This window comes from Alteromonas sp. CNT1-28 (assembly GCF_022348345.1).
Lineage (GTDB): Bacteria > Pseudomonadota > Gammaproteobacteria > Enterobacterales > Alteromonadaceae > Alteromonas > Alteromonas macleodii.
In genome coordinates this window covers 229500-287170 of record NZ_JAKREZ010000007.1, presented here as the reverse complement: position 1 = coordinate 287170, position 57671 = coordinate 229500, and the positions used below count along the sequence as shown (strand labels likewise).

Annotated in this window: 51 protein-coding genes and 1 tRNA gene (1 of these 52 only partly in view); 20 read left to right on the top strand and 32 right to left on the bottom strand. The window is 45.4% G+C overall.

Features of this window, described 5'->3' with window-relative positions; genetic code table 11:
• The 13 genes from MHN02_RS07565 to MHN02_RS07505 form a co-directional block, all read right to left on the bottom strand.
• Nucleotides 1-1432, bottom strand: partial view of an ATP-dependent helicase gene (locus MHN02_RS07565; RefSeq protein ID WP_239245328.1) — the 5' portion only. 674 nt of this gene lie to the left of the window's left edge; only the first 1432 of its 2106 coding nucleotides appear in the window; the start codon lies at nt 1430-1432; its stop codon lies beyond the left edge, outside the window.
• Between the two features lie 143 nt (nt 1433-1575).
• Nucleotides 1576-3408, bottom strand: a complete 1833-nt coding sequence (locus MHN02_RS07560; RefSeq protein ID WP_239245326.1) for a DUF4105 domain-containing protein — start codon at nt 3406-3408, stop codon at nt 1576-1578.
• Between the two features lie 3 nt (nt 3409-3411).
• Nucleotides 3412-3768: a hypothetical protein gene (locus MHN02_RS07555; RefSeq protein ID WP_014950617.1), complete on the bottom strand. Its 357-nt coding sequence runs from the start codon at nt 3766-3768 to the stop codon at nt 3412-3414.
• A 190-nt stretch (nt 3769-3958) separates the two neighbouring features.
• On the bottom strand, nt 3959-4501 hold the full coding sequence (locus MHN02_RS07550) for a redoxin domain-containing protein (protein WP_014950616.1): 543 nt from the start codon (nt 4499-4501) through the stop codon (nt 3959-3961).
• A gap of 9 nt (nt 4502-4510) precedes the next feature.
• Nucleotides 4511-5107, bottom strand: coding sequence for an NAD(P)H-dependent oxidoreductase (locus MHN02_RS07545; RefSeq protein ID WP_239245323.1), 597 nt, complete (start codon nt 5105-5107; stop codon nt 4511-4513).
• A 365-nt stretch (nt 5108-5472) separates the two neighbouring features.
• Nucleotides 5473-5559: transfer RNA gene (locus tag MHN02_RS07540), tRNA-Leu, on the bottom strand.
• 160 nt (nt 5560-5719) lie between these two features.
• On the bottom strand, nt 5720-6853 hold the full coding sequence (locus MHN02_RS07535; RefSeq protein WP_239245352.1) for a HupE/UreJ family protein: 1134 nt from the start codon (nt 6851-6853) through the stop codon (nt 5720-5722).
• The gene (locus MHN02_RS07530) at nt 6846-7916 is read right to left on the bottom strand and encodes a hypothetical protein (RefSeq protein ID WP_239245320.1); all 1071 of its coding nucleotides are present in this window, start codon (nt 7914-7916) and stop codon (nt 6846-6848) included. The genes MHN02_RS07535 and MHN02_RS07530 overlap by 8 nt, the downstream gene beginning before the upstream one ends.
• Before the next feature lie 62 nt (nt 7917-7978).
• Nucleotides 7979-8557 carry an Ig-like domain-containing protein gene (locus MHN02_RS07525; RefSeq protein WP_239245317.1) on the bottom strand — a complete coding sequence of 193 codons (579 nt, stop codon included), beginning with the start codon at nt 8555-8557 and terminating at the stop codon, nt 7979-7981.
• Between the two features lie 11 nt (nt 8558-8568).
• Entirely contained in the window at nt 8569-10161 is a 1593-nt protein-coding gene (locus MHN02_RS07520; protein ID WP_239245315.1) for a DUF4331 domain-containing protein, read from the bottom strand.
• A 152-nt stretch (nt 10162-10313) separates the two neighbouring features.
• Nucleotides 10314-11051: an anti-sigma factor gene (locus tag MHN02_RS07515; protein WP_239245313.1), complete on the bottom strand. Its 738-nt coding sequence runs from the start codon at nt 11049-11051 to the stop codon at nt 10314-10316.
• Nucleotides 11048-11581: a sigma-70 family RNA polymerase sigma factor gene (locus MHN02_RS07510; protein ID WP_039235360.1), complete on the bottom strand. Its 534-nt coding sequence runs from the start codon at nt 11579-11581 to the stop codon at nt 11048-11050. The genes MHN02_RS07515 and MHN02_RS07510 overlap by 4 nt, the downstream gene beginning before the upstream one ends.
• Before the next feature lie 152 nt (nt 11582-11733).
• Entirely contained in the window at nt 11734-13809 is a 2076-nt protein-coding gene (locus MHN02_RS07505) for a TonB-dependent receptor (protein WP_336246490.1), read from the bottom strand.
• A 175-nt stretch (nt 13810-13984) separates the two neighbouring features.
• Here MHN02_RS07505 and MHN02_RS07500 point away from each other — a divergent pair, with 175 nt between their 5' ends.
• Nucleotides 13985-14569 carry an RDD family protein gene (locus tag MHN02_RS07500; RefSeq protein ID WP_156086876.1) on the top strand — a complete coding sequence of 195 codons (585 nt, stop codon included), beginning with the start codon at nt 13985-13987 and terminating at the stop codon, nt 14567-14569.
• A 96-nt stretch (nt 14570-14665) separates the two neighbouring features.
• On the opposite strand, the gene lptG is transcribed toward MHN02_RS07500, so the two are convergent.
• Complete coding sequence (lptG, locus tag MHN02_RS07495; protein WP_014977294.1) at nt 14666-15727, bottom strand: LPS export ABC transporter permease LptG; 1062 nt, start codon at nt 15725-15727, stop codon at nt 14666-14668.
• A complete protein-coding gene (gene lptF, locus MHN02_RS07490; protein WP_014950603.1) occupies nt 15728-16828 on the bottom strand; it encodes an LPS export ABC transporter permease LptF in 1101 nt (366 codons plus the stop codon).
• Between the two features lie 263 nt (nt 16829-17091).
• Between lptF and pepA the strand changes: the two genes are divergently transcribed.
• The 3 genes from pepA to MHN02_RS07475 are packed head-to-tail and all read left to right on the top strand — an operon-like array spanning nt 17092 to nt 21836.
• Nucleotides 17092-18597 carry a leucyl aminopeptidase gene (gene pepA / locus MHN02_RS07485; protein WP_014950602.1) on the top strand — a complete coding sequence of 502 codons (1506 nt, stop codon included), beginning with the start codon at nt 17092-17094 and terminating at the stop codon, nt 18595-18597.
• 6 nt (nt 18598-18603) lie between these two features.
• On the top strand, nt 18604-19026 hold the full coding sequence (locus MHN02_RS07480) for a DNA polymerase III subunit chi (protein WP_039226120.1): 423 nt from the start codon (nt 18604-18606) through the stop codon (nt 19024-19026).
• 35 nt (nt 19027-19061) lie between these two features.
• The gene (locus MHN02_RS07475) at nt 19062-21836 is read left to right on the top strand and encodes a valine--tRNA ligase (RefSeq protein ID WP_239245309.1); all 2775 of its coding nucleotides are present in this window, start codon (nt 19062-19064) and stop codon (nt 21834-21836) included.
• A 213-nt stretch (nt 21837-22049) separates the two neighbouring features.
• Here the strand turns inward: MHN02_RS07475 and MHN02_RS07470 are convergent, their stop codons facing one another.
• Nucleotides 22050-24722: an ATP-binding protein gene (locus MHN02_RS07470; protein ID WP_239245307.1), complete on the bottom strand. Its 2673-nt coding sequence runs from the start codon at nt 24720-24722 to the stop codon at nt 22050-22052.
• A gap of 54 nt (nt 24723-24776) precedes the next feature.
• Nucleotides 24777-26060 (bottom strand): extracellular solute-binding protein, encoded by a 1284-nt coding sequence (locus MHN02_RS07465; RefSeq protein WP_239245305.1) that lies wholly within the window; start codon nt 26058-26060, stop codon nt 24777-24779.
• A 187-nt stretch (nt 26061-26247) separates the two neighbouring features.
• Here MHN02_RS07465 and MHN02_RS07460 point away from each other — a divergent pair, with 187 nt between their 5' ends.
• Nucleotides 26248-27096, top strand: coding sequence for an SPFH domain-containing protein (locus MHN02_RS07460; protein ID WP_014980187.1), 849 nt, complete (start codon nt 26248-26250; stop codon nt 27094-27096).
• 71 nt (nt 27097-27167) lie between these two features.
• Nucleotides 27168-27374: a hypothetical protein gene (locus MHN02_RS07455; protein ID WP_014980186.1), complete on the top strand. Its 207-nt coding sequence runs from the start codon at nt 27168-27170 to the stop codon at nt 27372-27374.
• A gap of 56 nt (nt 27375-27430) precedes the next feature.
• On the opposite strand, the gene MHN02_RS07450 is transcribed toward MHN02_RS07455, so the two are convergent.
• The 3 genes from MHN02_RS07450 to MHN02_RS07440 form a co-directional block, all read right to left on the bottom strand.
• Nucleotides 27431-28243 (bottom strand): choice-of-anchor H family protein, encoded by an 813-nt coding sequence (locus tag MHN02_RS07450; RefSeq protein ID WP_171337869.1) that lies wholly within the window; start codon nt 28241-28243, stop codon nt 27431-27433.
• Between the two features lie 116 nt (nt 28244-28359).
• On the bottom strand, nt 28360-28758 hold the full coding sequence (gene rraB, locus MHN02_RS07445; protein ID WP_014980184.1) for a ribonuclease E inhibitor RraB: 399 nt from the start codon (nt 28756-28758) through the stop codon (nt 28360-28362).
• Between the two features lie 32 nt (nt 28759-28790).
• Nucleotides 28791-29516 carry a 1-acylglycerol-3-phosphate O-acyltransferase gene (locus tag MHN02_RS07440; RefSeq protein WP_014950593.1) on the bottom strand — a complete coding sequence of 242 codons (726 nt, stop codon included), beginning with the start codon at nt 29514-29516 and terminating at the stop codon, nt 28791-28793.
• A 205-nt stretch (nt 29517-29721) separates the two neighbouring features.
• Here MHN02_RS07440 and MHN02_RS07435 point away from each other — a divergent pair, with 205 nt between their 5' ends.
• Complete coding sequence (locus MHN02_RS07435) at nt 29722-30861, top strand: HD domain-containing phosphohydrolase (protein WP_014950592.1); 1140 nt, start codon at nt 29722-29724, stop codon at nt 30859-30861.
• A gap of 62 nt (nt 30862-30923) precedes the next feature.
• Here the strand turns inward: MHN02_RS07435 and glnG are convergent, their stop codons facing one another.
• The 4 genes from glnG to glnA form a co-directional block, all read right to left on the bottom strand.
• Complete coding sequence (glnG, locus tag MHN02_RS07430; RefSeq protein WP_014977284.1) at nt 30924-32333, bottom strand: nitrogen regulation protein NR(I); 1410 nt, start codon at nt 32331-32333, stop codon at nt 30924-30926.
• Nucleotides 32323-33408 (bottom strand): nitrogen regulation protein NR(II), encoded by a 1086-nt coding sequence (gene glnL / locus MHN02_RS07425; protein ID WP_014950590.1) that lies wholly within the window; start codon nt 33406-33408, stop codon nt 32323-32325. Before glnL ends, glnG begins: the two co-directional genes overlap by 11 nt.
• 130 nt (nt 33409-33538) lie before the next feature.
• Nucleotides 33539-34156, bottom strand: a complete 618-nt coding sequence (locus tag MHN02_RS07420) for a DUF4124 domain-containing protein (protein ID WP_216600771.1) — start codon at nt 34154-34156, stop codon at nt 33539-33541.
• Nucleotides 34157-34404: 248 nt separating this feature from the next.
• Nucleotides 34405-35814, bottom strand: a complete 1410-nt coding sequence (gene glnA, locus MHN02_RS07415) for a glutamate--ammonia ligase (protein ID WP_014980177.1) — start codon at nt 35812-35814, stop codon at nt 34405-34407.
• 457 nt (nt 35815-36271) lie between these two features.
• On the opposite strand from glnA, the gene typA reads away from it, so the two are divergent.
• The 3 genes from typA (at nt 36272) to MHN02_RS07400 (ending at nt 40282) form a co-directional block, all read left to right on the top strand.
• Nucleotides 36272-38104, top strand: a complete 1833-nt coding sequence (typA, locus tag MHN02_RS07410; protein ID WP_049588246.1) for a translational GTPase TypA — start codon at nt 36272-36274, stop codon at nt 38102-38104.
• Nucleotides 38105-38465: 361 nt separating this feature from the next.
• A complete protein-coding gene (locus MHN02_RS07405) occupies nt 38466-38843 on the top strand; it encodes a response regulator (RefSeq protein ID WP_014950586.1) in 378 nt (125 codons plus the stop codon).
• Between the two features lie 263 nt (nt 38844-39106).
• Nucleotides 39107-40282 carry a PatB family C-S lyase gene (locus MHN02_RS07400; RefSeq protein ID WP_039226147.1) on the top strand — a complete coding sequence of 392 codons (1176 nt, stop codon included), beginning with the start codon at nt 39107-39109 and terminating at the stop codon, nt 40280-40282.
• A 206-nt stretch (nt 40283-40488) separates the two neighbouring features.
• Here the strand turns inward: MHN02_RS07400 and MHN02_RS07395 are convergent, their stop codons facing one another.
• On the bottom strand, nt 40489-41685 hold the full coding sequence (locus MHN02_RS07395) for an Nramp family divalent metal transporter (RefSeq protein ID WP_014980175.1): 1197 nt from the start codon (nt 41683-41685) through the stop codon (nt 40489-40491).
• Nucleotides 41686-41938: 253 nt separating this feature from the next.
• Between MHN02_RS07395 and MHN02_RS07390 the strand changes: the two genes are divergently transcribed.
• A complete protein-coding gene (locus tag MHN02_RS07390; protein WP_039226366.1) occupies nt 41939-42640 on the top strand; it encodes a UPF0149 family protein in 702 nt (233 codons plus the stop codon).
• Between the two features lie 60 nt (nt 42641-42700).
• Here the strand turns inward: MHN02_RS07390 and MHN02_RS07385 are convergent, their stop codons facing one another.
• The 3 genes from MHN02_RS07385 to MHN02_RS07375 form a co-directional block, all read right to left on the bottom strand.
• Nucleotides 42701-42892 (bottom strand): hypothetical protein, encoded by a 192-nt coding sequence (locus tag MHN02_RS07385; RefSeq protein WP_014950582.1) that lies wholly within the window; start codon nt 42890-42892, stop codon nt 42701-42703.
• A gap of 196 nt (nt 42893-43088) precedes the next feature.
• Nucleotides 43089-43517 (bottom strand): CopD family protein, encoded by a 429-nt coding sequence (locus tag MHN02_RS07380; protein WP_014950581.1) that lies wholly within the window; start codon nt 43515-43517, stop codon nt 43089-43091.
• Nucleotide 43518: 1 nt separating this feature from the next.
• Nucleotides 43519-45195, bottom strand: coding sequence for a chloride channel protein (locus MHN02_RS07375; RefSeq protein ID WP_014980173.1), 1677 nt, complete (start codon nt 45193-45195; stop codon nt 43519-43521).
• A gap of 106 nt (nt 45196-45301) precedes the next feature.
• On the opposite strand from MHN02_RS07375, the gene MHN02_RS07370 reads away from it, so the two are divergent.
• Nucleotides 45302-46009 (top strand): DUF6776 family protein, encoded by a 708-nt coding sequence (locus MHN02_RS07370; RefSeq protein WP_171337870.1) that lies wholly within the window; start codon nt 45302-45304, stop codon nt 46007-46009.
• A 58-nt stretch (nt 46010-46067) separates the two neighbouring features.
• Here the strand turns inward: MHN02_RS07370 and MHN02_RS07365 are convergent, their stop codons facing one another.
• Both MHN02_RS07365 and azu read right to left on the bottom strand, forming a co-directional pair.
• Nucleotides 46068-47303 carry a putative manganese transporter gene (locus tag MHN02_RS07365; protein ID WP_156086867.1) on the bottom strand — a complete coding sequence of 412 codons (1236 nt, stop codon included), beginning with the start codon at nt 47301-47303 and terminating at the stop codon, nt 46068-46070.
• A 270-nt stretch (nt 47304-47573) separates the two neighbouring features.
• Nucleotides 47574-48023, bottom strand: a complete 450-nt coding sequence (gene azu / locus MHN02_RS07360; RefSeq protein WP_014950577.1) for an azurin — start codon at nt 48021-48023, stop codon at nt 47574-47576.
• A 190-nt stretch (nt 48024-48213) separates the two neighbouring features.
• Here azu and MHN02_RS07355 point away from each other — a divergent pair, with 190 nt between their 5' ends.
• From MHN02_RS07355 to minE, 5 genes are all read left to right on the top strand, one after another.
• Complete coding sequence (locus MHN02_RS07355; RefSeq protein WP_171337872.1) at nt 48214-48552, top strand: hypothetical protein; 339 nt, start codon at nt 48214-48216, stop codon at nt 48550-48552.
• Between the two features lie 153 nt (nt 48553-48705).
• Nucleotides 48706-50079 carry a class II fumarate hydratase gene (locus tag MHN02_RS07350; RefSeq protein ID WP_075176833.1) on the top strand — a complete coding sequence of 458 codons (1374 nt, stop codon included), beginning with the start codon at nt 48706-48708 and terminating at the stop codon, nt 50077-50079.
• Between the two features lie 353 nt (nt 50080-50432).
• The gene (gene minC, locus MHN02_RS07345) at nt 50433-51215 is read left to right on the top strand and encodes a septum site-determining protein MinC (protein ID WP_039226158.1); all 783 of its coding nucleotides are present in this window, start codon (nt 50433-50435) and stop codon (nt 51213-51215) included.
• A gap of 30 nt (nt 51216-51245) precedes the next feature.
• Nucleotides 51246-52055 carry a septum site-determining protein MinD gene (gene minD / locus MHN02_RS07340; RefSeq protein ID WP_014977272.1) on the top strand — a complete coding sequence of 270 codons (810 nt, stop codon included), beginning with the start codon at nt 51246-51248 and terminating at the stop codon, nt 52053-52055.
• The gene (gene minE, locus MHN02_RS07335; RefSeq protein ID WP_014950572.1) at nt 52055-52315 is read left to right on the top strand and encodes a cell division topological specificity factor MinE; all 261 of its coding nucleotides are present in this window, start codon (nt 52055-52057) and stop codon (nt 52313-52315) included. The genes minD and minE overlap by 1 nt, the downstream gene beginning before the upstream one ends.
• A gap of 48 nt (nt 52316-52363) precedes the next feature.
• Here the strand turns inward: minE and MHN02_RS07330 are convergent, their stop codons facing one another.
• The gene (locus tag MHN02_RS07330; RefSeq protein ID WP_171337873.1) at nt 52364-53197 is read right to left on the bottom strand and encodes a polyphosphate kinase; all 834 of its coding nucleotides are present in this window, start codon (nt 53195-53197) and stop codon (nt 52364-52366) included.
• 248 nt (nt 53198-53445) lie between these two features.
• Between MHN02_RS07330 and erpA the strand changes: the two genes are divergently transcribed.
• Together erpA and MHN02_RS07320 are read left to right on the top strand one after the other, a co-directional pair.
• Nucleotides 53446-53790 (top strand): iron-sulfur cluster insertion protein ErpA, encoded by a 345-nt coding sequence (gene erpA, locus MHN02_RS07325; protein WP_014950570.1) that lies wholly within the window; start codon nt 53446-53448, stop codon nt 53788-53790.
• A gap of 191 nt (nt 53791-53981) precedes the next feature.
• Nucleotides 53982-54554, top strand: a complete 573-nt coding sequence (locus MHN02_RS07320) for a glutathione S-transferase family protein (protein WP_014980166.1) — start codon at nt 53982-53984, stop codon at nt 54552-54554.
• Nucleotides 54555-54626: 72 nt separating this feature from the next.
• Here the strand turns inward: MHN02_RS07320 and MHN02_RS07315 are convergent, their stop codons facing one another.
• Nucleotides 54627-55619 carry a D-2-hydroxyacid dehydrogenase gene (locus tag MHN02_RS07315; protein WP_171337874.1) on the bottom strand — a complete coding sequence of 331 codons (993 nt, stop codon included), beginning with the start codon at nt 55617-55619 and terminating at the stop codon, nt 54627-54629.
• A 155-nt stretch (nt 55620-55774) separates the two neighbouring features.
• On the opposite strand from MHN02_RS07315, the gene MHN02_RS07310 reads away from it, so the two are divergent.
• A complete protein-coding gene (locus tag MHN02_RS07310; RefSeq protein WP_171337875.1) occupies nt 55775-57586 on the top strand; it encodes a PLP-dependent transferase in 1812 nt (603 codons plus the stop codon).
• Nucleotides 57587-57671: the final 85 nt, after the last annotated feature.

Sequence of the window (57671 nt, the reverse complement as noted above, 5' to 3'; positions counted from 1 at the left end):
GCTTCGCGGACTCTGAAAGTGCGAAGCTACGCAATTTACCCAATGCAAAGTCGTGCTTTTCTAAATCGTTAAACACTCTCTCAGCTATCTTTGGACCTATGCCGGGCAATAACTTAAGCACTCGAAAGGCTGATATTTTATGTTTAGGGTTATCTGCCCAACGTAAAATGCAAAGCATGTCTTTTACGTGAGAAGCCTCTAGGAATTTAAGGCCACCGTGTTTAACGAAAGGGATATTACGTCGAGTAAGTTCAAGCTCTAGACGATCGCTGTGATAACTTGAACGAAACAACACCGCCTGCTGTTTTAAATCAATCCCTTCTTCACGAGCTGCTAAAACTCGCTCAACAATATACTCTGCTTGGAACATGTCGTTTTCAACGGTTACCCACTTAGGCATAGGGCCGTTGTTACGCTCGCTGAACAACGATACCTTATAGCCTTCATCACTTTCTGAAAGAAGGGTATTAGACAAGTTCAATATGTTCGGATGTGACCGATAATTCTGTTGTAGCGTTATCACTTTGCCAGGCAAGGAAAATGCAGTTGGAAAGTTAAGGATATTGTCCACCGTGGCCGAGCGAAATGAATAAATTGATTGGGCGTCATCGCCTACAACGGTAAGACCTTCACCAGTAGGGAAGAAACCTTTTAGAATGCCAGCTTGAAGAACGTTGGTGTCCTGATACTCGTCTACCAACACATTGTCGAATTGCTCTCTTACTTTTTGAGCAATAGCGTCGACCTGCGCCATGTGAAAACAGTAAAGCAGTAAGTCGTCATAGTCTAAACTCACTTGTTCAATTTTAGTTTTCGCGTAGTGAGCAAACAGCGTGTTCAGCTCTTCTTCCCACTCGCTACAATAGGGGAAATGAGTATCGAGTATGTCGATAAGCGGTGCTTGCGCGTTCACACAACGAGAGTAAATGTCCAAACACGTTTTCTTTTTAGGAAAGCGTCGATTTACCCCGCTAAAGCCAAGTTCGTGACGAAGCAAGTCAAGCATATCCGCGCTGTCGTTACGATCCATAACCGTAAAGTCGGGATCTAAACCGATGAGTGAAGCGTGCTCTCGTAGCAGTCGCGATGCGATTGAATGAAAAGTGCCCATCCAAGGAAGTGTGACTGGATGATACGCCTTTTGTTTCTCACGTAACGTTCGCTCTATTATGCGGTTCGCCCGTGAACTTAATTCCGACGAAGCCCTTCGCGCAAACGTCATCAATAAAATTCGCTCTGGCGCAACACCATGCAATATTAACTGTGCCGTTTTGTGGGCGAGGGTGTTAGTTTTACCTGTACCAGCGCCTGCAATAATTAACAGCGGGTGGTGCGTTTCATCGCTCAGCTCCGTTTCGCCCACTCCTACGGAACTCAACCCGTAATTCACGGCTTCTTGCTGCTGCGGGTTTAATTCAGAATGAGAGAGCATAAAAAATCCTATTGAAGAGCACTTCAATAGGATAAATTAATGCACTGTATATTTAAACAGTTTTGTGTGAATGTATTGATTTCGTTTTGAGTTCTCACTGTAGCAGAGTGAGACAGTTAAAGTTCCCATGTTATCTTCAATGATTAAAACCGATACCCCAACATAAAAGCTGCACTAGATTCATATTCATGGGCAACTTTCTGTATATTCACTTCAAAATCTAACGCGATGTTTTCGAAACCATATTGGTGCAAGCCAATCGATACTGCATCGATTGGGTCATCACTTCCATATTGGTTGTAGGTCCTACTTAAGTTAACCGCCAACTTACTATTCAGTTTTGTATATGCATATAGCCCAATAACGGGTTTGGCATACACAAATGCTTCGTGCTTGTTAGCGCCAGCACCCACAATGATGTCGCTATACACCCCTAAACCTTGCATTACTTCACGTGTAAAGCCTAAACCAAACTCCGATTGCACAATGAGTTTGCGTTGTCGCTCGCCGGTTAGCACGCGATTTATTCCAATGTTAAATGATGATGACCAGTTGCTTATATTTTGCGTAACAGGTACCCGCGACACCATTTGGTAAAGCATGGCCTTGTCCACATAGATATCACCTAAGTTGCTTTGCTCTAAACCAACTCTGAACTCAACGTCGGCCAAGATAAGCTCGGTTTCACCAATCATGCTCCTGTTGTCGTCGGCTAGCCTTCTTGCAACAGGAAAGGCACGAAACGCCATGAACGAACGGCTGTCTTGATGAGTGAAACCGGCAGCAACATAACCTTCTTGCTGGCGAGAGGAAGGAACGGGGAGCTCAGACACGTCTAAAGAAAGGTGCTTATATTTAGCATCAAACGCTGCAATTTCAGCGGAGTTCTTTTGATATTTCTGTTCTGAAATTGTTTGTGCTGACCTAAAGTACTGATTAAGCGCCAGTGCGTATTTAGTTTCAACAAACGAAAGTGATAATGAATCTAGCTGAGCGCGAGCTAAATGCGAAGATATGGCAGACGCGCGTTTACTCCCGATGCTTTCTTCTAACGTCGTTATTTCCCATTTGTTAGAAGGTACGAATTGGGTTGATGCAACGAGAGAGTTTGCTTGTGCAAACTTAACAACATCAAGAGGGGTCAGCCAGCTTGCTACCTGATTTAGATGAGCAGGACGAGCAATATTTACCAACAACTGAGTAACGGTCGCACAGTTGAATATATGAAAAAAATAAGCGGGGCTCTGCTGTCCCAATTCCCATATGTAGTCTTGCACAAAGTGGCGCTGTTGCTCGTTGAAATTTAGCGTGTATCGCCAAATGTTTCTTTGCTCTTCATAGAGATAAAACTGCTCAAATTCTTGGTAAGGAGCAACCTTAAATACGCCTTCTTTTCCTGTCATCAATGTTTCGTACATGATGTGAGGAACATTTAAAGAGTCTAATTCTGTAAAAAACGTAATACCGTGCTTAACGGGAATGCCTTTATCGTTAGTTCCATCTAGACGAAGCATAATATGCCCCATCATAGAGCTAGCAGATGTAACATTTTCTGAGGCGTAAATTAGCTTGATACTATCGGCCGGAACACTTTCTACAAATTTGCGATATTCTGCGCAGTGCTCGGTAGGGGTAATAGATTCAAATTCGGGTATGTAGCGCTTGAGCAGCCGTAAACGGGCAGGGTAGTTGCAAATGTTTTGGGTATTACGCTGAAAAAGGTCAACGGTTGCTTGCGCTTCGGCTAACGGGCTGACGAACGACTTTGATATATAAATAGAGGTGTCGTTAGTTATTGGCTTCCCATTTTTTAATTGTAACAATAGGTGCCACAATGGGTCGTTAGCTATTTGCTGTAACGTTGCGCTATCAACTTTTGAGTAGCTAGTTTGAGTAACGTCACTGGCCGTGGAATTAGCTGCGAAAATCAAAAAAAAGGAAGCAAGAATGCTTCCTTTTAGAATTCGTGTAAACATATCTTATTTACAAGGTACGCTTACTGAATCTTGGTATTTCCACATTTTGTCTGAGCCGTAATCGGTAGACGAACCGAATACACCGCCACTAAGAATGTTGATGAAAAACGCAGATTCAACTTCTTTGTTTAGGTTAACGTCGGTACATTTTGCATCGTCAGCAACTAGCACTTTATCTTTGTTCTCTTTCTTAACAGTAACCACGCCAGGCACTGTTTGAGACATGCCGTCAACAGTAACTGTAGTCGTTTCACCGCTAGTTGTCGTAACGTTTATTTTGTGTGTTTCTTCGGTAAGAATGGTGGCACAACCTGAGGTAAGAATAAGGCTTGCAGCAGCTAGTCCAATTATTTTTTTCATTATATTTCCCTTTCTGATTTTGAATGTCGAATTTTCGACGAGCGTTAATATAATGTTTACGCTATAAAAATCAAATAAAGATTGTTTCTAAATTGGTCTGCAGGTGTGAAAGGACAAATATAAGTAAGCGTATGCGCCGAGACAATAAAGTTAGCGTCAAGTAGCCATGACACTAACTTCATAAGTGCGCTTATTTGTGCATACCGCGAATAGGGTAGTTGTTATCAGGATTACGAATCCAGCCCAAACCACTTACTAATGTCTCTAATTCAGGTCTAACAAATGGATTGTTAGAAATATCTGCGACGTGCACAAGACCTTCATTGTTCACAACAAACAGCGCGGGTTCGGAAAACGGGTGATCAGTTTCTTGAGGCGATCTTGGATCAGAGATATAAACGCCTAACTCCTCCATTTGCTCCACCGTTAAGCCGTACGCAATTGGAAAGTTGATATCCAATCTAGGCAGGTGACTTTCAAGCTGCGCTTTACTGTCGCCAGACACTGCAATGAGATCTACACCAGTTTCGGCAAGATATCCTCTAACACTTTCGAGTTGATTGAGGTATCGAGTGCAAAGTGGACAATGCTGCCCTCGGTAAATCACCACCATTTTCCAGTCAAGACCGTTCTCAGGTGTCGCTAACTTTTTAGTGTCGCCATTTAACAGCTTTGCTGAAACATCTGGAAAAGCAGAGCCTGCATGTAACTTATTGGTGTATTCAGTAGCCATGATAGTTCCTTAAAAATGCTTGTGAATGTGAGCTTCAAAACGTTTGAAATCGTTTTCCACATCGGCGTTTTTCATCACGTCAAAGCTAGCGAAAGTTTCCATTGGCTTCATGCCAAAGAACTTGAAGTTCATATGCATTGGAAACAGTAAATCGTCTACAGATTTACCTTCAAAAAACTCTTCGCTGTCGTTGAATGACTCTTCTGGTGCATTGAAGGTTAAAGACATCATGTATTTAACGTTGGTAAGCGTACCGCCTGTGCCGTAGTTTTTCTTCGGTGATTCGGCAACGCGACCATCGCCAGCACATAAGGCGCCACCCATGCCCGCAGTGTAAACTTCATCCATGTACTTTTTGAAAGACCATGGCACACCCATCCAATTGATTGGTGCCTGTAGAAGAACGATGTCAGCCCACTGATGATGGGCCAACTGTTCTTCAACGTCGTGCGCTTCGGCCATTGTCACTACGCGAGTGTTATAGCCTTTAGCTTCAAGCAGCGTTACTGCTTTATCGACAAAAGATGCGTTTAACTTGCCTTCTGAAAAAGGGTAATACTGGTGTGCATTAATAATTAGCACATTGCCTGTCTTTGTTGTGGTCATCTCAAAACTCCAAAAAAATTGAATAAAGCTTATTGCTTACTGGTGGTTTATTTTAGTGGCCTTTAAACCTTATGCAACTAGTGGTGTTTTGGTAACTATGCTGAAGACTAACGGAATATTGTATTAATTGACTTAAAATCAATTGGTTAAGTGATTAAAGAAAGTGGGTTGCCGTTATAGTACTGCTGCCTTACATAATAAAGAGTCACTCGCTTAAGGAGATTGAGAGTTTTGAGGAGCTTCAATATATGGCTATGCCTTGGACCGACACTCGGCCGACACGCTTGCGTGGCGATTTACTGAATTTCAGAAACAAAAAAACCGACTCAAAGGTCGGTTTCAGTATCTACTTCTAAAAGAAGAGATGGTACCAGTGGGCGGACTTGAACCGCCACGCTATCGCTAGCAACGGATTTTGAATCCGTCATGTCTACCAATTCCATCACACTGGCATTGTGTATGGTTATCAACGTGGTGTTGATGCATGGCATTATAGCGATGCGGCGCGCCTATACAACAACTTTTTAAGCTTTTTGTGATTAAGTGCCGAAAGATTGTTCAAAAGCGTATTTTGCTTTATCTATTTCTTATTAATCAACAGAACGCACACTTTTACCAACGCTGAAGCGTCCAATTAATCGCTACTACCGCGATTACTGACGATGCAATTGGCATTATGGCTTTTGAATATAACCTTACGTTTCTAAGTAAGATAAGTAAGGGCAATAGCAGCGTAACTATGGCAAGTTGACCCAGCTCTACCCCTATATTAAAAGCGAATACATTCATTACCAAGCTGCCCGACTGGGCGTTAAGGTCGCCAAACACACTCGCAAATCCCATTCCATGAAGTAGGCCGAACCCAAAGGTAATAAACCCTAAACGCATGATGACTGGGTACACATTGTTAAGCGCAGTTATAGCCACTGATATAGCAATGCCTAACTCAACAATACGGCTATCTAGCGTAATAAAGTCCAGTGCTGTAGCGGTCAATGTAATTGAGTGCGCTAACGTAAACGTGCTTACCAATATCACCGTACTTTTTATAATGTGCCTTTTGCTTTGCTCTTTCACCCAGCTCTTATTTTCCCTGTAAAGATTAACGGTGAGCAACGTAGCAACCAAAAACAGTATATGGTCTAGTCCAATGAAAATGTGCCAAATTCCCTGATAAACCATCTCCCCAAACTGCGAAGTCCAGCTGTTTCCTGTAGCAGAAATAGTAACATGAGAGCGTTCATCACTTAGCACATAAACACTTGTGTGATCGTTTAACGTTACCGTTGTGAGTAGCTTGTGGGTGGGAAAATCGCTAACTATGCCAGTGTATTGTATCGATACTTCGTTTACATATACGCAATTTACCGACAGCGGGTATACCAGTAACGACTCTGCAGATATATCTCGTATAGAAGGGGGAGCAATACTAACCGTACATCGCGTTTCGCTACCTCGAATCACTAGGTGGTTTTGGATATAGTCGTTCGCCATAGTGTGGTTTCTGTTGACTTCACCCCAGGTCAAGTTACCGTCATTATTGCTATCTAGCCCTGCTGTTTGCCCTATATCTTCAGGCTTTAGCAATAGCTCGCCAGACAAAGTGTTATTTGAATCATTTGTAAGCGTTAAATAGCCGTTGCTCAGTTCGTGGGATTGCGTGAAAACGCTGAAGGCGGCGAAGATGAAAAATGTGATAAATTTAATCATGACTCGTTTACTGAAGGGGTTGAGAACATTAGGCATTGGTCGATACTTCATTAGCCTGTCGAGCGCGCTCTAGGAGGTTTTTGTCATCTAATGACTGTGCGTATTGCCAGTTAATTTCCGCAAATTTAAGCGCCAGTGGGTAATCAGGCTCAATCTCTAAAAAGTAAGTGGCGACCTGTGCGGCGTGAGAACTGTCTTCTCGCCACACTCGAATTTCCATGTTCTTAGCAAGTTGAGTTTGCACTTCAGAGCGCACAATACCTTGCGCTCGTTCCGCAATTGCCCATTTAAGTAGTAAGCCATCGTCGGCTGTCAATATATCGGGTACGGAGTTGCTAAACCCAGAACTCACTGCCTTATAGTTATTCAACGCAAAATGTGCGTCGGCCCAAACTAACATGGCGCTTATAGGTAGCTTTTCGAATTCTGTCTGTGACAAATGCTCAAGCGCGGCTTCAGCGTTACCAAGTTGAAGCGACATGTCTGCAAGTACTTCATAAAACCACTGGCGCTCCGCAGGCCTCACTGTACTCGTGTAGGTCTCAAAAGCGCTAAGCTTTTTTAAAAATTTTACGTCTTTATTTTGTGAAAAATCAGCGTTAACCATACACGTGAAAGCGATTAAAAAACTTGTTTGCCCTACCAGCTTTTCACAGTTTTCTTTCGCCTTTTTAGCGTTACCTTGCTGAACGTTTATGTCTGCCAACAATAACTGTGCAGCTGGAGAGCGAAAGCGGGCTATTTTATTAAGGTGTTGCTTGGCTTGTTCGAACTTATGAATGCCTTGAAGTAGTCGAGCTTCTAAAACAACTAAACGCTCCTTTTGACCTGCGTTCAACGAATCGAATTTTTGTCGCACTATGTCCGTGAACCTAACAATACGCTCTCTCTCATCACCTTTTGCTTGAAGGTATCTACTTGAAGTTAAAATTTTTTCCGCTTCGTCGATACTTGCTATGGATAGCTGTTGAGGCTGCCACGTTGCGATGACGGTATCATAATTGAGTTTTTCAGGCTGAGCAGATACCGAACAGACTGTTAGGGCTGACAATACGCTCATTATAGGGAGTATGAGAGTACTGCTTCTCATCAACTTCATCAGAACTTCCTTTATAAAAGCCGTCCTTGGCTTTACGGTTGACACTGTGTACTGACCGCTCGTTATTGACCAATCAATAAATCATCGAACGTGGTGTCGTCAGCATCTTGGGTGAACTCGCGCCCGTTAATTGGCAGAGGTTCATCGGTTGGTGCTTGATTAAAGGCGTCACGGGTATAGCTAGAGAACGATACCTGCTGTGCCTCAATCGTAACGCTAACAGTAGCGGTAACTTCTGGATTTACGCCGTCAGAAACGGTGAATGTGAAGCTATCGCTACCTGTTACCTGAGCGTTAGGTGTGTAGGTAAAGCTGCCATCAGCATTAACTTCTGCATTACCTAACGAACCGTTTTCACCAAGCCCGAAGGTAAGTGCATCACCATCGGCATCGGTTGCTGTCAACGTGCCATCAAACGCAATATCTGCTTGCGTCGTTAGCATTTCATCAACGGCTACAGGCGCTGCATTTTCTTCTGGCGCTTGATAATCGTTATCGTCATCACTATCGAAACAACCAGTTAGCGCTAGCACCAATCCAGAAATGACCCACAACTTATGTTTCTGCAAAGGGGCTTGAGCCGACCTAACAAACGCGGGTGCATTTGGATTCTTGTTAAATAACCTAATCTTCATAGACATGATGGATCTCCTTATTCAGAGCCAGCAAGTGGTGTTTTTAGGTAAGGAAACGATGAATCAATCATGCTTGCATCTACAGGTGCACCATCAGTGAAAGGTACATTACCCACGCTGGCGTCTTCTGGTGTACAAAGGCCAAGATCTGTATCCTCACCTGCGACTGGGATGGGATAGCACAAGCGGCCCATAACTACGCGAAGGGCAATATCAACCACGTCATCACCTGGGCGGCGACCATTCGGGAATCCTGCTAAGTCATCGCCTGCAACACCAAATGCTGACTGCGATTCGGCGGGCGTTGCTGGGATCCCTGTGTTTAGGCGCAGCATTTCTGATGCTGTTACAGTTGCTTGCTGGTTAACGCCTGGGAAACCTGTAAGGAACGCTGTTACTAAGTCCATACGCGGGAAGTTAGTCGGCGCAAGGGTCTCAATATCCGTACCCAGCGTAGTATTCACTGCATCTTTAAACAGAATGTTCAGTAGTTCTGGCAAAGAAGGGTGGGTTACATAATCAGCGAATTGACCGTCTGCACTTGGATGAGAAGTAGAGAATTTGTCTTTATCGCCAATACCGATAACAAGCTCATTTACTAGCGGGCTACCTAAACGAGACACTTGAGTCATCGCACCACCATTAGTCTCAGGTTTCGCAAAGGTAGCATCTGGGTTTAGGATACGCGCTTGCGGCAAGCTTGCCGTGGTCCAGCTACCAATTACGCCATTACCTTCACCGGTAACACACGCCTTGGGTACTTCAATAGATAACGCTGTCACGTTTTTATCGGCTAAGTCATCATTCATGGCACTTTGCGTTATACCGCCAGGAAAACCTTCACCATCGCCTGCGCCCGGTGCGCTGTCGCCCTCAACCGGTACATAATTTACCAAGTCGAATGTTTTGCCCAAGTTAACAACGAAGGGGTCTTTACGCTGACCAACAAACACTTTGGCCATGTCATCGCACCCAGGGATACTGAACGAATAAATGAAGCTTTCAGCATAACGTGCATATTCCGCTTCACTGGTAAAAGTTTTGTTACCAATGTAATCAAGCGGCTTTTTAAACATATCGCCCATGGCGGGTGTAAGGGGAGTGCGCGTGCCTGTCTGCATGTCGCCACTCACCATAGTAAGGCTGTACATTTCCGAGAAGTTTGCTGCGCTTGAATCGTCTGCGCTGATACCGCCTACATTCTTAAGCGGTACTTTCACCATTTTCTGTTCGCCTTCAGGGCCTATAGGCAAGGCGATACCTTCGTTATCGGCAGCAAGCATATTGTTAAACTTAAAAACAAAGCTTAAGTCTTCAACCGCGTCGCCATCACTATCAATATGAATGGCATAGTGCGCATTCGGGTCCATTGCAAAGTAGTTAGGGCCACCATAGGCATCTTGCAATGGAATATAGTTTGCTATGAAAGTCACATAATCTTCACGGCCTTGTTCATAGCTATTGAAAGCATAAAAGTCGGTGCTATCTAACGCTGGGTGGCGAGTGATATTCGGTGCTTCTCGGTGACTTGACGCTATTGCGCCAGCAGTTACGGCTGCACATGTCACGGCAATAGCCAGTGACAAAGTTTTGCGTTTGAATTGGATCATGTCGAGTCTCTCTGTTTTTTATGAGTTCAAGAGACCAAACGACTGAGGTTTCACCTTAGATGCAAAAATATTTAAAAAATTAAAATAAAGTTTTTATAAAAAGTAAAAGGCCACGTTTCGTGGCCTTTTGGTGTGCCGCTTAGTGCGTAAAATTACACGGAAACAATCGGCGCTATATATAGCACTTCCGTTGGTGCGCCCGTTACCGAGCCGCCTGGTGCTTCTAAGCTCACTGCTAACGCCGCGATACTTTGATCTAGCAAGATATCTGGTGTCGCGCGCGTGTCGCCATTAACTTCAGGCATCAAGCCAAGAGAAATTGGCGCTTCGCCATTTGCCGGCACCATCCAAAGTTCATAGTCTTTGTCTGCTAACGCCACAAATGCATCGGTGACCTTAACATTCATTGTCGTGTCAGATACCTCTATCACCCACAATGGTGTGTTATCAGCATTATTGACTACGGCAATATGGGAAACCTCTGGGGTAGGTACAGGTTGCATAACGAAAAGCAATACGGCTAGCACCAATGCAGCTGCGGTGGATATGAAGGATAAGTTCTTCCAGCGTTTCTGTTTCTCTTTTTCAAGATCAATAACATTGTCGCTACTTGGTTTTGCGTTAGTCGTTTGATCGACAAACTCTGTATCATTGGCCGCCTTGTGGCCAAGCTTCACTTGTATGCTCTCCCACACGCTGTCAGGTGGTGTCACCGGAGGCAAGGTTTCAGCAAATCCAGTAAGATATTGCTCCCATTGTGCGGTTGTATCGCTAACAGCCTGATACTGCATCATTAACTTTTGAAAGCGCGTTCGCGCTTTGCCGCGCAGCGTTCCAACTACATATTCAGCGGCGAGGGCGTTTAATCGCTCTTCTTTTAAATAATTCATAGTGATAGGCACCTCTGCAAGCTTTGCAAGCCTCGTCTTATCCAGCTTTTAATGGTTCCAAGTGGTGACGCTAAGTGAGTTACCACCTCTTGATGCGACATACCATTCACATAGGCTAAATGGATAGCCTGACGCTGCGGTCCATCAAGTTCATCTAAACAAGAGGCCAATTTCGCTTGTTCTGCCTCTAACTTTATTGATTGTGTGGTTTCCATACCTGACGGTGCATCATCATTTAATTCGACTTCATTTCTTACGTTGTGATAGCGGATTAAATCGAGCGCACGATAGCGAGCTATACTGATCATCCAAGTAAGTACCGTACCTTTGCCTCGTTGATAATTACCGGCGTTATGCCAAATTTTTATATAAGCGTCTTGTGTAGCTTCGTCGGCAAGTTCGGGACGTTTCAAAAGCTTCAAAGCAACAGCGTAGAGCTGTGGACTTGTTATCTTATAAAGCTCTGCGAACGCTTTTTTGTCGCCGTCTGCGGTTTTACACAGCAGAGGAAACAGAGTTTCGTGTTCCATTGTTGCTCCTATTTTTATCGTTGTAGTGCGGCCATTTGTTTATTGCTCTAACTATTTGGCGGCTACTTCTTAAAGTAGCATGTTTTATATACAACTGCCTGAATGGTTACCTAATCAATAGACAGACCCCCAAACAGTAAAGCGTTTATGTATTAATACTTTATTGAAAAGGTAAGGCGAACATTTCTTGGCTCTACAGGGTGATAATGCAAATCCTCAATCCCTTCCTCTGGCTCTCCGGGCAGCCTAGATGCGTAAAAATAATCAATATCGTGATCGTCACTGTCTAGGGCATTGAGTACTTCTAGCGTTACGTCCCAAGTTGGCTGGCGATAGGCAACTTGAGCATTAATTAAGAATGTTGATGGAGGTGAAATTTCATCGAAACTTTCTACGGTGCGAGAGCTTAAGTAGCGGCCTCGTAGGGTATAGCTGAACCCTAGTTGGTTACTTCTTTGATAATAGGTCAGCCCTGCACTCACCACGCCTGGCACGGTACCATCAATGTGACGGCCTTCGCCTTCAACGTTGTCGCTAAATCTTGCCTTGGTCCACGCAGCTTCAATGTCTGTTGTTAGGTGATGGCTTATCCAGTAGTAGGCACTCACTTCAATGCCGTGTCTCTCGGAGGGGCGACTGGCTTCAGTAAAGCCTGCATCACCAACATATACCAGCTCGCTATCAAGCTCTAAGCGCCACAGGGCAGCAGACAGGTTATAGGTTTTATTATCGGTATAGTTAACGCCCGCTTCATAGCCAAGGCTCTTTACCAATAAGGGAGCTGCTTCGGTAGCGTCACCACTTACCGGGTCTATGTTAATTGTTGCTCCTCGAGCATCGTTAGAGTGAAAGCCCTGCCCAATGTTGGCAAATGCGGTGAGTTGGTCTGATACACTGTACTTCAAGCCTGCTTTAAGGGTAAATAAACCGTCACTTTCGCTACCTGAATTGGCCCCAAGACTGCTGGTAACGTCCACATCTAAGTAATCGTATCGACCACCTAATGACAGGCTTAATGCGTCACTCAATACAATGTTTGATTGGGCAAAAAGTGCATAGCTGTTGCTGTTAATCTCGTCTTCTCGGATAGTGCCAAAGCGGGTTAAGTTTTGGGTGCGATACAAACCCACGTTTTCAATATCGTCGAAACGCCACTGGCCGCCTAAGGTAATACTGCTTCCATCCGTAAGCGCCAAGGGAAGGGTAGTGAATATTTCACCACCGTAAATTTTTCGGTCGTCGGCCTGTTCGAATTGATCGCCAGTCGCAGGGTTATCAAGAAAGTAAGTAAAATTTGAAAAAAGGCTTAGCGTTGTATCTATGGCATACAGTGAGGCATTCCATGTATCACTCGTATAGTTTGCGGAGAGACTATAGCGAGACGAATCACCGCCAACTTGGGTGTCGATAGAGCCAAGACGGTCTATTAAGCCGCTTTCAATAGCGCGCTCAGGTACTTGGTCAGCACCGTTCCAGCTATTGTCGTAGGCCATTCCTGTAATGGCGAGTTGTCCGTCTAAAAAAGGCGTAATATAACGAATATGGGCGTTTTTCTTTTTTACATCTTCGTCAACGTCAGTCCACGGGCCGTCATAGGTTTGATATTCCAGCGCTGTAACAACGCGGCTCTCTCCTGCTTCAAAGTGATTTAATGCAACAGCGCGCTTGAACCCATATTCTCCTAAGCCTAAGAACAACTGGTTTTGCTCAAGTGAATCTCTTAAATTGAAGAACGCCCCGCCAGCGCTAGAAAAATCGCCGATGTTGGCATAATAGGTGCCTTTGAAGTAGCTTAGATTGTCGATAAATTCGGGGATAATAAAGTTAAGGTCACTGTAGCCTTGGCCATGTCCGTGGCTTCGCATGTTCACAGGCATACCGTCTACACTCACCGTGAAATCCGTGCCATGGTCGAGGTTAAAACCGCGCAGGAAGTACTGGTTGGCTTTTCCCGAACCACTGTGTTGGGTCACCATCATGCCCGGGATGAATTCGAGTATTTCACCGGCGCGCAACATTGGGCGTTCAATCAAGGTGTCACCAGACACCCATCCCTGCGAAGCCGAGATAAACTCTCCGTCTTTTACAGATGAGTCACCACGTACTCGAATATGCTCAATATTACCTTCGGGGTCGTCTAACGCCATTGCAGCGCCCATACCAAGCGAAAATGAGCTAGCGAGAAGTGTTGTTACCAGAGTTTTTGCTGTCACCGTATTTACGTCCATTATCCGTTTGTAATAGCAATAACGATTAACAATGGTTAATGGATGCAAAAAGGTGGAAATCATTTTTCTTTGCTTATTGCACTATTAAATGCCGTTAACTAAGGCTTATGTTGTTTAAGCGATGTGGCGCTTGTGTCAAAATAAACGCTGTTGTTAATGAAGCGAAGAGAAGCCCGTGGCGAGACACGACAAAAAAGCCAAGAAGAAGTCCTCATCATCTAATCACTTAAAGGCGAAGGATGATAAAAACGCGCCCAACTCAGAATCAGACAGTTCATCGCTTGAGCGAGCTGGATTCGTTAGGCGTTTGTTGGCAATGATTTACGACACGCTCGTGGCTACTGCCGTAGGGATGTGTGCGGCCATGGTCATGATCGTAACGCTGGTGGTCATGCTGAAAAATGGCGCCCTTGACCTGCAAGGCTATGCTGAACCTGCCGATCTGATTCAGGCCTCTTTTGGTTATAAGCTGCTTATTCAAACGTGGGTGGGCTTGTGGATAGCTGGGTTTTTCTTGTGGTTCTGGCGCAGGGGCGGGCAAACCCTAGGCATGCGTGCATGGCGTTTGCGAATTTACAGCACGGTTGAAGAGCCAATGACCTGGCCACGCTTGTTCATTCGCCTAATAGCATCGTTAGGTGGTCTAGGCACCTTACTTGTTTTGTTTGATTTTAAAAATAAACAATCACTGCAAGACCGACTGGCAAAGACCGAAGTGCTGAAGTTGACCAAAGAAGCGAACGACCACAAGAGCTGGTAAACGTGCTTTGTAAGGCGCTAAAAAATAACAAAAAAAGAGGCTGCAAGCTCTTTTTATTAGTTTTGACTGTTGAAGTAGACGAATGTGATAGCTTGATCAACGCCTCAACATTACCCCTGCAATGGCCGCAAACAGTAAGCTAGGCAGTAAGGCGCCAAGGAATGGTGGCAGCTGATAGACTAAACTCACTGGGCCAAATACTTCATTGAGAATAAAGAAACCGAAGCCTGTCAGTACGCCCATGATCACGCGAGCGCCCATTGTAACGCTACGCAGCGGGCCAAAGATGAACGACAATGCCATTAACAGCATTACGCCTACCGAAATAGGTTGGAATACCTTGCGCCACAAGGCGAGTTGATAACGAGAAGGGTCTTGATCGTTATTTTCTAGGTAGTTCACGTAATCCAGCAGCCCAGTAATAGATAAAGCCTCTGGCTTAACCGCAACAATGCCTAGTTTGTCTGGTGTCAGTGTTGAATTCCAACGCATGCGGTTATTTTCATCTACTGTAACATTCGTTTCAGTAAACTTGGTTACTTCAACGTCGCTTAGCCACCAACCGTCGCCGTCGAAGGCCCCATTTTTAGCGTGAGTAATGCTCTCTAGCGACAAGTCAGGGTTAAAGCTAAATATGCTCACATCTTTGAGAGAGTCTTGGCTTAACACCTGACCTATGCTTACAAATCGGTCGCCATCCTTTGCCCACACCAGCTTATCGGAAGAAAATAAACTACCGCCTGAAATGGCTTCAGTTCTTATCTGTTTTGCCTTGGTTTCACTGTACGGGGTGACCCACTCGCCAACGGCCATCACTAATAAGATCATTACAAGGGTCGACTTCATGGCTGAGTTTATGATGTTCCAGCGGCTCATACCTGCGGCCTGCATCACTACCAATTCGCTATTGCTAGCCAGTACGCCCATGCCAATAAGGCCGCCCAGCAATGTTGCCATAGGGAAGAACTGCTCTAAGTCGCGAGGCAAGCTTAGCAATACGTAGATAAATGCGACCAGCATGTCATAGTCGCCTTCGCCAATTTTTCGCAGCTGTTCTACAAATTTAATAAGCGCGCTTAAGCCAATTAGTACACTAAGCGTAACGGTAATAGTGCCTAACAGCGTACGGGCGATATATAAATCGAGGATCTTAAACATCTACTTTTTCCCCAATATCCAAGCGCGAAGCTCAGTGCCGGTTTTTCTGTCTCGCACAATCAACATGACACCAATAATCAGCATGATGGTATGCACCCACCATAAGCCAAGCTGAGGTGGCATTTTGCCGTCTTCTAACACTCGTCTACTCGCAAGCAGCAGCAAGAAGTATCCCAAGTAAAGCAGGATGGCAGGGAACATTTTACCAAAGCGCCCCTGACGCGGGTCGACTGCGCTTAGCGGCACAGCAATTAGTACTAAAAACGGAATGGAAAGCGGTATGGCAATACGCCACTGAAGTTCTGCTCTAGCTTCAATACTGTCGTCTTCCCACAGTTCGTTAGTAGGCAGTACGCTTACCTTACGACGAGTTTCGTCGGCAGGTTTATCGGCAATCTGAATTTGGTATTCGTCAAATTCTACTTTGCGGAAAGCCTTTTCAGATTGCTTTCCTTCGTACTGTACCCCTTCTTTCAGTACAAGGTTTCGCGTGCCGTCAGGGTTATTTGCCACTTCACCAGTTTGTGCATACACAACGCGCACGTCGCCTTCGCTATCGTCTGTTTGATTTTGCGATAAAAACACACGTTGTAGCTTATCGTTATTGTCTACATCGTGAACAAAAATAACCGCTTTTTCGTTACCGGTTTGCTGGAATCTACCTGGCATTAGCGCCGATATTCCCGCCTCATTTCTGGCTTTTTCTCGCAGCTGATACTCGTTCTCTGCAGCCAATGGCGCGAAATAAAGGGTAATTGCGCCTGTGACTATCATGATAAGTACAGACAAGAACAGCATTACCCGCGTTACATACCATTCACTGATACCACAGGCTCGCATTACGGTCATTTCACTGTCTACATACAGCCTGCCATGTGCCAGCATAATGCCCAAATAGGCGCTGATAGGCAGCACTAATGAAGAGAGGATAGGGGCATATAAACCTAGGAAGCCAAGCACTAGCCCAGCGGGAATATCACCGTCCGAGGCGTCGCCCAAAACGCGCACAAATCGCAAGGTGACAAAAATTGCCATTAGGATAAAGAAAATCGCTAACTGAGATTTCAGCGTTTCCTTAAGTAAATAGCGGAATATCAGCATCTCAGCCCTTCCGGAAAATTAGGAATTTTAGTGAAAGAAAGCACAATTTTGTTTAAACTTACCGTTTTTACAAGTTTTGCCTGCAATCATAAACCGTTTGCATGGTGTTTTGACGCAAATTTAACCTATATTCAATAGGTCTTTAAGCGTGAATTGCAGCGAACTAAAAAGTTATGCTGCGTATTAAAACATAAAGCAGCGCGAAACGTTACGTGATTTTAGTCATCGTGCAAACCATAAACGACGAAAAGCGAGGTGATATCGTGGAGTTTAGTGTAAAAAGTGGCAGTCCTGAAAAGCAACGCAGCGCATGTATTGTTGTAGGTGTCTTCGAGCCGCGCCGCCTAACGGCAGTGGCTGAACAGCTAGACGAAATCAGTGAAGGTTATATCAGCAACTTGTTACGCCGTGGCGACCTTGAAGGTAAAGCCGGCCAAATGTTGTTGCTACACAACGTGCCAAATGTACTAAGCGAGCGCGTGCTTCTAGTCGGTTGTGGTAAAGAGCGCGAATTAGACGAGCGCCAGTACAAAAACATAATCGCCAAAACCATTCAAACATTGAATGAAACAGGCTCGATGGAAGCGGTATGTTTCCTTACCGAACTTCACGTTAAAGGTCGCGATACCTACTGGAAAGTACGTCAGGCAGTAGAAGCAACTGAAGACACGCTTTACACCTTTATGCAGCTTAAAACCAAGAAAGGCGAACCACGTCGCCCACTGCGTAAAATTGTATTTAACGTACCTACACGCCGTGAACTTACTGTGGGTGAACGTGCAGTTGAGCATGGTTTAGCGGTTGCTCGTGGTGCGAAAGTGACCAAAGATGTGGCTAACATGCCGCCAAACATCTGTAACCCAGCGTACCTATGGCAGCAGGCGCAAGAGCTTGCCAGCCAGTACGACAGCGTAACCGCTGAAGTCGTTGATGAAACCCAAATGGCAGAGCTTGGTATGCAAGCGTATTTGGCTGTAGGTCGTGGTTCAGACAACGAAAGTATGATGAGTATTATGCATCATCGCGGTGGCCCAGCTGATCAAGCCCCAATTGTACTTGTAGGTAAAGGCCTTACGTTCGATTCAGGCGGCATTTCAATTAAGCCAGGCGAAGCCATGGATGAAATGAAGTACGACATGGGTGGTGCTGCAGGCGTACTGGGTACCATGCACACTATCGCGGCGCTGAATCTGCCCATTAACGTTATTGGTGTATTGGCAGGCTGTGAAAACATGCCAGATGGCAAAGCGTACCGTCCGGGTGACATTCTAACGACTATGTCGGGTCAAACCGTTGAAGTGCTAAACACTGATGCCGAAGGCCGTTTAGTATTATGCGACGCGCTAACCTATGTAGAGCGCTTCGACCCAGAGCTAGTAATTGACGTAGCCACGCTAACTGGCGCAGCGATTATCGCACTTGGTCACCATGCAACAGCGGTAATGAGTACGCACAATCCGCTTGCTCACGAACTACTTAATGCGTCAGAGCAAAGCTCAGATCGCGCATGGCGTCTACCGCTATGGGACGATTACCAAGAGCAGCTTGAAAGCCCGTTTGCCGACATGACGAACCTTGGTGGTCGCCCAGCAGGGTCAATTACTGCGGGTTGTTTCTTGTCGCGCTTCACTAAGAAGTACAACTGGGCTCACCTTGATATTGCCGGTACGGCATGGCGCAGTGGTAAGAACAAAGGCGCAACAGGCCGTCCAGTGCCTATGCTGTCTCAGTTCCTAATGAACCGCGCTGATATCAAGTTAGAGGACTAATCATTCATGCCACAAGTGATATTTTATCAACTTACCAGCAGTGACAATGGTGTGGCAGGCCGCGCCAGCGAAGTTATTGCATCAGCGTTTGCCAATAAGCAAAAAATTAGCGTGCTGTGCGATACACAGGCGCAGGCTGAAGAAGTTGATGAATTGTTGTGGCAGCTGCCGGCTGACCGCTTTGTGCCCCATAACCTTTATGGTGAAGGGCCGCAATCGGGAACGCCGGTGGAAATTTGTTGGCGGCCAGAGCAGGTAGCCAGACGACAAATGGTGGTTAATGTGGGGTCCGGTATGGTGCCTACACCCAACCAGCATCGTCAAATCATCGATTTTGTACCCGTGGACGAGAACGCCAAACAGGCCGCGCGGGTAAGATACAAAAACTATCAGCAAGCTGGATGCAATATGCAGTTCAAATCTGCATAAGTCATTCGCGTTTAGCTTCAATTTGAGAGTGTGTAATGGATAAAACCTTCGAACCGCAGTCCATCGAGCAGCAATGCTACAAGTCATGGGAAGAGGCGGGTTTATTTAAAGCTTCAGGTAGCGGCGACCCTTATTGTATTTTGCTTCCGCCACCAAACGTTACCGGTAGCCTTCACATGGGCCATGGTTTCCAGCAAACCATTATGGACGCCTTAACCCGTTACCACCGCATGAAGGGCGACAATACGCTATGGCAAGTGGGTACTGACCACGCCGGTATTGCTACCCAGATGGTGGTAGAACGCCAACTTAACGCTGAAGGCAAGACGCGCCACGATTTAGGTCGCGAAGACTTCATCAAGAAAGTGTGGGAATGGAAAGAGCACAGCGGCGGAACGATCACCGGTCAAATGCGCCGTTTAGGTACGTCTCCTGACTGGTCTCGTGAAGTGTTCACCATGGACGAAGACCTGTCTAAAGCCGTAACGGAAGTGTTCGTTAAATTACACGAAGAAGGTCTTATTTACCGTGGTAAGCGTTTGGTTAACTGGGACCCAGTGCTTCACACTGCAGTATCTGATCTTGAAGTACTGAACGAAGAAGAAGACGGCCAAATGTGGCACATGCGCTACCCACTTGCAGATGGTAGCGGTGAGCTAGTGGTTGCGACAACGCGCCCTGAAACCATGCTAGGTGATACAGCGGTTGCGGTACACCCAGATGACGAGCGCTATCAAGACTTTATCGGCAAAGAAATTAAGCTACCGATTACTGGCCGTTTAATTCCGGTTATCGCCGATGACTATGTAGACCAAGAATTCGGTACAGGCTGCGTTAAAATTACGCCTGCTCACGACTTCAACGACTACGACATGGGTAAGCGTCATAACTTGCCTATGATCAACATTCTTACCGACGATGCGAAAATTAACGATGATGCGCCTGAAGCGTATCGCGGTTTAGATCGCTTCGACGCCCGTAAGCAGATCGTGGCCGATTTAGACGCACAAGGCGCATTGGTTAAGATTGAGCCGCACAAGCTTAAAGTGCCACGTGGCGACAGAACTGGCGCAGTTATCGAACCATACCTAACTGACCAGTGGTATGTAGCCGTTGAGTCTCTTGCTAAACCTGCGATTGAAGCGGTTGAAAGCGGCGAAATTCGTTTTGTGCCAGAGAACTGGAACAAGACTTACTACCAGTGGATGCACAACATCCAAGACTGGTGTATTTCACGTCAGCTGTGGTGGGGACACCGCATTCCGGCGTGGTACGACGAAAACGGCAACGTTTTTGTTGGCCGCACCGAAGAAGAAGTGCGTGAAAAACACGGCCTTGGCAGTGACGTAACGCTTTCACAGGACGACGATGTACTGGATACCTGGTTCTCAAGTGCACTATGGCCGTTCGCCACCATGGGTTGGCCAGAAGAAACGCCTGATCTAGAAACCTTCGTGCCGTCTTCAGTGCTAGTAACCGGCTTTGACATCATTTTCTTCTGGGTTGCCAGAATGATCATGATGACCAAGAAGTTCACGGGCAAAATTCCGTTTAAAGACATCTACATTACTGGTCTTATCCGCGATGAGAGCGGCGATAAAATGTCAAAGTCGAAGGGCAACGTGCTTGACCCAATCGATTTGATTGACGGTATTGATATTGAGTCGCTAGTCACTAAACGCACCGCGGGCATGATGCAGCCTCAGCTTGCTGAGAAGATTGCCAAGCGTACCCGTAAACAGTTCCCTGATGGTATTCAGGCCTACGGTACAGACGCATTGCGCTTTACCTTTGCAGCCATGGCGTCAACCAGCCGCGATATTAACTTTGATATGGCCCGTGTTGAAGGCTACCGCAATTTCTGTAACAAGATTTGGAACGCATCGCGTTTCGTATTGATGAACACAGAAGAGCACGATACCGGTCGTGACGGCGGCGAAATGGTACTTAGCATGGCCGATCGCTGGATTTGGGCTAAGTTCCAACAAACGCTGGTTGAGTTTGAAAAGGCGCTTGAAGACTATCGTTTCGACATTGCTGCGCAAACCGTTTACGAGTTCACCTGGAACCAGTTCTGCGACTGGTATCTAGAGCTTACTAAGCCTGTGCTTAACAATGACGCCAGCACCGAAGCTGAAAAGCGCGGTACACGTCATACGCTTATTAACGTACTTGAAAGCCTGCTTCGCTTGTTGCACCCACTAATGCCATTTATCACCGACACTATCTGGCAGCGCGTTGTGCCACTAAGTGCACTTAAGGTGGAAGAGGGCGCAAGCATTATGGTTCAGGCATTCCCTGAAGTTGATGCAGCGAAACAAGACGACAAAGTACTAGCTGATATCGAGTGGGTGAAGAAGTTTATCGTGGGTATTCGTAATATCCGTGGTGAAATGGATATCTCGCCAAACAAACCACTTAATGCGCTACTTAAAAACGTAAGCGACGAAGACGCGCGTCGTCTTGATGCGGCTAAGGCATTCCTAGATAAGCTTTCTAAGCTTGAAACCGTAACCATATTAAAAGACGGTGAAGAAGCGCCAGCCAGCGCAACAGCACTTGTGGGTGAGATGGAAATTCTTATCCCAATGGCAGGGCTTATCGACAAAGACGCAGAGCTTGCTCGTATTACTAAAGCCATGGAGAAAATCGAGAAAGATGTATCTCGTACTCGCGGCAAATTGGGTAACGAGAAGTTCGTAAGTAATGCGCCAGAAGCGGTAATTGAAAAGGAACGCGCTAAGTTGGAAGAGGGTGAAAAAGCCCTAGCCAAACTTAAAGAGCAGTTCGAGACCATTAAAGCGCTTTAAGTGCAGCCCCTAGAACGGGGGTTATCGATACAAATTAGAAGGGTTACCGAAAGGTAGCCCTTTTTTATTCGCGATTTAACAGGCCCTAAACATAGCGCGTTTGTTCGAAAGCCGTTCCTGCATTCTCACACTTCGCTAGGAAGCTTGCCAGCGCCTATTGAGTGGGTAACTATTTATGCGAATTGGTATACGAGCCTATCTTTACGTTGGCGTTTAGAGCTGTTTGCCTAAGTACTGTTTTAACATGCCTATCAATGATTTTTGCTTTATTGGCTTGGTGAGGTAGTCGTTCATACCCGCGTCTATCGCGCTTTGTTTATCTTCCTTCATTGCATTAGCCGAAAGGCCGATAATAGGTACGCCAGTAAAGCCTTTTTCGCGGAGTTGTTTGGTTGCTTCATAACCGTCCATCACCGGCATTTGTACATCCATCAATATTAGGTCGTACTGCGGGGCATTTTCTACTTTTTGCACGGCTTGCTTGCCATCTTCTGCAATATCGAAAGTAAGCCCAAGATTGGTAAGCATTTCTCCGGTGACGAGTTGATTTATATTATTGTCTTCCACTAATAGAACGTGGCCTTCTAGCGACGTTGCTTCCGCTTCTTCACTGAAATGATGTCCGTCATAACTTGCATCTTTAGATATCACCTGATGAACAAAACGCTCAAATTGCGCAGGTGTGAATGGATGCATGATAAGTGGACCTTTCCATAGCGTGTCATATTTAGCTTGTAGCGCGCTGCCTGCACTTTCCATTACCAGGCCTACCGACTTCCCTTTTTCTAGCAAGGTGTTTAACCAAGCAATATTCTGTCTGAATTCACTGAACTCATGGATATCTACAATGATATGTTCAGGTAAAGCGGCGATATTTTTGGCATCTTCTATTGATAGCGTTGATTTAGTTGGCAGCTGTATTTGGTTGCAATAAGCCGCAGGCAGCAATGCTGCTTCAGTAACATAAAGGCTATCAACAGGTAGCTGAGGTGTTTGTTCAAGCACGCCAGGTTGGTTTTTAAATGCTTTCAGCGGCAGTTCAACTTCAAACGTACTGCCTTTTCCCATAGTAGAAGTGGCATCAAGGCGGCCGTTCATAAGTTCAGTAAGCTGGCTTACAATCGCAAGGCCAAGGCCGGTACCGCCGTATTTTCTATTGGTTGAACCGTCTGCTTGAGTGAAAGGATTAAATATTCTATCTAGCTGGGCTGCACTCATACCTATGCCGGAATCGGTGATTCGCATGGTAAGGTTTAACACGTTCCCTTTTTCATTCAGGCTGCCATCAAACTCAATATCTATACGCCCTTGCTCGGTGAACTTCACAGCATTGTTGCCTATATTCATAATTATTTGGGCAATACGCAGTGGGTCGCCAATTACTTGCGGAGGTATCTTTGGGTTTACCGTAAAGTGCACCGATAAGTTCTTTTCTTTTGCGCGTAGTGCAATGACTGCAATGAGGTTGTCGAACAGTGAATGCAAAGAAAAGCTCACTTCCTCAATCTTCAATTTACCCGCTTCAATTTTTGAGAAGTCGAGAATATCGTTAATTACGCTCAATAATATTTGCCCAGAATACGCTGCCTTGTCGAGATACCCTTTAACAGTAGTGGACAGCTCTTGCTGTTGCGCCAGTTCTATTAGCCCGATAATGCCATTCATCGGCGTGCGGATTTCATGACTCATATTGGCTAAAAACATACTCTTTGACGCGGTTGCTTGCTCCGCTTTTATTTTCGCCTCAGTAATCGCTTTATTTAAGCTTTCAAGCTGAGAGTTCATGGTTCTTGCTTCATCTAGCAGTTTTTCTGTCTCTCGGTTTTTATCACTAAAAACAAGCGCCGCTTTTGCTAGCTTGCCAATCTCATCTTTTCGGCTGCTGCCAGGAATATTGGAAATTTGTACGCCTTGGGCAAGTTTGTTGAAAACTTGAGTGATAGAGCGGATAGGGCCCAATATGCGAAACATGGCAAACAGCGCTGCTGAGAGGGCGAGTAGAATGGCAACAAGAGAAAATAACTCTCCGTTACGCTGTGTGCTTTCAGCCAGTGTGTAGGTGCGTTGAGTCGCAATTTCAGAGTCTGTGGTTACTTTTTTGGCCAGCTCACCGCTTAAATAGAGAAATTCATTGGCAGACCCCGCCATGACTACGTTAACCAAGAATAAATTACCTTGGGTTATCTGGGTTAGCTTAACGAAATCGGCTTTAATTTTTTCCGACAATCGCTCCACTCTTTCCTGAAGGGATGTATTTTTCGTTAGCGTTAATTTTCGTAGTGAATCTGCGGCTTCGTTGAATGCTCGAATAAAACCCATGTCGGGTTTCATCAGATATTTCAACATCGCATTTTCTGCCCGAATAAGAAGCGTCTTTGCCTGTTCTTCAGAGGCAGCAGAGATATCTCCGTTTGTTTTAGCGTCACTCAGTATCTTTTCCAGTAACGTAATATCAGATAGGGTGCCTCTTGCTATAAGGTTATCTCTTTCAGAGCGCGCATCGACAACTTGGGTAAAATTCTCCTGATAGGCGTTAAGGTGCTCCTTCATTCTTGAAAGGATATGGTTGTCTTCCTGTATTTCCTTGTCTTCGTCTACCAGGGCTAACTTGTCGAGTTTGGTGTTAATGGTCACCATGAGTCGACTGAAGCGAGTAATGGCTGATTTACTCGCATTCTCTTTGAATATGAGCACGTTGCGCTGTAAGTCCACCACATCCCGTTCAAGTTCCTTAACAAGTGCAACATCAACTACTGCCTTTGACGCTGATGCCACGCCTTTGTTTAGGACTTCTTGGTTTTCTCTAGCAATAAACCCCTGTGCCAATATAAGCGCTATAAGAGCGAGTAGCACGGTGATAAGCTGAATTCGAATTGACGATAACATGTGAACTAAAAAAGCCTTATTCCATTAACGTTATGGGTTTTACTTAACGCAACATTATGCAGTGATGAATTCGTACCACTTCTGCAAACTGTATTCGTAGGTTGGCATGACGGTATTCCATACGGCAACATTACTAAAACGCTCTTCATAACTCCCACCAGTGCGCTGGGCGCCTTGTCTAACACTAATATTTCCGTCGGGCCCTTTTAGCGGCTCTGATGCTACTTGCCCTTTGTACCAGTAATTCCATTCGGCGTCTGAAAGATATTGAGCTGAACGTTTAGGGTTGGAAATATAGTAGCCTTGTCTGGCAATAAATGCGCCAGGCCACCCCGACAGCCACCAGGTCATATACTCATAAGCCACGTCCTTTATTCTACCTTGTGTGGCAGAGGACATGCACATTACACCGTGCCATCCGCGGTAGCCTTCTTTCGGTGCTGCAAACGTAACCGGAATATCTTGACCGTTCAGTGCAGAGACCGCAGGCGAGAACATGCTTTCGAATGCAACCCGTCCACTTTTCATGAACTCAACAGACTCAGGGACCGAGGTCCAGAATCCATTGAAATGGTTTAACTGAGTCAACTCTATAAGTAAGCTAAACAAATCATCAAGTTCATACTCGGTCATGGCACCGATATCTTGGAATTGAATGAATCCTTTAGCTTGTGCAGCAAGTGCTAAATCGAAAAGTCCGATAGTGGGGTCGTTGACTATGCCCACTTTTCCTGAATAGCGACTGTCTAAAAGCCAGCCCCAGCTTTCTTCTTGCCCTTGCAGTTCTTTGGGTAACTTTGATGTGTCATAGCCAAAAGAGTCAACATTGTGCACATAAGGTAAAAAACTAATTGTGTCAGTATGGTTGGCGCCCAGAGTGCCGTCGTCCTGAACATTAATAATTTTATGCGGTGCGTCGCCAGCGCCCATTCGCGCGTTCTCGGTAAGTTTTCCGGTCTTGCTTAAATCGTTTATTTCTTCCCAATACTGAAGGCGTTTTTTCTCTATGGGCTGAATAGCATGAGCACGCCACAATACAGTAATACTATTAGACCACTGCTCATAAAGGTCGAATGACGTGGGGTTCATCGACGCCTTTTGAAGAACGGTTGCACTGCCACCCGGCTCGAACTCAATATTAATGCCTAAGTCTTCCATGGCGCGCTGACGAATGGCTTCTTGAAGCGTGACATGAGTGCCTAATACGCGCAGCGTCGGTTTTTCTTTTCCGATTGAAAAAGGGGTAATGCCCGCAGTAAGGCCAAAAGCGAGACCGCCCTTTAATAAGGTACGGCGCTGGAAAGAAGAAGCGACGTTTTTATCTGAGTTTGAAGGCATTAACGTACGTCCATAGTAAACGATGACCCTCCATCATTCTGGCATCTATTTCATAGAGTTACCAAAAAATGTTACCTCATAGTTAAAAATAAAACGCTGCTTTGACATATTTGGTAACACATCAAAATTAGCGAGTAGTTAAATTTTGTATTATAAAGATATCAAAATGATATCAAAGGTGAGTGATATGAAAGAAAAGAAAGGGTTTTCGGTAAACGGTTATTTGATGATCTGTATTTTGCTAGTCGCACAGGCTGCTACGTTTTTCTATGCAGTGTCGGGTAACCCCGAAGCTGGTTTAATTCTAAGCGTTTTAGTGGGAAGTTTGTGGTTGGGCTATTTCATGGTGCAACCCAACCAAGCTAAGGTCATGACGTTTTTCGGCAGCTATGTAGGTACTGTCTCTGATGTTGGATTACGCTGGACAATTCCTTTGTTCCGTAGAGCTAATATTTCTTTGCGCATAAGAAACTTTGAAAGTGCCAGAATTAAAGTTAACGACAATCAAGGAAACCCCATTGAAATCGCCTCTATTGTCGTGTGGAAAGTGAGCGATACTGCTGAAGCAATGTTTGACGTAGACGATTACGAAAGTTTTGTGCGAATTCAAAGTGAGTCCGCAATCCGCAATATGGCAAGTAGCTTTCCTTACGATCCTCGTGACGACGAGCAAGCGGAAGTTGCACTTCGTAGCCACCCGATAGAGATATCAGCGCGTTTACAAGAAGAGATCCAGGCTCGCCTTGCGAAAGCTGGGATCACAATTTTGGAGTCTCGTATCAGCCACCTTGCCTACGCGCAAGAAATCGCTAGTGCCATGCTACAGCGTCAACAGGCATCAGCTATTGTGGCTGCCCGGAAGCAAATTGTAGATGGTGCTGTGGGAACGGTAGAAATGGCACTTCAGCGATTAAATGAAAAGGGTGTAGTAGAGCTTGATGAAGAGCGTAAAGCGACGATGATCAGTAATTTATTAGTTGTGCTTTGTGGTGATAAGTCGACGCAACCGGTTATTAATACAGGTACAATCTACTAGCTCGTTTTTTTAATTTAAGTTTGAAATTGTAGTGCCGCAGCGATGCACTGCGGCACATAAGGTTTGTGATTTTGGCAAAGAAAAAAGCGTATCCACTTAGGATAAATGAAAATGTACTTGCCGCCATGGAGCGATGGGCTGCCGATGACTTGCGCAGTGTAAATGCGCAAATAGAGTATGTATTAAGACAAGCGCTAGTGAAGCAGGGAAGAGTGAAGCTGGTAGAAAAAGTTGTAGTAGAGGTTGAAGAAATAGACTCCAATCAAAAAGATAACTGAACGCGAAATAGCAGGGTATCAGCTATCTTTTCGATACGATCGTCACTAGCTAAGGCTTAGATATTCCGCTTGATTCTGCGTCTAACAAGTACAATGCCACCTAATAGACACAGTGGGAGTAAAGACCATGCTCCGCCATGCTCTTCTACTATGACTACCGTATCTTCAACCACATATTCATTATTTTCACTTTCAAGGGGAAGATAGGCGAGTGCACTGTCATCATAGGCATCGGTATACGCCACAAGCATTTCGGTATCTGCATCATAAAGCTCTAATAGAATGTCGTACTCACCGGCCGGATAGCCAGAAACTAATGTGCTTTCAATAGTAAAGGTATCTGTTGAGTCTTCTGAGTAGATGTAAAATTCAGACGACACGTGAATCGACTCGTACACGTCGTTTTTTCCCAAATACAGGACCGCGTATACTGGCGCGCGAGTGAAAATGGTGTCGGCGTCAAACTCAATCGAAAACGTAGAGTGATAACCATCGTAATCAACGTCCTGCTCAAGCGTTACCCAGCTTTCATAAATCCAAAACTCATTAATACTGCTGACTACGATATCGCTAGAGGACTTACTCACGGCTAAATGCTGTTGATGCTTACCCGCCTTGGGAAGGGACTGTTGATCAGTCTCAACGTCATCAACAGATTGAGAGATTGTTTCTTCGCTTGTCAATGCACCTGAGGTTTTAGGCAGCAGCGATTCAGCGGCAACAAATGGTTTGTCGTAACGGTATTCGTTAGAGGTAACATTTTTGTTTTGTGCGCTATTTTCGGTACTGGCATGCACAGGTGACATAAGCGCAAGCTGTATTGTTGCAATAGCAGAATATGTAGTAAGTGAGAAAAGTAGCTTTTTCATCTGTCCATCCTTTTCCAATCGATAATGACAGTGTCATTGTTGACGGAAAAAGATGAACAAAAGCTGAAGGGTAACTTAACGCCTTCTCAGTTAAAACGGTGAGGGTGCCTTAGAGATCAGTCGTCGAAGTAGTGATCTTCTTCTTCGTATTCACCTTCTTCACGCGGCTCGAAGTAAGTACCCCAACCGTCGTAGGTTACATCATGCTTGTCGGCAATTTTAAGCAAGGCGTCAGAGTCCGCATTAAGTTTTTCAATATCTAGCTTTCTCTCTGCAACCGCGTCGAAGCAGAAAATGGTTTCGCCATCGTCAAGAATAAGCTCTTCTGCGTCGGTGACTTCAAAACCAGCTTTAAACGCATCAACAGCTGCCTTTTCTAGCACGTCGAAGTCAGTGCTGGCGAAGTGGTGCTCAATGGTATATTCGGCATCGGCTTGGCTGCCGTCTTCTAGAAGGGCATCAATAGTTTCTTGGTTAAACTCGTACCACTCTTCTCTTTCATCGAACTGGGTCATAATAAACACTCGTTAGCAATTTTGACGCAAGTTTACCTGCTTTTTTCCAGTTCATCGACCTGTGTATTAAGCGCATCAAACTTTTGTTTCATTTCATCGTTAAAATGCACCATCCACTCTTTAATTGTCTTGTCCTCGCTCAAAGCCTGAGGGGCAGCAATATCAATAAGCACAATGCCGTTATTCCAACGGTTCCATTTTACTTTATTGTGCAAATTGCTGGCGGTTACCATAACAACCGGTTCGTTGGTGGTCTTAGCTAGGCGAAATGCACCTTGCTTAAAAGGTAATATGCCTCTGCCATAGCTTCGTGTACCTTCTGGGAATAGCCATACCGACGTTTTCTTTTTCGCAATGCGTTTTGCAGCAATATCGAGTGTATTACGGGCTTTACCTGAATTCTTTCTATCAATCATGATATTGCCTGACAACCAATAGATTTGGCCGAAAATAGGGATCCACTTTAAGCTCTTTTTGCCAATGGTTACCACGCCAGGCAGTGCAGCTTTACAGATAGTGATAACGTCGAAACTGTTTTGATGATTGGCGATGTAGACGTAGGGCTCGTTTATTTTAACCGCAGGATCTTTCTTTATAATAATTTTGAGACCTACGACCTTAGCCATAAGTGAATACATACTACCCGCAATATGCACGTTATCTTTGTGAAAAGGTCGTGCGATACAAACAATTAGCAGAACGATGTTAATGAGTAAAAAAGCGATAAAAAGTGCCGGAATGCGGAATAAAGCGATCAAAACAACTCCTAGATACAATTGACGCGCGCAGTATAGATGAAGTTTCAGCGTACACTTGTCCGATGAGTTTTTACAGTGCGGAAGGTATAGTTGAGCAATAAGTTGCAAAAGTGGCTATGTTTCTCACCTTTAGTATGAGGAAATTTTGCCGATACCCAATTACAATAATAAAAAGCGCAATCGAACCTAACTCGGTAACCACTATATGCAGACATTTACTCCAGACGACCTAGAAGAAGATATTCTTGCTGACCTTATGGAGGAAATAAACGAACTCTATGAATCAAGTGAACAAACCTTGATTGAACTAGAGCTTCGTCCGGAAGACAACGAATTGCAGCGTGCTCTGTTTCGCTCAATCCACACCATTAAAGGTGATTTAGGCCTGGTTAACTTCTCTCCCATGATCCCGCTTTTGCAGCATGTAGAGGACTTGCTAGATTATTTGCGCAAAGGGCAGGTGGCGTACACAAGTACTATGAGTGACTTGGTATTGCTTACCATGGACAGAGTAAAAGCCTTCGTAGAGGCTGTAATGGCCAGTGGGAAAGCCGAATACGATGACAATCTTCACAATCAGCTGGTTTTAGCTATCGGTCGTGTGACACCTGAAAATACTGCTGAGCATGAAAAACGCCTTACCGAAGCGGTCTTATTACTTAACCCAGCGTTAGATATTGTTGCGGATGAAGACGACCCACAAAACGTTCAGATAAAGCCCCCTACGTTAGCGGCTACAGGTATTCCTAAAGATATTAGTAGTGAAAAGAAGCAAGATATTCTATTTTTCCGCGACTTAATGCAAACCATTGAACGCCGCTCTAACTACTGGTCTGGTCGTGGTGATCGCATTGCCAAACTGGCTATGTATATTAACGACGTGGCCGAAAACCCTATAGACGAAGATCAGCTTGCCGTAGCCAGCTATGTACATGACTTCGGAATGGCCTTCATGCCATTGAAGCTTTTGCACAAAGGCGATGCGCTAAGCGATATCGAATTTAATCTTATGCGCTCTCATGTGTATAAAAGTGCCCGTTTGTTAGAGCACCTAGACCAATGGGATATGGCGCGCAAAATCGTGATGCAGCACCATGAACGCACTGATGGAACAGGTTATCCATTGGGGCTAAAAGAAGACGATATATGTGAAGGTGCGAAGTTACTAGCCATTGTTGATACCTACGATGCAATGACACACCCAAGAGCGCACAATGAAGATAACGTACTTTCCAAAAAAGAGGCGGTGATAGAAATAAATCGAAGCGCCAAAGGCCAGTTTAGTATGAAGTGGGTAAGGCATTTCAATCAGGGAATGACGGCGCTACTGACGAAAGGACATTAGGTCGCAAGCCGCTTATAAGCTAGCAGCGAGTTCCCTGCTAGCTTACGGCGTAGTCATTAGGGTTAGTTCACACCCAGTTCTTTTAACTTTCTTGTTAGGGTATTTCTTCCCCAACCCAAGCGTTTAGCCGCATCTTGTTTGTGGCCATGAGTGTGCTGAAGTGCTCGCTCAAGCATAATACGCTCAAACGTCAGCATCGCGTCGTTAAGAATATTGTGATGGCCGTCGCGAAGCTGTTTATCGGTCCAGCTTGCCAACAAATCTGGCCACTCACCCGATTCAGCGCTAGGTTTTTCAATACTGCTATCGCTGTGAATTTCCGGTGGCAGATCGCTGGGCAGCACTTCTTGACCACTCGCCATTACCGTTAACCAGCGACACACGTTTTCTAGCTGCCTTACGTTTCCAGGCCATGGTAGCTGAGACATTACGCGCTCAGCGTCTTTCGATATGCTTTTAGCTTCTACATCAAGTTCTTTGGCTGCTCGGCGCAAGAAGTGACGGGTTAGTAATGGAATATCTTCGCGGCGCTCGTTAAGTGAAGGAAGGTGCACTCGGATAACGTTTAAGCGGTGGAACAAATCTTCCCTAAACTTACCTTCAGCAACCCTTTGTTCTAAATTCTGGTGAGTTGCAGCGATGATGCGTACGTCCACACTTACTGACTGGTGACCACCCACACGATAAAACTGGCCGTCTGCAAGCACACGTAAAAGGCGGGTTTGTACATCTAACGGCATATCGCCTATTTCATCTAAGAACAGTGTACCGCCGTCGGCTTGTTCGAAGCGGCCTTGGCGAGCTGCCTGGGCTCCGGTAAACGCGCCCTTCTCATGGCCAAATAGCTCTGACTCTACAAGGTCGGCAGGAATGGCGGCCATATTAAGGGCGATGAAAGGTTTACTTGCTCTTGGGCTGTGCCTATGAAGGGCGTGCGCCACAAGTTCTTTACCCGTTCCTGATTGCCCGTTAATTAGCACGCTAATTGAAGAGCGAGACAAGCGACCTATGGCACGAAACACTTCCTGCATGGCAGGTGCTTCGCCAATAATTTCCGTTACTACGTCTTCAACTTGCGCTTTAGATACGGTGGACTGCTCTCTGGCATGTGCCAGCGCCCGCTGGGTTAAGGTTACTGCCTCGTCGATATCAAATGGCTTTGGCAAATATTCAAAGGCGCCTTTTTGATATGCATTAACTGCGCTGTCTAAATCCGAATGCGCCGTCATAATGATAACGGGGAGCATAGGGTGCGAGGCATGCACCTCGTTCAGTAACGTCATGCCGTCCATTTGTGGCATTCTTATGTCTGAAATGATGACTTCAGGGGCTTGGCCGCTTTGAAGTTGAAGCAATAAATCTTCAGGGTTTTCAAAACTTAAGCAGCTGATATCTGCTGCTTGTAAGGCCTTTTGCAGCACCCAACGAATAGAACTGTCATCATCGACAATCCACACAGACTCATTCGTCATCGTCTGTCTCCTTACGATCTATTGGTATGTAAATTACGAACTCAGTGTGACCAGGGTAGCTATCTACATCTATTTTGCCGCCGTGGTGGTTTATAAGGGTCTGTGAAATAGACAAACCCAACCCAGAGCCATTTTGCTTGCTTGTGACCATGGGGTAGAAAAGTGTGTCTTTTACTTCAGCCGGAATACCCGGGCCGTTATCAATAATTTTTATTTTTGCTACCAGCGCGTGACGCTTCGTTTGAATTGTCATTTGGCGCTCTATTCGCGTAATTAACCTAATTTGTGGGTTGGGGGTTTGACTCTCGGTTAATGCCTGAACGCTGTTGCGCACAATATTGAGCACCGCTTGCTGAATCATGTCAGGGTCTAACATAAGCGGTGGAATGCTGGGGTCATAGTCGCGAACTATGGTAATGGGATTGTCTGAGTCAAAGCGCATTAAGCTGCGTATTTTTTCAAGCGCTTGATGCACGTTGCTTTCTTCAAATCGAGGTAGTGAATTAGGTCCAAGCAAACGATCAACTAAGTTTCGCAGACGATCAGACTGCTCAATGATCATGCTTGTAAATTCTTTATGCTCGTCAATCAGCTCTTTTTCTAATAGCTGTGCTGCACCGCGAATACCACCAAGAGGATTTTTGATTTCGTGTGCAAGGCCGCGAACCAATTCCCGTGCTGCGTAATGTTGCGCGTTTTGTAAAGTTTCTCGAGAAATTCGCTTTTGCTGGTCAATCTTTTTAACTTCAAATAGCAGTCGTGGGCCGTCTTCGAAGTGCAAGTTGGTAACGGTTAGGTCGGCAGATACATAGCGGTTATCTCGAAAAGCCAACTTAATTTCGTTTTCGGTGAAATCTTCACCTTTTCTGATGGCAGCTTTGAGTCGGGTGGTTTCTATTGTGCCCGGCAAGAAAAAATCTTGAAGTGGATGTCCAATAAGTTGTTTTAATCCAGTCTCAAACAAAGCTTCACCAGCGTGGTTGGCATAAACGATCGTAAGTTTGTTGTCTACCATTACCAGTGCGGTATTTAGGCTATTGATTAGCTGTTGTGTTTCTAACTCGGTGGAATGCATCCGAGCTCGTCTCCTTTGCACCATAATTGTGCATTGTAGCTTGCAATGATGCGTTGCGCGAATAAAGAGCTCAAGAAGAAATGTTCACTGAACCTCTATGGTGCGCATACATAACAATGGTTGCACGCTATTAGTTATTAATTAACGCCGATGCCTGATGCAGGTAAAGGGTTTGTAATGGAGACGATGCAAGAGTCTTGCCCGTATTGTTCGTGAGTTCAACTTTATAAGTATGTGCCCCACGATGGATACCAGAAAGCTTAAAGACGCCTGAACTATTGCTAGCTAATGGGGCGTCGTCAAAGATTAATCGGTAGATTGGCGCTTTGGGTGCACCAGGTTGTGCGGCAGAGATAGTGAATTCTCCCAAGTTATTGCGAATTGTCGCTTCTGGTGCAGGTGACTTAATGACTACGCGATAGTTGGGCTTGGGGGCAGCCGGCTTCGCAGGGGGAGGTGGAGTAACCTTTGCCGCGGTTACTACGTTTTGCGTTTTTACATCGAACGCTAGGGGTTCTGCGTTTTGCTGCGGCTTGTCAGTGTAAGTCACAGAGCCGTCTTTACCTACCACCTTGTATATGGTCATTGGAGAGGTAGCTGCAGCTGATGTTGCATTGCCGCTTTGTTCGGTTTCGCTTTCTTGTGCTTCTTGCTGGGTACTTTGTTGGCTCAGCATTTCCGCTTGCACAGGCAGTAAGCCGTTGCCGCTACTTAGTAATAGCGAAATTAAGCAAATGTGTCGCGTCATGTTGTGCACGTGTCGTTACCTAATTAATGTGGTTTTGGCTAGCTGGCTAATTTACATAGCTTGCTACGTCTGGCTTATTGATAACCTCTTTAGATGTATGCAAGTGCAGCGGGGCAAAGCCCTGTGCGCAGTTGATGTAGCATGAAAGAGTATTCGTTAGCATAGCTATAAAAACATAGTAGATAAATCGTACGCATAAAAAAAGCCCGCAGAGCGGGCTTTAGTATAAATTGCTATACAGTGCGAATTTACACGCTGTAGTACATGTCGAACTCAACTGGGTGAGTAGTCATGTTAAGTTTGGTTACTTCTTCAGACTTAAGATCGATGTATGCATCAATCATGTCGTCAGTCATAACGCCACCTGCTTTAAGGAAGTCGCGGTCGTTATCAAGGGCTTCAAGCGCCATTTCTAGCGAGCTTGCAACTGTTGGAATTTCAGCAGCTTCTTCTGGCGGTAGGTCGTACAAGTCTTTATCCATTGAATCACCAGGATGGATCTTGTTCTTAATACCGTCGATACCGGCCATAAGCATAGCGGTGAACGCTAGGTATGGGTTGGCTGTTGGATCAGGGAAACGTACTTCGATACGACGCGCTTTATCGCTAGTTACGTGAGGAATACGAATAGACGCAGAACGGTTACGTGCAGAGTATGCAAGCATTACCGGTGCTTCGAATCCAGGAACTAGACGCTTGTATGAGTTAGTTGAAGCGTTAGCAAACGCGTTGATTGCACGCGCGTGCTTGATAATACCACCGATGTAGTAAAGTGCTTCTTCAGAAAGGCCTGCGTACTTGTCACCCGCGAAGATGTTTACGCCATCTTTAGAGATAGATTGGTGGCAGTGCATACCAGAACCATTGTCGCCAACAAGCGGCTTAGGCATAAAGGTAGCGGTTTGTCCGTATGCGTGTGCAACGTTGTGAACTACATACTTGTAAACTTGAATTTCGTCAGCTTTCTTAACTAGCGTGTTAAATTCGCAAGCAATTTCGTTTTGGCCAGCAGTTGCCACTTCGTGGTGGTGCGCTTCGATAACAAGGCCCATTTCTTCCATAACTAGGCACATTGCAGCACGGATATCGTGCGCAGAGTCCACTGGTGGTACTGGGAAGTAACCGCCTTTAACGCCTGGGCGGTGTGCCATGTTGCCGCCTTCAAACTCTTCGCCAGAGTTCCACTTAGCTTCAGAAGAGTCAATCTTGTAGAAAGAGCCCGCCATGTCAGTGTGGAAGCGTACGTCATCAAAAAGGAAAAACTCTGGCTCTGGGCCGAAGAAACATGTGTCACCGATGCCAGTTGATTTTAGGAATTCTTCTGCACGACGAGCAACTGAACGAGGGTCACGCTCATAACCTTCCATTGTTGAAGGTTCAACGATGTCACAACGGATGTTTACTTGTGTTTCCTCAGCGAAAGGGTCAACTACGCAGCTTGTTGCGTCTGGAAGAAGAACCATGTCTGATTCGTTGATGCCTTTCCAGCCAGCGATTGAAGAACCATCGAACATTTTACCTTCTTCGAAAAACTCTTCATCTACAACGCTCGCAGGAATAGATACGTGTTGTTCTTTACCCTTTGTATCGGTAAAACGTAAATCTACAAACTTCGCTTCACTTTCTTTAATCAGCTCTAATGCCTTTTCTACTGACATCGTGTCCTCCAGGTTTAATGTAAAAATGCGGAATGATCAGCTTCACTCCAACAGTGGCAAAAGTGAAAGCGATTATCATGCCATCTATATGTGTGCCGATTTCTGTGGCATAGACGGGCATCTATCACTTCCGTTTGAATTAAATTGCACTATATTGATGCAGCATTGCACCAATATGGCGCCTTGTGCTCATTTATACGTCAATCAGCCTAGATTACTTTGTAACGTATAGCCACCAAATATGATCAATTAGGTGCAACGGGGCTGGTTATTTGTTGAACAAGTGTTTGAAAACCAATAAAACTCGTTTCCATCAAAAAAAAGATGCGCAAACGTCGTGGTTTTTCTGTACAATCCGCGCAAATTTTTCTATCTGCATTTTTTTGCAACAAATCTAACGCATACTCCTTTCCACTGAATTGAAGTAGACGTTGATTTACACAGGCTCTATATAAGCATGAATACCACTGATATTAATAAATTGCGTAACATCGCAATCATCGCCCACGTTGACCACGGTAAGACCACCCTGGTAGACAAACTGTTACAGCAGTCTGGCACCCTTGAATCTCGAGGCGAGCAAGAAGAGCGCGTAATGGACTCGAACGACATCGAGAAAGAACGTGGCATTACCATCCTAGCTAAGAACACAGCGATTAACTGGAACGACTACCGTATCAACATCGTAGACACTCCAGGACACGCTGACTTCGGTGGTGAAGTAGAGCGTGTAATGTCGATGGCTGACTCTGTACTTCTACTTGTAGATGCGCAAGAAGGCCCGATGCCACAAACCCGTTTCGTTACGCAAAAGGCATTTGCTCAAGGTCTTAAGCCAATTGTTGTTATCAACAAAATCGACAAGCCTGGTGCGCGTCCTGATTGGGTTATGGATCAAGTTTTCGACCTATTCGACAACCTAGGTGCAACTGACGAACAGCTAGATTTCCAAGTTGTTTATGCGTCTGCACTTAACGGTTGGGCATCACTAGATGCAGATACTAAAGAAGACGATATGACGGCATTGTTCCAAACTATCGTTGACCAGGTTTCTCCTCCTGATGCAGATATCGACGGCGCATTCCAAATGCAGATCTCTCAGCTTGACTACAACTCATACGTGGGTGTTATCGGCGTAGGTCGTGTTAAGCGTGGTTCTGTTAAGCCAAATCAACAAGTAACGGTTGTTACTGCTGATGGCAAAAAGCGCAACGGCAAAGTAGGCTTAGTTTACGGCTACCTTGGCCTTGCTCGTCACGAAGTTGAATCTGCGCACGCGGGCGACATCATTGCAATCACAGGTCTTGGCGAACTTAAGATCTCTGACACCATTTGTGACGTCAACACTGTAGAAGCACTTCCTCCACTTACGGTTGACGAGCCTACAGTAACCATGACGTTCCAGGTAAACACCTCGCCGTTTGCAGGTAAAGAAGGTAAGTATGTAACGTCACGTAACATTCTAGAGCGCCTTAAAGACGAACTAGTACACAACGTTGCACTGCGCGTTGAAGAAATGCCTGATCCGGACAAGTTCCGCGTATCTGGTCGTGGTGAACTTCACCTAGGTATTCTTATCGAAAACATGCGTCGTGAAGGTTACGAGCTTGCAGTGTCACGTCCAGAAGTAATTCTGAAAGAAGTTGACGGCGCAACGCAAGAACCATACGAAACCCTGACTATCGACTGTGAAGAACAGCACCAGGGTTCAATCATGGAACAGCTTGGTCTGCGTAAAGCAGAAATGACTGACATGTCTCCAGATGGTAAAGGTCGTGTACGTATCGACTTTATCATTCCAAGCCGTGGCCTAATTGGTTTCCAAACAGAGTTCATGACGTTAACGTCGGGTTCTGGCTTGCTATATCACACGTTCGATCACTATGGTCCGTACAAAGGCGGTATCATCGGTAAGCGTAAGAACGGTGTTCTAATCGCTAATGCAAACGGTAAAGCACTAACTAACGCTCTGTTTAACCTTCAAGAACGCGGTCGTCTATTCATCGGTCACGGTGTTGAAGTGTACGAAGGTATGGTTATCGGTATTCACAGCCGTGACAACGACCTTACTGTAAACGCCCTTAAAGGTAAGCAGCTTACTAACGTTCGTGCATCAGGTACTGACGAAGCGCAAACACTAGTTCCACCAATCAGAATGTCACTTGAGCAAGCGCTTGAGTTCATCGATGACGACGAACTAGTAGAAGTAACGCCTGAATCTATCCGTATTCGTAAGAAGCTTCTTACAGAAAACGAGCGTAAGCGTGCATCACGTGCACCTAAGTCTTAATAGCTTCTAAGACTTACATTGATTTTGAAAATGCCAGCGTCAGCTGGCATTTTTTTTCCATTTTGCCGATGAGTTTGGCCTGCAATCTTTCAACTCGTGTCTCAACTTACACACCGTCACTTCCCATCAAAAAAGCTGCTTTCTAGCATTATCACTAAAACGTTAGAAAAAGTTTAAATATCGACCAAAGGTTAGTGGTCAAAAGCGTTCAGAGATTCTATGCTTGGAAAATCAGTCCGCATAGATCAATACCCAGCGAGCATTAATCTATGCGGATTGGTACAATAGACTGATGCCTTAACACGTGAGCTAAGTCGTTGTAATATTTACGGCTAATGACCTAACAAAAAGGGGAAGGGTAGTGTTTTCTGTAGCAGTAGTTGAAGATGATCCTATCACGCTTGACCTTATTACTGACGCGTTGGAAACGCAGTTAGACGCCACCGTGTATCCATTTACACGTAGTAAATTTGCAAGGGATTTTTTGCTGCAACAAACCGCAGAATCTATCAGCTTGATCATCAGTGACCAAGTAATGCCGGATTATGATGGACTAAGTCTTCTAAAAACCTGTCAGTCTTCGGGGTTGGACGTTCCATTTTTACTCATTACTGCCGACCCTAACAAAGAGTTAGTGATAGAAGCGCGTAAACTTCAGGTTACCGGTTTTCTTGCTAAGCCACTCAATATGGAAGAGCTAGTTCAAAAATCGAGAGAGGCGGTGTCGCAGGCCAGCTAAGCCTGTAGGTTGTTTTTCATTTTATGTATCGCACGCTAAAGGTGTGCATGAGAGCCAAAAATCTACTTCGTGGTTAACGATGACAACGTAAAACAGGTTAGGACAGCAAAGCGCAATTTACCTTTGGCTTTAACGTGTTAATTTATCTCTATTAAAGTACATTTCGATATAGAAAATTCGGGTTAATTCATCTCACGCCCCTAGTTTATGAGGCGCTAAAATTCTACACTGGTGGCATAAGTTTTTATGCAACAGGATGTAATGTGAGCGCCTTATTCGATAACACCCCTCCCAGAAAAGACACGTTTTCGTTCAAATGGCAAAAGTACAAAGGGAAAGACATCATTCCTGCGTGGGTTGCCGATACTGAGTTTCGTTGCGCGCAGCCAATTCTAGACGCCATTTCGGGTCAGGTTGAGCATGGCAACATGGGTTACATACTGCCTGCACATCACGAAGGCGCCATTCAGGCTGTAGTGAGATGGCTTAAAGATAAGCATAATTGGGAAATTCAACCCGAGTGGCTAGTGTGGACACCAGGCGTTGTGCCAGCGTTTAACGTAGCGTGTAAAGCCTATTGTGAACCCGGTGATAAAGTACTTATTCAAACACCCAATTATCCGCCTCTACTGGCTGCCCCAAAGCTAAATGGTCTCGAACGGGTAGATATAGGCACGGTAGTGCAAAATGACGACGGCACAAGTTCTGAAACTATCTCGAGTGTTGAAGGTGCGCGCTATACGTTAGATTTTGAAGCATTAGAAAGAGAAGCGGCTGATCCTAAATGTAAGCTGTTTATTCTTTGTAACCCAATGAACCCGGTAGGTTCGGTGCTTACTAAAGCTGAATTAGATCGCATTGCCGAGATCTGTAACGCGAACAACGTTAAGCTATGTTCTGATGAAATCCACTGCGACCTTATTCTAGAAGATGGCAAGCAGCACATACCGGCGGGCCGCGAGTCCAACCTTGCTGAAAATAGCGTTACGCTAATGGCTGCCAGTAAAACATTTAATATTGCTGGTTTGGGAACGTCTTTTGCCATCATCCCTAATCGCCAGCTGCGTCAGGCATTTACCAATGCCGCAGCGGGCATCGTACCTTGGGTTACTGTATTGGGCTTAGCGGCTACAGAAGCAGCATTCACTCAATGTGATGAGTGGCATCAGCAGCAACTTACCTACTTGCGTGAAAACAGAGATATGGTGTTTAACACAGTAAACAGCATTGACGGGCTTAAAATGCTCAAAGCCGATGCGACGTTCCTTGCGTGGGTAGACGCCAGTGGACTAGGTGTAGAGAACGTCCAGCAGTGGGCCGAAGAGAAAGGCGTAGGCCCGTCACCAGGCATCGATTTTCACAAGGCGGACCATTTCAGAATTAACTTTGGCTGCAGCAAAGCGATGCTCCAGGATATTCTGCAACGCCTCGCCAGCTAAAAATTGGGGTCAGAGTACTTTTTCAGTCCCAAAATGGGGTCAGAGTACTTTTTGTAATTACGCTCTCTATTAAAAAGGGCCAAAGTATTACCTTGGCCCTTCTCATATGCAGTTATTTTGTTAGTCACGTAATTTCACTGTTACCTGCGAGTGCACACTATAATGACATACAAAGGGAGAAAGTTACTCTGACCCCATTTTTGCAGCTAGCTAAATACGCCGATTAGTTTATACAGGCCTAAACCAATCACAGTACCCACTACTAGAAAGCCTGCCAGGTTACTTTTCCATGTGTTTCTAAATTCCCCCAGTGCGGTGCTTTTATTCATAACGACCAATAGAAATATGGCAATAATTGGCAGTAAAAGAGCATTAGTCGCTTGAGCAAACAAGATGGCGGGGAGGGGTTTAAAGCCAAGTGCTGCAACACTGACACCCACTACAATGATGATAAACCATACCGCTTTAAAGCTCTTGCTTTGCATATCGTCAGAAAGCCCTAGTGCTCCTGTTACCGCATAAGCGGCTGCTAGCGGCGCAGTGATAGCACTGGTTAAGCCTGCGGCGAATAACCCTAATGCAAAAAACCACTGAGCTTTGTCACCTAAAACCGGTTTAAGCTGCTCGCCCATGTTCGAAGCGTCCATAGTGGCAGCTTGATTGAAGAACGCCATCATTGCTGTTGCCATTACGATGAGCGTAATAAGCCCACCCATACTAATAGCTCTAGCAGACTGGTTTCGGCACGCGACGACCGCTTCTTGTTTATCTTGGCCTTTCGATGATTTTGCAACTAGGCTCGCGTGAAGAAACAAGTTGTAAGGCACGATGGTGGTACCAATAAGCGCCAGCACCGTGGTAATGGCGTCAGCGTCTAGTCGCGGAGACATTAACTGACTAAACATCGCGGCGATATCAGGTTTGGCTACCAACAGCGTGATAAGAAATACGCCAGCCATAATAAAGACGAGATAAACCAGTACTGTCTCTATCCACTTGTAGCTGCCCGACCAGAGTAAAACTATAGCGATCGTGCCCAAAATACTGGCCCAGGGGCCAATGCCTATACTGATAAATGCGTCTAGCCCGATTGCAGCGCCGGTTAGGTTGCCCGATTCATAGGCTGCGTTGCCAATGCCGATAGCACTGACAATAAGCACGATAAAAAGATTCTTTAGCCATGGCTTGTAAGCCATGTTTTTCATTGCACTGGCTAGGCCTTGGCCGCTGGCCACACCTAAACGCGCTGCCATGTCTTGCAATACTATGGTTGCGAATATGGAGAAGAGGAGCGCCCATACTAGGTGAAAGCCAAAGTTTGCACCTGCCAGACTTGCCGTAGTTACTGTTCCAGGGCCAATAAAGGCGGCCGCGATGATGTATCCTGATTTATCTTTTGCCATTGCAACGACTCTTAGTTAAGTTTTGCTATCATGACAATAGGTAGGCGAGCACGCAACAGTACCGCTAAACCAATACAGTAACAGATTGGTTTTAAACCTATTGTCGCGTACCCAGTGTAGAAGTTTGTTGTTTACTCTTTACCTTATTTCCCATTGTTTTGGGTAGATAAAAGGTTACAAAACATGCCCTCTACAAAGTGGCCGCGCAGACTACCGTTTCATAAAAGAGAACGCAAATTAAAATAGGATGGTAATGGTGAAAGATGGGTTTCCAATAAACACAATCAGCGATATTGTTTCGCTTCCCAGTTTCGAAAATGTGCTTCCGGATGCTTATTACGTAGATGGAATGATCTTTGCCGTTGCCTCCGCACCAGAAATTCCCATGCCCGAACAGTGGATGCCGTGGCTCATACAGTCTAGTGACAGCCACCTTGTAGACAAAGATGTAGATAAGCTTGCTGATACATTAATGAATGGCCTGCGGGCGCATTTGGATTTTATGCGTCAGGAAAAGTCGCCCATGCCTAGTGAATTGAACGTTGCGATAGAGGTGCAAGGAACGACGAGGCCTTCGAAAGAACTCGAAAGCTGGCTAAATGGGCTTTTACACGTGCACAAGCAATTAGAACCTGTGTGGCAAAATGCGTGGAACCATTGGGAAAAGCATTTAGAAAAAAGTAAGGCGAACAAGAAAGACTGTGACGATAACGAGCCTGAGAAAACAGAACCTGCAGAAGCTCGCCTGTCTCGATGTTTAAAGCTTTTCTCAACGCTTGCTAATATTGAATTAGCTTTGTCTTACAGAAACGACAAACAAGCTGCTCAGCTTGAAAGTAATATAAACATGCTTGTTAAACAGCTTCCTTCGGTGCTGGCAGATTACACTAAGTTGTCAGGGGAGCTAGCAGGCGCGTTACCCAATCAATTTGAAACCTTCAACAAAGTAACCTAGGGGAAAACTTGATAACTGGGAGCTGCAGGAGAAGCAAAAAACAAAAACGCTAATTCAAAATTAGCGCTGTCTTTGTTGTTGATGCCGTTGATTCAACGTGTGTTTAAGCGAAGCGGTATAGCTGTCTAGTTCAAGTTTTGCCTTTTCGTATTGCTCGTTAAGAAGCCGTGAAGCAGGCTCCCTCATAAGCGCCTTAAAGGCAATATCTGTCTGTTTGAGCAAATGCTTGAGGTGTTGATTACTGTCATCCATGTATAGCATTCCGATAAAAACAATTCGTTAAACCCGAGAAACAACAGGTTCTGGGCGACTATGTGCAATGCTTACAACACTCTCAACAACAAGCTTAAAATTACTTCTCACACTACACAGCAGTACTGGTTCCTTGAGTACTGACTTTTCAATAACTTTGTACGTGCGCCTTTACTATTTAGTTTGGCTTAAACTTTTATAAAGGTTTTACCACAGCCAGGCAAACGATGGCGAGAATGATAAGCACCGGCGCTTCATTTAAAAAGCGATAAAAGCGCGGAGAGTGTCTATTTTCGTCGCGTGCAAATTGCTTCATTAACTTAAACAAATAGAAGTGATAGCCGTAAATAGCAAGAAGCAGCAGCAACTTTATATGAAGCCACCCCGACATTTTAAACCAAGTTCCACCATAGCTGACAATAAGCGCAACGCCGAATGCCAGAGTTAACAAGGCGAATGGAGTAACAAAGAACCACAGGCGGCGCTCCATGACCTTAAATTCGTCTTTTACCACTTGAGATTTCGTGGTCGCGTGATAAACGAAAAGTCGCGGTAAATAGAAAAGTCCTGCCATCCAAGCCAGCATGAAAAAGATGTGCAGCGCTTTAAACCATAAAATGTACATACTAATAATGAGCCTTTTGTAAGAAGCTTTGTAAGATATTCCACGTTACTACGCCAATAATATCGTTTAGCTCCTGATCGTAAATATAAACTGCGCCAGAGCGCGAGTTTTTAAGGTGTTCGTATACTTCGTGCAGCGTAGACTGCGCGCTAATACCTTCCATTTCGTAATAGTTTAACGCTGTTGCATCGTGTTCCAAACTCACATTGTATTGGACCAGCTTATACTGCACATCTATTTCAAATTTTAACTTCTGAATGACAATTTTTGTTGGATCGCTTTCTAAGTAGTTAATTAACGCTTGCTCCGGCGCATCGTGAAATAGCTTGTACTCGGTATTCATCGCTGCAAGTACGCCCGTTTTCTCAAGTGCTTCACGAATAGACGAGATAGCGTAAGGGAGATTTTGATAATCAAGCTGGCGTATGAAAATAGAGCGGTTGCCAAAGAACTGCGTAGAAGTCACGTAAGCAGGCACAATTACCAACATGGCTGGTAGAATAATTTGCGGGCTGTACGATAGTTCCATAACCGCGGAAAGCGCTGCAAGAGGCGCGTGCAATACTGCGGTCAACATGCCTGCTATGCCTAACAGGGCGAAGCTGTTGGTAAATTCGGGTACGTCAATAAAGTACGACAGTGGCAATAAAAGTACGGCGCCAGCGAGCATGCCAATAACCATCACTGGGCCAATGATCCCTCCTGGAATACCGAGGCCAATAGCAAATACCGCCAAGATAACTTTAAACACCAAAGTAGAAACCAACAGCAGCGCGCCGGGGGAGCTATCAAATAAGTGCTCAACATCGATAAAGTTGGCGCCAAGGGCTTCAGGTATAAACATACCAATGGTACCGGTAATTAGCGCAGCAAGTATTAAACGCCACACCATGGAAACCGGCCTGAACCACGTCATCACCCGCATAAGCTGGCTATTGAATAAAACGGCCAGCATGCCCAACAGAATGCCTAGCAGCACCAAGTAAAAATACATCCACTGGCTAAATGCATTAAACGATAAAAACGAAAGCTCGTTTACTTCTCCAAATACAATGCGAGTGAGCACCGAGCCACAGGCAGCAGCCAGCATGACAGGAACAAAAATATGTATTTTGTATTCCCTAAGTACCACTTCCATCACGAATATTACGGCAGCAAACGGGGTGTTGAAGGATGCGGAGATCCCTGCCGCAATGCCGCAGCCTGCAAGTATTCGAATACTGTTGTAGGGCAAGCGAAGCCATTGCCCTAAGAAACTACTGCCTGACGCGCCTAAATGAACGGAAGGGCCTTCTCGACCGACAACGAAACCGCCGGCCAGGGCTAGCATGCCCCCAAAGAACTGGTTAATGGTGGTTCTAAATGGAATATGACCGTAATAGTACTTCACTCGATGAATAACGAAGGGAATACCTAAACGGTAGTGCTTGAAGCCCGTAAGAAAGGCGATAAACAGAATTAATCCTACACTGGTAAATGGCATGATAAGCCAAACCAACCAGTCATAGGTAAGCACCGACTGAAGCGACGAAACGCCTGTTTCTTGTAGCCATTCCACGCACAGCCGAAACAGTATAATGATAAGCGCCGCGCAGGTTCCCCCTACAATGCCCAGCATGCACAACTGAATGGATGTGCGTGGATGAGCTACTTCCTCTCTTAAAGCCTGCAAGCGCATGTTGTGGTACAGTAGATTAACGTAAAAAGAAGCTTACCATAAACACCTAAAATTCATAATGTTTAGAGCGCCTTAGCGCACGGTGTTTTTTGTTGATGTAGATATCATGACGACAGATCAGTTAAAAGAAGTTTTAGGCAACTACAAGTGGACACTGTTAGTGGCGCTTATTATGTTTGCCATGGTTGGGTTCGGCTATAAGCTAGCGCGAATTATTGACGAAGGCGACAGCAAGAAAGTACAGGCTCAGCAAGAAACTATTGCTATTTTGTCTGAAGAAAATCATGCGCTTACTACCAAAGTGAATCAGCTGGAAGTCGCCATGGAGCTTGCCACGCTCGAGACGGAGAGCATTACCAATACGTTAGGCGAACAGAAAAAAGAACTAGAGGCGCAACAAGAATTACTGAGTTTCTATGAACGCGTCGTGGCGCCTGAGAAAACCGACGAAGGTTTTGCCATTGAAGGGGTAGAAGTTTTTAAGTTAAGTGACAATACCTATCAACTTAGGTTGGTTCTGCTGCAGTCTAAACAGCAAAAAGCAGTGATAAATGGCAGTTTAGATATTGCCGTAGTCGGTCAGCGAAACGGTGAAGCGTTCACGCTGAAATCGGGCGAATCGAGCCTGCTGGCAGAAGATATCAAATATCGCTTTCGCTTTTTCCAAGCCGTTAACGTAACTCTCACTATCGAGGAAGATATAAACCCCGAATCCATTGCTTTTTCTACAACGGTCTATCAATACAAAACCCGTAAAGGCAACTATGAGATAAGCGTGCCGTGGAATGAAGCGCTTTCTGTCGAAATAGAGTAATCGCTGTGGGGCAGCGCTAGCCTATCCGTTAATTCAACCTTTTAACGCATCGAAAGCTTTATTCAAACAAATACCAGTAGCCATAACCCACAAGAAATGCAGGAATAGCAGAGTACACTGTGGCAATAAGCGCTGCTTTGGGTGAGAGCGCAATGGCGGGAAACAACGCGTCGCCGTCATTACTTATTGCATTGCCAAGTTGTGCTGAAAACGGAACTGCGCCATTAAGGTATAAGCTGGTTACCAATATCTGCGGACCGCAACCAGGTAAGAACCCGATGATGATCGCCAGGCCAACTAAGCCGGGGCCCATGGATTGAAGCAGCCCTGCAATGTCTAGCCCAAACCAGACAACAGACAGCTCGAACATAAGAAACGCGAGTACTACCCATGCCAATACAAACTGTGTGTCTAGTGCGGCTTTCTCTTGCCATTTAGGCGGAGGCGGAATTAAATCCTCTTTCGTAATCGAAGCGTATCCGCTTCCCGAACCACACAAAGACCATAGTCCAAGGCTCGAAATACATAACGCGGCACCAATCAGCGTTAGTGTACTTTCACTGATAGCAAGGTAACTGTGTACGGGAAGTTGAAAGGCCAAACCAAGCGCAATCGCCAACGAGGGTAAGCTCGCAATCATCCAGAATACTTTAGAAAGTGATATGGCTTTGTGGCTTACTGTTTTGGGTTTATCACAGTTTTGCGATTGTTGGAGCGCACCATCGGCTTCAGGAGCCTGGTAATTATGAAATTTATTGACCACTAGCCCCGTCATTGCACCCACCGTGACGCTGACGGCCATTACGGTTAAGGCATCTAACGGTGCTTGGGCGAGTAACAGAAATGCAGCATCGCCCATAGTGCTGGTTAGCACTGCTACCACGGCTCCAAAGCTTGTCACACCTCGCGTGTACTGAGTGACAACGATAATAGCACCGCCGCAGCCTGGCAGAGCACCAAGTAGGGCAGATAATCCTACCTCATGTACAGGGTGCGCTTTCATATAATTACCAATGGCTTCGGCCGAAACGCGTAACGTGGCGACGTAATAAAGCGCAAGCGATGCATATACAAACGCTGCCACTTGAAAAAATGCATCTGACAACACCGATAAGGTAATCGCACGGGTGCTGTTATAAGTAAGAAGAATGGCTATAAACAGCGGCATCAACAGCCGCTTATTGGTTAAGTGAGGAAAAAAAACGTTTCTTAATAGGGCGCTAGTAAAAGAAGGTAAGTGCTTATACCGGACCACCGCCTTAGCGCTTTTTGATGTGTGAGACGCCGTATCCATTACAACTACACCCTCGACCTACTGTTATCCATGTTTAAGGCGTGCCTAGGGGCTGTTGACCTTTGGTGTACGAATTTTGGTCTAAATGGAAGCCTTTTAATCGCGAAACAGTCCTGCAAGCCTAGCGGGCTAAGTTAAAGGACTTGTTCTCGATTTAGAACCACTAAACCGTCAAACATTCGCCTTGTCTAGATGGCACACAGACCGCTGCAAAAATGTACAACAAAGGTCAACAGGCCCTAGTTAAGCACGCCTAGTTTTCGCAACGCCTTAGCTCGAAAGCGTAACTGTGCCTTTCATGATGCCGATGTGACCAGGGAACGAGCAGAAAAACATGTATTCTTCATCTTTGCTTAACCCTTCAACAGAAAAGGTCGTAGAAGTCTGTTCACCGCCGCCAATAATGTCAGTCGCGCCAATTACACGCTCATCGTCTGGCTTAACGTAATTGTTGTCTAAACCCGCACTCATACCGTCTGTTGCCACTGCTTGTCCGTTGGCTTTTGTTGTCATCACCCAGTTATGGCCCATGGCTTGTTTAGGTAACTGACCTGTGTGCTTCAAAGTCACGGTAAACTCGCTACAACTCGCCGGGATAACAACGTTCGACGTATTGAATTGCATGGCGTCGTTTGATTCCACAGTCACTTCGCATTCGTTAGCAAATGCACCAGAGGCCATAAGAAAAAGGGCTGTGCCACCAAGTAACTTCTTGATCATAAATAATGTCCTTTGAATTTTGGTTAACTTCACCTATCGGTGGAATTGGAAGATCCAATTTTCTTTACGAAAAAGAATAGCACTGGATCATTGTAAATGCTAACGATTATCATTTATATTGAGTGGTATATAAAGAAAGCGCTTTTATGTACATCGAGCTTTTTTGTTTTTTCACGCACAAGGGATGCACATGTCTTCGATACGAAATGCAGTTCAACACGTTCGATTTGGATACAACGACAATGAGCTGAACTCAGCGCTTTTAAGAAATTATCTAGATGGCGTAACTTTCGTTGCCAACTTATTGCCAAGTGATAGAGACAAATTTTCTATCTATAAAAATGCGGTTGAGGTGCTTTATGAAACCCTGTGCGATCCGCAGGTCAGTCAGCAATGGCGGCATAGTTGTTTAGAGCATTTGTACAAGCCGTTACTTAAAGCTGAGCGCTACGCGTGTAACGAGAGTGATCGAATTGCGCTTGCGAGAATAAAAATAGACATGAACACCAGAGAGCCTGTTGATCTTTGATGTACAGCAAAGGTCTGCAAGCGCTAGTGCACCATTTTTTATAATTCACTTACTAGGGCCTAGTTTTCTAATGCCACTAGCCCTAATAGGATTCTGATAAAAGCGTGGCAACCACGCCGAAAAACTAGCTATATCAACACAAGGATACAAGTCATGACAGCAACACGCACAGAACGCGACAGTATGGGCGAGCTACAGGTCCCCGAAAATGCACTCTACGGCGCGCAAACTCAGCGTGCCATTCAAAACTTCCCTGTAAGCGGGCAGCGCATGCCCGAAGCCTTCGTACGCGCGTTGATTACAGTAAAAAAAGCCGCAGCACAAGCCAACATGAAACTCAAAGTGCTGGATAAAGATCGCGGCCAAGCGATAGTTAAAGCCTGTGATGAGCTGTTGGCACTTGATGATGTGATGCAGCATTTTCCCGTTGATATATTTCAGACTGGTTCAGGCACGAGCACAAACATGAACGCCAACGAGGTCATTGCTCGCTTAGCCTCTCGTTATTCTAGCGAAGAGGTTCATCCGAATGATCATGTAAATTACGGGCAAAGTTCAAATGATGTGATCCCTACCACCATTCATGTTAGCGCGGCTATTGCATTGTCAAACGAGCTTATACCGGCCGTTGAAAGTTTAGTTCGTACTATTGAAGTTAAAGCAAAGTCGGTAGCGCAATACTGCAAAACCGGACGCACTCATCTCATGGATGCGATGCCTGTAGGCATGGATCAAAGCTTACTGGCTTGGGCTTCTCAGCTTAAGCAGCAGATTAAAACCCTGCGCGCTGTGCAGCCAGCTATTCAAACCCTTGCCCAAGGAGGCACTGCCGTGGGAACAGGTGTAAACGCCCATGCGGATTTTGCTACGACATTTTCAGATGCGCTAGGGGAGCTGACCGACATTGCGTTTAAGCCCGCTGACAATTTCTTTGCATTGATTGGCTCTCAAGACACAGCAGTGACGCTTTCCGGTGCGACAAAAAGTTTAGCCGTCACCCTCATGAAAATTGCTAATGACTTGCGCTGGATGAATTCTGGGCCTTTGGCTGGTTTAGGTGAGATTGCGCTGCCTGCGCTACAGCCAGGTTCATCGATTATGCCCGGCAAGGTAAACCCGGTTATTCCGGAAGCAGTGGCGATGGCTTCAGCACAGGTAATAGGTAACGATACGGCGATTACCGTAGGTGGGCAGTCTGGGAATTTTGAGCTAAATGTAATGCTACCAATGATTGCCAGCAATTTGCTTTCAAGTCTGTCGCTAATGACCAACAGTGCGACGCTAATCGGCGAGCAGGCGATCGAGGGCTTTACTGTAAATCAAGATAACATTGAAGCTGCGCTTTACAGAAACCCCGTGCTCGTCACCGCGCTCAACCCTGTTATTGGCTATGCTAAAGCCGCAGAAATAGCAAAAACAGCCTACAAAGAAAACAAGCCTGTTATTGATGTGGCTGAAGCGATGACAGATATCCCCAGAGGCGAGCTAGAATCACTACTAGACCCGAAAAAACTTACCACACCTTAAAGCGCTGTGAGAGAACGAAGATGATAAAAAGTGCGATCTGTGATCGCACTTTTTTTGTGGTGAAAGAGATGTTTGTATACAAACAGGACGCACTAAAAACTCGCATGATCCACGCTTGATTAAAAACTGCTCAACGATTGGCACGTTCTTGGCTTGTTCTAAGGTTATTATCAGGGTAAAACGTGTTTTAACCGGTATACAGTTGCTGTATGCGAACGGGATTTTTGATACAGTGACGCAATAAATAAATTGTATAGCTGCGTAAGACAGCAACAGACACTAGCGCTAATAGGTTTTGCTTATTGTCATGGCTAATTGCTATGAGGAAAGTGACGCCTTTTCGGGAAGAAAAAATGACAGAAACTTGCTTTCGCATGAAGGGCACTACGCTCACCAGTATTGTGTTAGAAGTAATAGATTTTGAGCCAGATAATTTTGAAGCTCAGTTATCTCAGAAGGTCGCGAGCGCGCCGCAGTTCTTTACCCGTTCCTCACTGATTTTACATTTGATAAAGCCTTTATCTGCTACAGAGTTCGAGCTGCTGGTGGCGCTATGTCGTCGATTGCAATTACAGCCCATGGCCGTGAAAGGTGAGGTGGCAGAGCTGAAGCCTACCATCAATGACTTGGGGTTAGCCGATGTAAGCCAAAGCAAATTTACAGACAGCGCACTTCGTTCGAACAAAGCGAATGGTAGTGAAAACAATAACGGAAGCGGCGAAAACCCGTCTCAAACCGCACAACAAGATCAAACCGTTTCAGCGCCGCCAAAAAGTGAACCGGCTCCTGCAGCCGCAACCACGCTCAAACCTGCCAAAGTAATTAACCGTCCGGTACGTTCTGGTCAGCAAGTCTATGCCGAAGGCGGAGACTTGGTGGTAACGGCTTCTGTAAGCGAGGGGGCTGAGCTGCTTGCCGATGGTAATATTCATGTTTACGGCACCCTGCGCGGCCGCGCGTTGGCAGGCGTAAAAGGCAATACGGGAGCCCGTGTATTTTGCCAGTCGTTAGACGCGGAACTTATTTCAATTGCAGGGCAATTCATTATGCACGAAACCGTGAAAGGTGAATGTTGGAAGAAACCTGCACAAGTATATTTAGAAGACGAAACATTACGTATAGAGCCGTTGGCTTAATGCTTTGTACGCACTAATAGGAAAGAATAGATGGCAAAGATTATCGTAGTAACCTCAGGAAAAGGTGGTGTAGGCAAAACTACATCGAGTGCAGCAATAAGTACGGGACTTGCGTTAGCAGGCCATAAAACGGTAGTGATCGACTTCGATGTGGGCTTGCGAAACCTTGACCTTATCATGGGATGTGAACGCCGTGTTGTTTACGATTTTGTAAACGTCATTAATAAAGAGGCCTCACTTAAACAGGCACTAATTAAAGACAAAAGAACGGAAAACCTTTTCATTCTTCCGGCATCACAAACTCGCGATAAAGACGCGCTTACCGTTGATGGTGTGCAGGCCGTATTAGACGAGCTTAAGAAAGACTTTGAGTTTATTATCTGTGATTCGCCAGCGGGGATTGAGCAAGGCGCACAGATGGCGTTGTATTTCGCTGATGAAGCCATTGTGGTTACTAACCCTGAAGTGTCTTCTGTACGTGATTCAGATCGTATTTTGGGTATTCTTCAAAGTAAATCGATGCGCGCAGAAAAAGGCGAACCGGTTAAAGAACACCTTTTATTAACCCGTTACAACCCAAGTCGTGTTGAAAGTGCTGAAATGCTAAGTGTTGCAGACGTTGAAGAAATATTGGCGATTCCACTATTGGGTGTTATTCCAGAGTCTGAATCGGTGCTGAAAGCATCTAACCAAGGTCAGCCGGTTATTCTTGACGAAGAAGCTAATGCAGGACAAGCTTATGCTGACGCTGTAAAACGTCTGCTAGGCGAAACTGTTCCACATCGTTTCCTAGAAGCAGAAAAGAAAGGGTTCTTTAAGCGTCTGCTAGGAGGGAAGTAATGGGAATTTTCGACCTGCTCAAAAAGAAGCAAAAGCCAAGCACCGCAGCGGTCGCCAAAGAGCGGTTACAAATCATTGTTGCACACGAACGTAAAAAGCGAACAGAGCCTGATTACTTGCCAATGATGCAGCAGGAAATTATTCAGGTAATTCGCAAATACGTGACGATTGCTGACGATCAAGTATCAGTACAGCTAGACAATAACGATGATTGCAGCGTACTTGAATTGAACGTCACTTTGCCAGACAGCAATAACTAAGGCTTAATCGCTTAATTAGTTATGGCTGCCTGCCAGCGTTCTTTCACCTTAGTCGCTCATTAGATCCTCATCGACATCTAGTTGTTTGGAGGCAAGCGCGATTAAACGCTCATCAAGTGGAGGCGGAGAGATATCTACGCCTTCACTGAGTTTGGCGATAACGGCGTCAAGTACGTTAACCCTTGCTTGCCACTTAAACTCCCCGTTAATTACATGCCATGGCGCATAACACGTGTGGGTGTGCTTGAACATGTCATTTGTAGCTTCTACGTAGGCGTTTCGCATCTTGCGGTTATGCAAGTCTTCTTCGGTTAACTTCCAGCGCTTGAAAGGATTGTGCAGCCGCTCTTCAAACCGCTCCCGCTGCTCGCTTGACGAAATATGCATAAAGAGTTTGATAATACGAACCCCGCTGTCACTGAGCGTTTTCTCAAATGCGTTTATTTCTTCATAACCGCGCTGCCATACCTCTTCATCTACCAGTTTATCTACTCTTTCTACAAGCACTCTTCCGTAATGTGAGCGGTCAAATATTTTAAGTGTGCCAGGGGAGGGGATGTGTTGCCAAAAGCGATAGAGAAAGTGTTTGTCTTGGTCTTCTTTTGCGGGCTTTGCCACAGGAAATACGCTCACGCCACGAGGGTCTAATTTCTCAGTAATACGCCTTATAACGCCGCCTTTCCCTGACGCATCCCATCCTTCAAACACAATGAGTGCTCGTTTTTTCTGATGAAAGTAAGATTGCTGAACGTGAAAGAGTTTTTCTTGCTGTTTTACTAACGCGTCTTTGTATTCTTCTTTGCTCGTAAAGCAAGACTGTCCGAAATCGTCAAACAGCACTGGGGGAGAAGAAGGTAATTGGGAGTTGTCGGTTGTACTCATATGCCGCCCCTTTATTCGTGTATCGCCAATATTTTAGATACGTTGACCACACTGCTATTTTCTATCTGTTAGTGTTAACTAGTTTACTTAACTTTTCTATCTCAACGTGCCACTTAACAGAAATGCCGTTAATGTGCAGTAACTTGAATCGTTAAGTTTTGCCCCAATAATTGCTAACTATCCGCAAGTATTAGATAATTGCGACCAAGCACAAAGTGCGAAAGCACGAGGTTAATGTAGAGGTGGGTATGTCTGTAGAAACGGCGTTGCCAATTGAGTTTTCAGACGCTGCAGCAGCGAAAGTGAAAGCCCTTGTTTCAGAAGAAGAAAATCCTGATTTGAAATTACGTGTATACGTAACAGGTGGTGGTTGTTCTGGCTTCCAATATGGTTTCACGTTTGATGAGAAGGTGAACGAAGGCGATATGACCATTGAAAAAGACAGCGTAACTATGGTTGTCGACCCGATGAGCTTACAATACTTGGTCGGTGGCATTGTCGATTATGTAGATGGTCTGGAAGGTTCACGGTTTTTAGTTCAAAACCCAAATGCCACGACGACCTGTGGCTGTGGTGCAAGCTTTAGCGTTTAAGGGCTTAAGCTATACACTACTACGCTTTTTAAGCGTTGAACGTTCAGCTTTGAGCGCTTGATGTTAATACGATAGGCATACATCGCATCATTTTGTATGCCTGTCGGTTGTCTTGTTCTCAACACTTCCTTTTATTTTCAAATTCCGGCTACACTGATTTCATAGAACGACTACGGTTTAGGACAGCGTTTATGAAATTATATGGCTCCACCACTTCTCCCTACGTGCGCCGCATTCGCATCGTACTTGCGTCTACAGAACATAAATTTCTTAATCTTCAAATTTTTTCAGGTGAAGATCGCGAGTTGCTCGCCTCTCGCAACCCTACGCTTAAAGTGCCTTGTCTTGAAGATGACGGCCAAATGATTTTCGACTCTCGCATTATTTATAACTACCTTGCCGATAAGCTTGATCACGAAGGGTTAAGTTGGGAAGAAGAGAATCAACTAACCCTGATTGATGCAGCTAACGACTCCTTTGTTCAGCTTATGCTGCTGAAACGTTCAGACTTTGATATTAGCGAAGACAAAATGTATTACCGTCTTCAAAACGAGCGAATTGAAGCTGTGTTAGATGCGCTGTCAAACCAGCTTGATGCGGGTGGATTTAGTGGTTGGACTTATCCCGAAATCTGTTTGTACAGCATGATTGACTGGGTACTTTTCCGTGAGCTACACAGCATGAAGGATTATCCTCAGCTGTTATCATTTCATGAAAAGCACCATGATCGCATTGAGATAACGGCAACTGACCCTAGAATTTAAGCGTCAGCGTAACCAGCTACAGACAGGCTGTATTTTAGTCTTGAATGGATGACGAGAAGGGCTATTTGAACGCTAATAGCCCTTTGCAAAATCAAACTGGTAATTGAGCGATTCACCATTGATGTAACGCAGTACATTTTCTAAAAACACGTCAGCTACATCGCTCGGTTGAGATTCCGCGGCAGTATGAGCGGTCACCGAAATACGCGGGTGCTGCCAAAATGGATGAGCTGGGTCGAGAGGCTCGTTACGAAAGACGTCCAATACTGCATGGGCCAATGCGCCGTTGTCTAAAGCTTGCAAGAGCGCATCGTCGTCAACCGCACTGCCTCGCCCTGCGTTAATAAATACACTGTGGGGTTTCAGCGCACTAAAAAATTCGTGAGAAAGCATGTTTTGCGTAGATGACGTGTCGGGCATTAAATTCACCACGTGGTCACATGCTCTGGCAAACGCTTCGATAGTGTCGGGTGTATAAACAGCATCGGAACCTTCCACTGCTTGCCCGCTTCGGGTTAAACCCACAACGCTCATACCCAATGCGTGAGCAACGGGGATCAATGCTTGCCCAATACTGCCCAGTCCAGCAATGCCAAGCGTTTGACCATTTAGCGGCATTCGCTTTGATGCTTCCCATATTGGCGGAGCGGCACGCTGGTTTTGCTCAAAAGCCTTTACGTTTCTGGCATGCCCAAGCAAGTAAGCAAAAACATATTCCCGCATTAGCTTACCAAAAATTCCCTTTAGTCCGGTAAGTATGTAGTTCTTCTTATCGGCATTTAGAAGGGGAGCATTGCCTGCCCAGGTAGACTGACACCAGGTGAGTGCTGAACATGTATCAATAATTCGAGACGCAAGGTCGGGGTCTGCAAGCAGTACCGTAACGGTTTCTGAATTTACATCTTCAGGGCATTGAGCAATTTGTTTAAGCGTTAAAAGCGGGAGACCATCAGCGCCTATGAAGTCGTTATTATCTGCTATTCTTTGACGAATCGCTTCGGCAATATCATTCGCCTCATCGCTTAAAATGGTCAGTTCAATCCTCTTTGAACTCCTTGCTGTCATTTGCTTAACACTCCTAAAGTAAACTTTTCTTTCCTCTGTCTGACTGCACAATCGTAACGCTAATTGTTCTAAAAATGTGATTTAAGTTTTACATTTTTGTAAACAGTGTTGGTGTCATGTACATGCACCTGAAGTCAATTTGCAACGGAATCGCTATGCAGTCAGAAAATAAATTCCAAAACTCAACAGATGTTGATGTAACGCACGCTAAGGTGCTTTCACCTAAGCGTAACACGACCCAAGCCGAAACAACGCAGGCTTTAGTTGAGGAACAATTATCTCATTTCGGTATAAATGCTGAGAGCGACTACGGTAGGGCACTCGCCAACACCGCTCATCACCTATATGGTGCTCAAGCAAGCGTTATGCAGCTATGGGATATTACGAGTAATACGCTACAAGGACTTGATAAAGAAGACAGACTGGCTTATTTCAACGCTAAAAAGTTTCTGTCTTTTCAAATTGCGAAGATACTGGATACGTTGCAAAACCCATTTCGTGCCACGTACCAAAGTTTGTCGAGTGGCAATGGCTCGCAAGGGCACTATCCACTGTTCGACAATGTCACGGCACTTTTTTCTGCAACACCCGTGGTGGTAAGAACAGCGACTTATGTGTATGCCTGTACTGAATGGGTCGACGACGCGTTTCAAGGCAAAGAATTTACTCACCAAATTTATTCACGTCTGTTGAACCCAACGAATATTTCACTTGCTAACGCCATTGTGGATATGGAAGCGGGTCCTTACGCTGCCGAATATCTAGCCTGGAACTTCAACTCGGGCATGGCTGCCATTGACGCGTGTTTATCAAATGTTCTTAGTCATGGCGATGTACTGATTGTTTCGAGGAACGTGTACGGCGGAGTGTACCAGCTACTTCATGATTATTTCGCCCGCAGCAACCGAATGGACATACAGATTGCGTGGTTTGACGGTTATGACGCACAGAGCTTTGCAGAGTTCATGCAGCAAACTAAAACTGAACATGCGTCGCGTTTAAGCAATGGTGCGAAAATGCACGTGTATTTAGAGTCGCCTTGTAACCCACATGGTTACGTATTGGATGTGCCTGGGATCTGTGAATTAGCGCATGCACAAGATGCGTTGGTAATGTTGGACTCCACCCTTGCTACACCTGTACTGCACCAGCCACTTCAGCATAAAAACAAAGCTGCGCGACCCGACTATGTCATTCACAGCTACACCAAAGATTTGTGTGGTAGCGGTGCTACCACAGCAGGCGTAGTTATTGGCGAAGGGCACCGTATGTTCCAGCCAAAAGGCAGTTCAGCAAATGGTGTTGATTGGTCACAGACCATGTTTTGGGATGTGTACTACATCAAAGGTGCGTTCTTAGACTCTGAAAAGGCCTTTGACGTATTAAACGGCATGAAGACCTTAGAGCAGCGCATGATGACCAAGGTCATCAATACGCAAGTGTTTACTGCATTTTTGAATGCCCACGATCAAATTCGCGTTAACTGTCACGCACTGCCTGAACACAGTAATGCCGGTTTGCGTGAAAAGCAGCATACACACGGCTGGCCGTGTACTTTATTCACGGTTGATATGGCGCCGGCAAACCTGCCTCGCGATGTATTTGTGCGGTTCTTCGATGCCCTAGAGCCTGCATTCAGCCACCAAGTGAGTATTGGCCAGAATAATACGATAATTTTATGCCCGGCGCTGACCTCTCACTCTGAGCTCAGCTCAGACGAGCAGAAGAAAGCAGGGATAGAACTGACGACTATGCGTATTGCCATGGGTACCGACAACGTTAAACAGCTCATTGCCCACTTTATGCTAGCCGCCAAACATTTTATCGAGCCTCATGCTCCAGGATTTTGTGAGAAGTTTATGGCAAATGCCGACATCGACAATCTGTATTTGTCGGTAAGTGAAAGAGTAAGTTCACAGCACTTTGGCAGCAAGGCCAGTATGGATTCACTGATGAAAGGTGCATAGGTTCATTTTTTAGCTCAAGAAGTTGCTTTGAGCTGTCGATAAAAAATATTGAGGATGTTCTCCTTCTCCCGGGCCTTTCCTTACG

Coding starts and splice junctions, on each gene's coding strand:
- typA (WP_049588246.1), top strand. CDS start 36,272: ATGAATACCACTGATATTAATAAATTGCGTAACATCGCAATCATCGCC.
- glnL (WP_014950590.1), bottom strand. CDS start 33,408: ATGCATTCCACCGAGTTAGAAACACAACAGCTAATCAATAGCCTAAAT.
- MHN02_RS07520 (WP_239245315.1), bottom strand. CDS start 10,161: ATGATCCAATTCAAACGCAAAACTTTGTCACTGGCTATTGCCGTGACA.
- azu (WP_014950577.1), bottom strand. CDS start 48,023: ATGATCAAGAAGTTACTTGGTGGCACAGCCCTTTTTCTTATGGCCTCT.
- MHN02_RS07390 (WP_039226366.1), top strand. CDS start 41,939: ATGGTGAAAGATGGGTTTCCAATAAACACAATCAGCGATATTGTTTCG.
- MHN02_RS07535 (WP_239245352.1), bottom strand. CDS start 6,853: ATGCCTAATGTTCTCAACCCCTTCAGTAAACGAGTCATGATTAAATTT.
- MHN02_RS07370 (WP_171337870.1), top strand. CDS start 45,302: ATGACGACAGATCAGTTAAAAGAAGTTTTAGGCAACTACAAGTGGACA.
- MHN02_RS07350 (WP_075176833.1), top strand. CDS start 48,706: ATGACAGCAACACGCACAGAACGCGACAGTATGGGCGAGCTACAGGTC.
- MHN02_RS07380 (WP_014950581.1), bottom strand. CDS start 43,517: ATGTACATTTTATGGTTTAAAGCGCTGCACATCTTTTTCATGCTGGCT.
- glnG (WP_014977284.1), bottom strand. CDS start 32,333: ATGACGAATGAGTCTGTGTGGATTGTCGATGATGACAGTTCTATTCGT.
- MHN02_RS07420 (WP_216600771.1), bottom strand. CDS start 34,156: ATGACGCGACACATTTGCTTAATTTCGCTATTACTAAGTAGCGGCAAC.
- rraB (WP_014980184.1), bottom strand. CDS start 28,758: ATGACCCAGTTCGATGAAAGAGAAGAGTGGTACGAGTTTAACCAAGAA.
- MHN02_RS07555 (WP_014950617.1), bottom strand. CDS start 3,768: ATGAAAAAAATAATTGGACTAGCTGCTGCAAGCCTTATTCTTACCTCA.
- lptF (WP_014950603.1), bottom strand. CDS start 16,828: ATGCTGATATTCCGCTATTTACTTAAGGAAACGCTGAAATCTCAGTTA.
- MHN02_RS07320 (WP_014980166.1), top strand. CDS start 53,982: ATGAAATTATATGGCTCCACCACTTCTCCCTACGTGCGCCGCATTCGC.
- MHN02_RS07460 (WP_014980187.1), top strand. CDS start 26,248: ATGAAAGAAAAGAAAGGGTTTTCGGTAAACGGTTATTTGATGATCTGT.
- MHN02_RS07395 (WP_014980175.1), bottom strand. CDS start 41,685: ATGGCAAAAGATAAATCAGGATACATCATCGCGGCCGCCTTTATTGGC.
- MHN02_RS07550 (WP_014950616.1), bottom strand. CDS start 4,501: ATGGCTACTGAATACACCAATAAGTTACATGCAGGCTCTGCTTTTCCA.
- MHN02_RS07510 (WP_039235360.1), bottom strand. CDS start 11,581: ATGGAACACGAAACTCTGTTTCCTCTGCTGTGTAAAACCGCAGACGGC.
- minC (WP_039226158.1), top strand. CDS start 50,433: ATGACAGAAACTTGCTTTCGCATGAAGGGCACTACGCTCACCAGTATT.
- MHN02_RS07365 (WP_156086867.1), bottom strand. CDS start 47,303: ATGGATACGGCGTCTCACACATCAAAAAGCGCTAAGGCGGTGGTCCGG.
- MHN02_RS07480 (WP_039226120.1), top strand. CDS start 18,604: ATGCCACAAGTGATATTTTATCAACTTACCAGCAGTGACAATGGTGTG.
- MHN02_RS07470 (WP_239245307.1), bottom strand. CDS start 24,722: ATGTTATCGTCAATTCGAATTCAGCTTATCACCGTGCTACTCGCTCTT.
- erpA (WP_014950570.1), top strand. CDS start 53,446: ATGTCTGTAGAAACGGCGTTGCCAATTGAGTTTTCAGACGCTGCAGCA.
- MHN02_RS07475 (WP_239245309.1), top strand. CDS start 19,062: ATGGATAAAACCTTCGAACCGCAGTCCATCGAGCAGCAATGCTACAAG.
- MHN02_RS07330 (WP_171337873.1), bottom strand. CDS start 53,197: ATGAGTACAACCGACAACTCCCAATTACCTTCTTCTCCCCCAGTGCTG.
- minE (WP_014950572.1), top strand. CDS start 52,055: ATGGGAATTTTCGACCTGCTCAAAAAGAAGCAAAAGCCAAGCACCGCA.
- MHN02_RS07355 (WP_171337872.1), top strand. CDS start 48,214: ATGTCTTCGATACGAAATGCAGTTCAACACGTTCGATTTGGATACAAC.
- glnA (WP_014980177.1), bottom strand. CDS start 35,814: ATGTCAGTAGAAAAGGCATTAGAGCTGATTAAAGAAAGTGAAGCGAAG.
- MHN02_RS07560 (WP_239245326.1), bottom strand. CDS start 3,408: ATGTTTACACGAATTCTAAAAGGAAGCATTCTTGCTTCCTTTTTTTTG.
- MHN02_RS07545 (WP_239245323.1), bottom strand. CDS start 5,107: ATGACCACAACAAAGACAGGCAATGTGCTAATTATTAATGCACACCAG.
- MHN02_RS07385 (WP_014950582.1), bottom strand. CDS start 42,892: ATGGATGACAGTAATCAACACCTCAAGCATTTGCTCAAACAGACAGAT.
- MHN02_RS07465 (WP_239245305.1), bottom strand. CDS start 26,060: ATGCCTTCAAACTCAGATAAAAACGTCGCTTCTTCTTTCCAGCGCCGT.
- minD (WP_014977272.1), top strand. CDS start 51,246: ATGGCAAAGATTATCGTAGTAACCTCAGGAAAAGGTGGTGTAGGCAAA.
- MHN02_RS07505 (WP_336246490.1), bottom strand. CDS start 13,809: ATGGACGTAAATACGGTGACAGCAAAAACTCTGGTAACAACACTTCTC.
- MHN02_RS07525 (WP_239245317.1), bottom strand. CDS start 8,557: ATGTCTATGAAGATTAGGTTATTTAACAAGAATCCAAATGCACCCGCG.
- lptG (WP_014977294.1), bottom strand. CDS start 15,727: ATGTTTAAGATCCTCGATTTATATATCGCCCGTACGCTGTTAGGCACT.
- MHN02_RS07450 (WP_171337869.1), bottom strand. CDS start 28,243: ATGAAAAAGCTACTTTTCTCACTTACTACATATTCTGCTATTGCAACA.
- MHN02_RS07310 (WP_171337875.1), top strand. CDS start 55,775: ATGCAGTCAGAAAATAAATTCCAAAACTCAACAGATGTTGATGTAACG.
- MHN02_RS07375 (WP_014980173.1), bottom strand. CDS start 45,195: ATGCGCTTGCAGGCTTTAAGAGAGGAAGTAGCTCATCCACGCACATCC.
- MHN02_RS07315 (WP_171337874.1), bottom strand. CDS start 55,619: ATGACAGCAAGGAGTTCAAAGAGGATTGAACTGACCATTTTAAGCGAT.
- MHN02_RS07530 (WP_239245320.1), bottom strand. CDS start 7,916: ATGAAGTTGATGAGAAGCAGTACTCTCATACTCCCTATAATGAGCGTA.
- MHN02_RS07435 (WP_014950592.1), top strand. CDS start 29,722: ATGCAGACATTTACTCCAGACGACCTAGAAGAAGATATTCTTGCTGAC.
- MHN02_RS07515 (WP_239245313.1), bottom strand. CDS start 11,051: ATGAATTATTTAAAAGAAGAGCGATTAAACGCCCTCGCCGCTGAATAT.